Source organism: Azospirillum brasilense (assembly GCF_007827815.1).
In the GTDB taxonomy this organism is placed as follows: Bacteria; Pseudomonadota; Alphaproteobacteria; order Azospirillales; family Azospirillaceae; genus Azospirillum; species Azospirillum brasilense_C.
Map to the genome: position 1 here is coordinate 55,979 of NZ_VITH01000003.1, position 55,933 is coordinate 111,911.

The window sequence follows — 55,933 nt, forward strand, 5'->3', positions numbered from 1 at the left end:
CCAGACCATCCGCACGTTGCGGTGGCTGTCGGACGCGTAGAGGGTGCGCCCGTCCGGGCTGAAGGCTGACCCGTTGGGGATGATGTAGCCGCCGGTCCCCGTCTCGGTCAGCCCGTCGGCCCGCGTGAAGCGGTGCCACCGGCCGGAGGAGTCGCCTTGGCTGATGTCCATGACCATGCTGGACAGCCAGAACCGTCCCTGCCGGTCGCAGCGCCCGTCGTTGAAGCGCATGCCCTCCTTGGGGAAGCGGTGGGTGGCGAGGGTGGTGACCACCGCCTCGCCCCCCTCGCCCGGTAGGTCGACGTCGAAGACGCCGGTCTCGCAGGCGCAGACCACGCCGCCGTCCGGACGCAGGACGAGGCTGCCGATCATCTCCGGCAGGGTCCAGCGGCGGTGGGCGCCGCTGGAGGGGTCGAGACGGTGGATGGTCCGCGCCGGGATGTCGATCCAGGTCCACGAGTTCCGCTCGGCGTCCCAGACCGGATTCTCGCCGGTGCCGTTGCGCAGGTCGGGATCGAAGACGGCCTCCAGGCCAATGCTGGTCGTGGTCGTCATTCCGGGGTCCCCATGCGGCTGCTCCCGGCGGCCGGGTTGATCGTCGTCGGTCCGCCGGACGAGCGTTGCGCCCACAGGCGGCGCAGCAGCGGGAGCATCAGCGTCAGGATCGCGATGGTCAGCAGGACCGCGGTGATCGGACGGGTGTAGAGGAAGTCGTAGCTGCCGCCCGACAGCGACAGTGCGCGACGGAAGTTCGCCTCCGCCATCGGCCCCATGATGAGGGCGAGCACGACGGGCGAGGCCGGGAAGTCCCACTTCTGCATGAAGTAGCCGACGACGCCGGCGGCCAGCATGATCCAGATGTCGAACAGGCTGTTGTTGATGGCGTAGGTACCGACGATGCACAGCGCCAGGATGCACGGCGTCAGAACCGACTTCGGCATCTGCAGGATGCGCCCCATGAAGCGCAGCGAGCCGAGGCCGACCACCAGCATCATCACGTAGCAGACCAGCATGCCGGCGAACAGCGTGAAGACCAGATCGGCATGGTCCTTGAACAGCAGCGGGCCGGGCTGCAGGCCCTGGAGCGTCAGGGCGCCCAGCATCACCGCGGTCACCGCGTCGCCGGGGATACCCAGAGTCAGCATGGTCAGCAGCGCGCCGCCGGTGCAGCCGTTGGCGCCGGACTCGCAGGCGGCGACGGCGCCCAATTCGCCCTTGCCGTAATTCTCCGGTGTCTTGCTGAAGCGCTTGGCCTCGTTGTAGGCGACGAAGGCGGCGATGTCGGCGCCGGCGCCCGGGATCATGCCGATGATGATGCCAAGGCCCGAGGAGCGCGCGATGTTGCCGATCTGGCGGCGGAACATGTGCCAGGGCGGGATGATGCGGTCCAGCGCCGCGGCCATGCCGGCGCGAACCTGCGGGTCCTCCAGCGACTTGAAGGCTTCGGCGGCGGCGAACAGGCCGATCATCACCGGGATGAAGGGCACGTTGAACAACTCGGTGTAGCCGCCGGTGTAGCGCGGGAAGCCGCCCATCGGGTCGAGCCCGACGGTCGCCAGCAGCAGGCCGAGGAATCCGGAGATCAGGCCCTTGATGACCGACACGCCGGAAATGCTCGCAATGATCGACAAGCCGAAGACGGCGAGCGCGAAGGATTCCGACGCGCTGAATTCCAACGCGAAGCGCGCCAGCACCGGGGCCAGGAAGATCAGCACGAAGACGCTGGCCGTGCCGCCCAGGAAGGACGAGAAGGTGGCGGTGCCGAGCGCGATGCCGGCCTGCCCCTTCTTGGTCAGCTCGAAGCCGTCGATGGCGGTGGCGGCGGCGGCCGGGGTGCCGGGGATCTTCAGCAGGATGGCGGTGACCGACCCGCCGTAGATGCCGCCGAAGAAGACGCCGGAAATCATCAACAGGCCCGACAGCGGGTCCATGCCGAAGGTGAAGGGCAGCAGGATCGCCACGCCCATCGTCGCCGTCAGGCCGGGCAGCGCGCCGATGATGATGCCCAGCGTGACGCCGAACAGGGCGAGCAGCAGCGCCATGGGCTGGTTGAACAGCGCCTGCGCGCCGTGAAGAAGCATGTCGAGTTCGTACATCTCACCCCTCCGTCAGCGGAGTGTTGCGGCCGGTCGGATCGGTTCGGGTCATTCGAAAAGACTCCCGACCGGAAGCGGCACGCTGAGCGCCACGGCGAAGGCGGCGTAGATGAGCGCGGTCAGCACGGCGGCGATGGCGGCGTTCGCGATCACGTTGCGCCGCCCCATCAGCCACATCAGGCCGAACAGGTAGATGGGCGTCGCGATGGCGTAGCCGACGAACTCCATGGCGTACAGGCAGGCGGCGGTCGCGACGATGCCGATGGCCACCGTGCCGTAGCTGGCCTTGGGTTCGGCCTGCGCCGGATCGTCCGGGGGAGCGGCCGGCGCCCGAAGCGTGTTGAAGACCAGGATCGCGCAGAGCACCAGCAGGGCAACCGCGAAGATGATCGGGAAGCGTGCAGGGCCGACGTCGGTCTCCAGCATGGTCGGCGGGAAATCACCCGCGACGATGATGGCGGCCACAGCGACAGCCATGACGAGGACAGCGATGACCAGCGTGGCAAGGCGGTCCTGCGGGCGCAGGCCGACCTTGCCGCCCGGAGCGGGAGCGTTGCTCATGAATGAATCTCCTTCGGACGCCCGGCGGCCCGAAGGCCGCCGGGGACACGCCGGGGATGCGGCTTGCGTGAAGCGGCTTGCTTGGATCGGCTTACTTGGCGAGGCCGATCTGCTTCATCAGCACCTTGAACATTTCGGCGTCCTTCTCCATGGCCACCTTGTATTCCGGGCCGTCGAGATAAGCGTAGCTGAGGTTCATCTTGGCCAGCTGGTCGCGGAAGCCCTGCTCCTCGACCGCCTTCTTGGAGGCGGCGCGCAGCGTCTCGACGACGTTCGCCGGGGTCTTCTTCGGAACGACGATGCCGCGCCACGTGGCGACCGTTACGTCGATGCCCTTCTCCTTCAGCGTCGGGGCGTCCGGGAACGCCTTGGAGCGCTGGTCGTCCATCACGGCCAGGATGCGCAGCGTGCCGGCGGCGATGTGGCTCGACACCTCGGCCGGGCTGACGCTGACCGCCTCGATGTGGTTGCCGAGGAGTGCCGTGACCGCCGGGTTGGCGCCGTCGTACGGGATGTGGCTGAACTTCAGGCCCGACTTGGTCGCCAGAGCCTCGGCGGCGAGGTGCCAGATGGCGCCGGTGCCGGAGTTGCCGATGCGGACCTTGCCCGGGTTCTCCTTGGCGTAGGCCAGGAACTCCTCGATGGTCTTCCACGGCGCGTTGGCGTTGACCGTGATGGCGCTCGGCTCCGCGTTCAGGCGGGCGATCGGGGTGAAATCATCGGCCGTGAAGCGGGCGACGCCGAGGTTCGGCAGGGTGGTGATCTCCACGGTGCCCATGCCGATGCGGTAGCCGTCCGGACGGGCGGCCATGATCTCCGACAGGCCGACGGCACCGCCGCCGCCGGTCTTGTTCACCACGCCGACCGACTGCGGCAGGTGGCGGTTCACGGCGTCCGCGTAGGCGCGGGCCACCAGATCGGTGCCGCCGCCGGCCGCGTACGGAACGATCAGCTCGATCGCCTTGGTCGGGTACTCGGCGGCCTGCACGGCGACCATCATCGTGGCGGAGGTCAGCGCGCCGACGACGGCGCCGGTGACGAAACGATAGCCCTTCATGAACGTTCTCCCTGGAAAATTGCTTGTGATGGTGAGGGGGGAGGAAATCCGCGGCGCGTTCTGCGACCGGCCGCAGACTTGTGCGCTGGTGCCGAGGGTTCGGTCAGCGCGGGTTGAGGCGCCGCCACGCGGCGACGAAGGCGTCCGCCCGGACGCCGACCTCGGCGGCGGACAGGCCCGGCGCATACAGCGCGGACCCCAGCCCGAAGCCGGCCACGCCGGCCTCCAGGAACGGCGCCATGGTGTCCGGGGCGATGCCGCCCACGGGCAGCAGGCGGGTGCCGGCGGGCAGGATGGCGCGCATAGCCTTGATGATGCGCGGGCCGACCAGTTCCGCCGGGAAGATCTTCAGGGCGTCGGCCCCGGCTGACAGCGCTGCGAAAGCTTCCGTCGGCGTGGCGATCCCGGGCAGGCTGACCAACCCCGCGGCCTTCGCGGCGCGGATCACCGCGGTGTCGGCGTGCGGCATGACGACCAGATCGGCGCCGATCTCCTTGAGCCGGGCCACCTGCTCCACCTCCAGAACCGTGCCGGCGCCGACCAGCGCGTCGCGCGGCAGCAACCGGCGGACGGCGGCGATGCTCGTGAACGGATCGGGCGAGTTCAGCGGCACCTCGATCATGCGGAAGCCGCTGTCGTAGAGCGTCTGCGCGACACCCTCCGCCTCCGCGGGGGTCAGGCCGCGCAGGATGGCGACCAGCGGCAGCGCGGAAAAGGCGGCGTCGAAGCGGGCCTTGATGGAATCGTCGGACATATCGGTTACTCCCCCGCCGGCGCGATCAGGCCGGCGGCAACGGCAAACTGGAAGAGCCCACGCGGGGCGGTGTTCTCAAGCCGGTCGGTGGGCTCGACGCCCAGCAGTTCCAGGCCGCGCACGTAGCGGCGGCAGAGCGCGCCCTCGCCGATCAGCAGCAGCGGGCGGCCTTCATGCAGCTCGTTGCGCATGTGGCCGAGGCCGGAGACCAGCTCGTGGCCGATCAGCAGGCCGGACAGGTAATCCTTCAGAAGCTCCGCCGGCATGCGGCGGGTGATGCCGAGCGTGCGCGCGGCGAAGATCTGGTGCGTGAAGTCGCCCGGCCCGCTGGCCTGCGCCGCCCGCACGCCCTCGGCGAAGGCGGCGTCGGACTCGGCCTCCGCCGGGGCGGCGTCCGCCGGCATCAGCCGGCCGAGGATCGAGTGCTTGCACAGGACGGCGAAGGTCTCGCCGGTCATGTAGGTGGAGAAGCGGATCATGCGCCCGCCGACGATCTCCACCCATTTGGAATGGGTGCCGGGCAGCACCATGCAGGCGTCGCGGCCCCAGTCGGGACGGTCGGCCAGCACCCCGGCGATCTGGATCTCCTCGCCGCGCAGGATGTCCGGCGGGCCGCTCGGCGGGTCGTAGAGGACGCCCGGCGCGATCAGGATGCGGGAGCCCGACGCGCTCTCCACCGGGATGGCCTGCGAGGCCAGGGTGGTCGTGTCGGCGGGGCAGCGGACATAGGGGGCCTCGCGCCAGCCCTGGGCGCTGCCGACCATGCCGCCGGCCACAACCGGCAGGCCGGGATATGCTGCCAGCCAGTCGCCGCACAGGTCGGCGAAGGCCTGCTCGAAGCCGGCGATGCCCGGCATCGGCAGGTTCTGGATGCCGTGCGCGTTGGCGCGCTGGTCCAGCACCCGCCCGTCGCCGCCCATCAGGAAGCCGCGCAGGCTCGACGTTCCCCAGTCGAGGGCGATCAGCGATGCCCCGACGCCCGTTCGTCCCGTTTCCATCCCAAATCCTTTGAAATCGCGTCGGCGACCGCCCGGACCACGGGTCCAAGCTCCTCCATCCGTTCGTCCGGCATGTACGGCACGGCGCTCGCCACGCTGATGGCGGCGACGACCTGGTTGCGGACGTCACGGATCGGCGCGCCGACGCAGCGGATGCCGATTTCGTTTTCTTCAAGGTCGAAGGACCAGCCGCGGTCCACATAGGCGGCCAGCCGGGATTCGAACTCCGGCCAGGGCGCCAGCGGGGGCCGTTCCGGCGCCGCCGCGGTCAGGCGGAGCGCGTGTTCGTACAGCTCGGACCAGCGCTCGCGCGGCAGGCCGAGGAGAAGCGCCTTGCCAAGCCCCGTGGAGGCCAGCGGCATGCGCAGGCCGATGCGCGACCGCATCTCCAGCCCGCGCGTGTTCGGAATCTTGTCGAGGTAGAAGACCTCCGCCCCTTCGACGACGCCGAGATGGACGGTGTCGCCGGTCTGGCGGGCCAGTTCCTCGATGTGCGGGCGGGCGATGGCGACCAGCGGGCGCTGCTCCAGCGCGCGCATGCCGAGCGCGATCAGCTTCGGCCCCAGCAGATAGCCCTTGTAGGGCACGTGATGCAGATAGCCGTCCTGGGTCAGGCTGTTGAGCATCCGGTGCGTGGTGCTGCGCGGCGTGCCCAGCCGGGCGGCGATGCCCTTCACGTCACCGATGCCCGCCGCCACGCATTCCAGGAGGGCGAGGCCGCGCATCAGCGTCTGGGTTCCGGAGGCCTGCGGCTTCTCCGGCGACGCTTGTGCATCGAGCGGATTTGCTCCGATGCCGGCCATATCCTCCCTCCCGCGTTGTTGTCCGATATCTGGCATATCAGTTTCCACCACTTTATGAAGGCGTACGGAGTGTGTCAAATAAATAAATCTTTGTCCATATAGTGAGACAATGGCAGCGCAAGACAGCCTTGCCCCACGGTCTGGGCGGCCGTCTTGACCGGGGCGGGGCTCCTGCCCATCTGTTCCCTTGAGGCGACCGGGGCCGCGCATGGTGCGGGCCACACAGGCCGTCTTCCCGCGCCTTCGCAAAGGGCGGGAACCATAACGAACGGAGTGCCTGATGGACTTCGGTCTGTTCACCGACCGTGCGCGCGGCGTCATCCAGGCTGCGCAACTGGCGGCTCTCGCCGGACGCCACCAACAGCTCGTCCCCGAACATCTCGTGAAGGCCCTGGTCGAGGACGCCGACGGCGTGCCCGCCAAGCTGATCCGCGATGCCGGCGGCGATCCCGAGCTTTTGAAGACCGCCGCCGAGGAAACCCTCAACCGCCAGACCCGTGTGGATGGCGAAGGGCCGCACCCGATCTTCATGTCCCCGGCGCTCGCCGGCGTGCTCCAGAACGCCGTCGAGACGGCGCGGGGGGCCGGCGACAAGTTCGTCTCCCCCGAACGGCTCCTCGAATCGCTGGCCGCCCAGGGCGGCGCCACCCGCGCGCTGTTCCACCGCGCCGGTGTCGATCCCGCGGTGCTGGTCGAGGGCGTCGAGTCGCTGAGCAAAAACCGCCCGGCCGATCGGCAGGAGGATGCCCAGATGGGCGAGGCGCTCGCCAAATACGCCCGCGACCTGACGGAAGAGGCGCGGCAGGGCCGTCTCGACCCGGTGATCGGGCGTGACGACGAGATCCGCCGCACCATCCAGGTCCTGGCCCGGCGCACCAAGAACAACCCCGTGCTGATCGGCGAACCCGGCGTCGGCAAGACCGCCGTTGTGGAGGGTCTGGCCCAGCGGCTGGCCTCCGGCGACGTGCCGGAGGGGCTGAAGGACCGGCGCGTGCTCGCGCTCGACCTCACCGCCCTGCTGGCCGGCGCCAAGTTCCGCGGCGACTTCGAGGAGCGGCTGAAGGCCGTCCTGTCGGAGGTGCAACAGGCGGCGGGCCGCATCATCCTGTTCATCGACGAGCTGCACTCGCTGATCGGCGCCGGCCGCACGGACGGCGCCATGGACGCCGCCAACATGCTGAAGCCCGCGCTGGCGCGCGGCGAGCTGCGCTGCGTCGGCGCCACCACGCCGGACGAGTACCGCAAGTACATCGAGAAGGACGCGGCGCTGGCCCGCCGCTTCCAGCCGGTGAACGTGGACGAGCCGTCCGACGAGGACGCCGTGTCGATCCTGCGCGGCATCAAGGGCAAGTACGAGGTGCACCACGGCGTGCGCATCGCCGACGCGGCGGTGGTCGCGGCGGTGCAGCTCTCCGCCCGCTACATCGCCGACCGCCGCCTGCCCGACAAGGCCATCGACCTCGTCGACGAGGCGGCCAGCCGCCTGCGCATGGCGATCGACAGCAAGCCGGAGGCGCTGGACGCCGTCGGCCGCCGCGTCGCCCAGTTGAAGATCGAGCGCGAGGCCCTGAAGTCGGAACCGGACGCCGCGTCCCAGGAACGTCTGCACAAGCTGGAGTCCGAACTTGCGGTGGACGAGGCGAAGCTGACCGCCATGGAGGAGGAATGGCGCGTCGGGCAGTCCCGCCGCACCGAGGGCCGCCGCCTGAAGGAGGAACTGGACCAGGCCCGCACCAAGCTGGAGCACGCGCAGCGCGACGGCGACTGGGCGAAGGCCGGCGAGCTGGCCTACGGCGTCGTTCCCGACTTGGAGAAGCGTCTGGCCGAGGCCGAATCCCGCGCCAACGCCGAGCGGGAGGAGGTGACGGCGAAGGACATCGCCGCCGTGGTCACCCGCTGGACCGGCATCCCGGTGGACCGCATGCTGGACAGCGAGCGGCAGCGGCTGAAGGGCATGGAGGACCGGCTGGCCGAACGCGTCGTCGGTCAGGCCGAGGCGGTGCGCGCCGTGTCCAAGGCGGTGCGCCGGGCGCGGGCCGGGTTGAAGGACCCGAACCGTCCCACCGGCTCCTTCCTGTTCCTCGGCCCGACCGGCGTCGGCAAGACGGAGCTGGCCAAGGCGCTGGCCGCCTTCCTGTTCGACGACGAGACCGCGGTCACCCGCGTCGACATGTCGGAATACATGGAAAAGCACTCCGTCGCCCGCATGATCGGCTCGCCCCCGGGCTATGTCGGGTATGACGACGGCGGGACTCTGGCCGAGAAGATCCGGCGCCGGCCCTATCAGGTCGTCCTGCTGGACGAGGTGGAGAAGGCCCATCCGGACGTGCTGAACGTGCTGCTCCAGGCGCTCGACGACGGGCGGCTGACCGATGGCCAGGGCCGCACGGCGGACTTCCGCCACGCGATCCTGATCATGACGTCGAACCTGGGGGCGGACGCCCTGACGGCGCTCGGCGAGGACGACAGCCTGGAAGGGGCGCGGATCGAGGTGATGGACGCGGTGCGCCGCGCCTTCCGGCCGGAGTTCCTGAACCGGCTGGATGACGTGCTGATCTTCCGCCGGCTGGGGCGCGAGCAGATGGCCCACATCGTGGACATCCAGCTCGCCCGCGTCGCCGACCGTCTGGCGGAGCGCGGCCTGTCGCTGACCGCCGACGACGCGGCCCGCGCCCGGCTCGCCGACCTCGGCTGGGACCCGGCCTTCGGCGCCCGCCCGTTGAAGCGGGCGGTGCAGAATCTGGTGGAGGACCCCATCGCCGAGCGGCTGCTCGACGGCGAGGTGGACGAACGCTCGACCCTGCACCTGTCGGCGCGGGACGGTCGCCTGACCTTGGACGGGGTGCCGGTCGAGGAGGACCGCGCCACCGGCTTCAAGGCCCCGGAACGGCCGCCGCTGGGCTTCGCCCTGACCGGCGGCGGACGGAGCAGCGCCGCCGTCCACTGAGCGTGACGCGACACGAGAACCCCGGCCCGCAAGGGCCGGGGTTTTTCGTTGAGCGCGTTTCCCCAGCGCACCGACGATCTCCGGCTGTCTGTGGTAAGCAGGGGACGGTCGCGCCGTCATCGGCGCATCATGCGGAGAGCCGGGGAATGAGCGGACGGAACGGATACGGTGAAAACGCGACAGCGCTCACCGAACAGTACGAGAGCGTGGCCTTCGCCGATGTGCATCGCGATGTGCTCCACCTCTTTCCCTCCCGGCCGAGCCGCGTCCTGGACATCGGCGCGGGCACCGGACGGGACGCGGCCGCCCTCTCGCGGCTCGGTCATGATGTGACCGCCGTCGAACCGACGCCGGAGCTTCGCAGCGCGGGAATGCGCATCCACGCCGCGACGCCGATCCACTGGCTCGACGACAGCCTGCCGGAACTGACCGTGCTGCGAGGCGACGGCGGACGCTACGACGTCGTCCTGCTCACCGCGGTGTGGATGCACCTCGATGAGGCCCAGCGAGCCATCGCCATGCCGCACATCGCGTCCCTCCTGAACCCGAACGGCCGGGTCGTCATGTCCTTGCGGCACGGCCCGGTGCCGGCGGGGCGGACCATGTACGACGTCTCGGCCGCCGAGACCATCGCGCTTGCCGCGTCCGTCGGCCTTCGCTGCATCCATCGGAACGACCGGGAGGACATGCTCGGCCGCGGCGACGTGTCCTGGAGCTTCCTCGGATTGGAGGCGCGCTGACCGCCTTACGACCTCTGCCGCTCGGGCACCATCAGCCAGCGCGCCAGCGCGTAGAGATTAATCCCCACATAGACCGCCGCCCCGACCACCCCCATGATGAGGCCGCCGAGTTGCTGGTCGGCGAGCGCCGACAGGCCCCAGGGCGCCGTCGTCTCCAGATGGTAGACGAACAGCGGCTGCGGGGCGAAGATCAGCAGGGCCGCCAGGATGGCGAGATGCACCGAGGTGCCGAAGGCCGACAGCAGCCCCCGCCCCCGCATCGCCCCATCGTCGGGGGCCAGCACCGTCCGCCACGCGGCCACCGCGCCGACGAGCAGGCTGGCGTGCATGACCCACAGCACCGCGTCGAAGCGCAGCGCCGCCATGTAGGGTCCCGGCAGGTGCCACACCCAGAGGAACAGCCCGAACAGCCCCCAGGCGATTTCCGGAACGGCCAAAGGTGACGCCAGGACCCGCGCCCAGTTGGGCCAGCGGAGCTCGCCCATCGGCCAGGACAGGACCAGCAGGGGCGCCGCGACCTGGATGGTCAGGAGATGCTGGACCACCCGCGCCGAGAACAGGGCGGAGGTCAGGTTGCACAGCGGCGACACGAAGGCGGCGAACAGAACCAGCCAGCCGGCGGCAAAGCACCAGGGCTGGTGCCGCGCCATCCCCGCTCCATGCCGCCGCACCACCATCGCGTATCCCGCGGCGGCCAGGGCGAAGACGGACAGCAGGACCGGGTCGCCGTTCCAGGCGCTCCAGAACCCGTCCGGCACCGGTGGGGCGCCGCAATAGGGAATGATAGACGGCAGCGTTTCGGCGAGCGGCGTTGCGGTGGGCACGGCTGGACCTCCCTTGGTCGACAGCCGTGTAAAACCGGGAATGGCCCTCGGGTTCCCAAACGCCGCCCTTTGGCTCAGGCCCGTTCGGCGGTTTCGATCAGGTCGGTGCGCCCGATACGGCGCAGGGAGGCCTCAAGCCGCGTGTCGTCCTCGCGGATTTCCCGCAGGGTGTGCAACGTGAACATCACATGCGCCTCCGCCGCCGTGTGGGCGGCCTCGGCGTCGCCGGCCAGCACCGCGTCGACGATGGCCAGATGCTGCTCCAGCAGCAGGTCGCGCACGCCGGGCCGCGTGTAGAGCCGGTCGCGGTTGTAGAAGACGTCGTTGCGCAGCATCTCCGACAGCGCGCCCATGATGTGCAGCATCACCGTGTTGTGCGCCGCCTCGTAGAAGGCGAGGTGAAGCTGGGCGTCCACGTCGGCCTCTTCCGACGGGTCGTCCTTGCCGTGGGCGTCGCGCATGCGCTGGGCCAGGGCGCGGATCGCCTGACGGTCGAGGTCGGTCGCCCGCTGCGCGGCCAGCTTGGCCGCCGCCGCCTCGATGGAGGTGCGGAACTCCAGATAATGGAAAGGCGCGTCCGGGTCGGACTGAAGCAGCGCCGCCAGCGGGGCGGCGATGGGCGCCAGGAACTGCGCGATGTGGGTGCCGTTGCGCCCGGAGACGAGCAGCCCGCGCTCCTCCAGCTTCTCCAGGGCGTCGCGCAGCGACGGGCGCGAGACGTCCAGCTTCAGCGCCAGATCCCGCTCCGGCAGCAGCTTCTCCCCCGGACGCAGCACGCCCTCCCGGATCAGCGTCTCCAGATGGTCGGCGATGGCGTCCGCCAATTTGGCCGGCTTGATCATTCCCTTGCCCTGCCCCTTGCCCTGCATCCGCAGAAATCCCATCCGATCCCGAAGGTTAGATATCGTCACGGCTTCCGCGCGTCCAGCCCAACCGCACCCCATGGCACCGTTTCCCGATCGCAGCGCTATCGAAGGGGGTCAGGTGGTAATACCACGGGCAAGAAAAAGTCTCTCGCGACGCCGACGGTAAATTGAATTTTCCCTATTGCCAACCATTGCGACCCAATGTATCCGTTCAGAGCCTTTGGTCATATGTTTTGACCGGAGCCCAACCCAAGAAAAAACTGATCTCCACGGTCGAACGGCCATGGAATGACAGGCGGCGCGCGTCCGGATAAGACGTGCGGATCCGGGCTCCACTCATGGTCGCTGGCCAAAGCGCAGAACCGAGAATCTGCGGCATAGGTAGGAAACATGCAGCCCTGGACACAAGTCTACGATCCCGCGGGTAACCTTTGGCTTTCGGCACTTGTGGCCGCGTTGCCGATCATCTTCTTCTTCATCGCGCTGACGATGCTGCGCATGAAGGGCCACGTCGCGGGCACCATCACCGTCGCCATTTCGCTGGCCGTCGCCATCCTGTTCTACAAGATGCCGGTCGGCATGGCCCTGGCGTCCGCCGGATACGGCTTCCTCTACGGCCTGTGGCCGATCGCCTGGATCATCGTGGCCGCCGTGTTCCTCTACAAGATCACGGTCAAGACCGGTCAGTTCGAGATCATCCGCTCGTCGGTGGTGTCGATCACCGAGGACCAGCGTCTTCAGATGCTGATGGTCGGCTTCTCCTTCGGCGCCTTCCTGGAAGGGGCTGCGGGCTTCGGCGCGCCGGTCGCCATCACCGCGGCGCTGCTGGTCGGGCTGGGCTTCAACCCGCTCTACGCCGCCGGTCTCTGCCTGATCGCCAACACCGCCCCGGTGGCCTTCGGCGCCATGGGCATTCCGATCATCGTCGCCGGTCAGGTCACCTCGCTCGACCCGTTCCGGATCGGCGCCATGGCCGGCCGCCAGCTGCCGCTGCTGTCCGTCTTCGTGCCCTTCTGGATCATCATGATCATGGACGGCTGGAAGGGCGTGCGCGAGACCTGGCCCGCCATCCTGGTCGCCGGCGGCACCTTCGCCGTCACCCAGTATTTCACCGCCAACTTCATCGGGCCGGAGCTGCCGGACATCACCTCCGCTCTGGTCAGCCTCGTCAGCATCACCGTCTTCCTGAAGTTCTGGAAGCCCAAGGCGATCTTCCGCTTCCCCAACTCCCCGCTGCCCGCCGGCCCGGTGCCGCAGTCGGTCGGCGCCATGGCGTCGAGCGAGTTCAACGCCCAGCGCGGCTACAGCGCCGGTGAGATCGCCAAAGCCTGGTCGCCCTTCCTGATCCTGACCGTGATCGTCACGATCTGGAGCCTGAAGCCCTTCAAGGCGCTGTTTGCCAAGGGCGGCGCGCTGGCCGACACGGTGCTGTACTTCCCGGTCGCCGGGCTGGACAAGCTGGTGCTGAAGGCCGCCCCGATCGTCGCCTCGCCCAAGCCCATCGAGGCCGTCTACAAGCTCGACCTGCTGTCGGCCACCGGCACGGCCATCCTGATCTCCGCGATCATCACGATGGTCATGCTGAAGATGCGCCCGGCCGACGGCGTCAAGACCTTCGTCGAGACGGTCGGCGAGCTGAAGCGCCCGATCTACTCGATCGGCATGGTCCTGGCCTTCGCCTTCATCGCCAACTACTCGGGCCTGTCCTCGACCCTGGCGCTGCTGCTGGCCGGCACGGGCGGCCTGTTCCCGTTCTTCTCGCCGATCCTGGGCTGGCTGGGCGTGTTCCTCACCGGCTCCGACACGTCGAGCAACGCGCTGTTCTGCGGCCTGCAGGCCACCACGGCGCAGCAGGTGGGCGTGTCCGACGTGCTGATGGTCGCGGCCAACACGACCGGCGGCGTCACCGGCAAGATGATCTCCCCGCAGTCGATCGCCGTGGCCTGCGCCGCGGTGGGTCTGGTCGGCCGCGAGTCCGAACTGTTCCGCTTCACCGTGAAGCACAGCCTGTTCTTCGTCGCGATCATCGGCGTCATCACCATGATCCAGGCCTACATCCTGCCCTGGATGATCCCGTAAGCGTCGAAGCCAACCCCCTTCTCCTCCTCCCGGGGAGAAGGGGCGTCATCCACTGCCGAGCTTTATTTCCTACGGCGCCGCTCGGCCTTCCATCCGGTCGGGTGGCGCCGCTTTCTTATTGCATTGCAGCAGCACAGCGCTGCGTTTGGTCAATTCATTTTACCATTGCGGCCACCCAGCAAATCGATTATCCGACATACTGACTGTGGCACACAACAAGCCGTCCGTCCGACGGGCGGAAACAAACCTCGCCCCAGCACCCGCAACCCGGACCGGCGATCACGGAGGAGTCGTCGCGCGGTCCCATATCCGGAGGCCCCGAGAACCGATGCTGCCCGCGCCCTATGACCGCCTGCACGCGGCCCTCCGGGAGTTCATGCCGGACGAACGCCTCGTCACCGACCCGCTGCGCACGCTGGCCTACGGGACCGACGGCAGCTTCTACCGCCTGATCCCGAAGATCGTCGCCATCGTCGAGGCCGAGGGCGAGGTGGTGCGGCTGCTCAACCTCTGCCGGGAGCTGAAGACCCCGGTGACCTTCCGCGCCGCCGGCACCAGCCTGTCGGGCCAGGCGGTCACCGATTCGGTCCTGGTTCTGCTGGGCGACAGCTGGCGCGGCTGCACCATCCCGCCGGGTGCCGCGACGGTGACCCTCCAGCCCGGAGTCATCGGGGCGGAGGCGAACCGCAAGCTGGCCCCCTTCGGGCGCAAGATCGGTCCGGACCCGGCCTCGATCGCCACCGCCAAGATCGGCGGCATCGCGGCCAACAACGCCAGCGGCATGTGCTGCGGCACCGCGCAGAACAGCTACCGCACGCTGGCCTCCATGCGGCTGGTGCTGGCCGACGGCACGCTGCTGGACACCGGCGACGCCGCCAGCCGTGACGCCTTCGCGGTCAGCCACGGCGCCCTGCTGTCCGCCCTGTCCGGTCTGGCCGCCCGCACCCGCGCCGACGAGACCCTGGCGGAGCGCATCCGCAACAAGTTCCGCATCAAGAACACCACCGGCTACAGCCTGAACGCCCTGGTCGACTTCGAGGAGCCGATCGAGATCCTCCAGCACCTGATGATCGGGTCGGAGGGCACGCTCGGCTTCCTGTCGGAGATCACCTACAACACGGTGCCGGAACACGCCCACAAGGCGAACGCGCTGCTGATGTACCCAGACATCGGGGAGGCCTGCCGCGCCGTCGCGCTGATGAAGCCGACGCCGGTCTCGGCCGTGGAGTTGATGGACCGCGCCTCGCTGCGCTCGGTCGAGGGCAAGCCGGGCATGCCGGACTTCATCGGCGGGCTGGGGCCGGACGCCTCCGCCCTGCTGGTGGAGATCCGCGGCGAGGACGCGGCGGCGCTCGACGCCAACATCGCCGCGGTCAGCGCGGTGATCGCCCAGACCCAGACCCTGTTCCCGGCGACCTTCACCACCGACGCCAAGCTGGGCGAAAGCTACTGGAAGATCCGCAAGGGCCTGTTCCCGGCGGTCGGCGCCATGCGCAAGGTCGGCACCACGGTCATCATCGAGGACGTGGCCTACCCGCTCGACCGGCTGGCCGAGGCGACGGTCGAGCTTCAGGCCATGTTCCTGAAGTTCGGCTACACCGAGGCGATCATCTTCGGCCACGCGCTGGAAGGGAACCTGCACTTCGTCTTCACCCAGGCCTTCGACACCGACGAGGAGGTCGACCGCTACCGCCGCTTCATGGACGCGGTGTGCGATCAGGTGGTGCGCAAGTACGACGGCTCGCTGAAGGCGGAGCACGGCACGGGCCGCAACATGGCGCCTTTCGTTGAGATGGAGTGGGGTCCGCAGGCCTATGGCCTGATGAAGGAGATCAAGGCGCTGCTCGACCCGCAGGGCCTGCTGAACCCCGGCGTCATCCTGAACGACGACCCGGAGGCGCATCTCAAGAACCTCAAGGCGATGCCGGCCGCCCACCCGCTGGTGGACACCTGCATCGAGTGCGGATTCTGCGAGCCGACCTGCCCGTCGCACAAGATGACGCTCTCCCCCCGCCAGCGCATCGTCGGCTGGCGCGAGATTTCGCGTCTTGAGGCCACGGGTGCCGACGCGGCTCGGCTCGGCGCTCTGCACGAGGCCTACGATTACCAGGGCATCGACACCTGCGCGGCCTGCGGCCTCTGTTCCACCGCCTGCCCGGTTGGGATCGAGACGGGGCTGCTCATCAAGGCGATCCGCGGTGACCGGCGCGGGGCGATGGCCCAGGGATTCGGCACCTACGTCGCCGAACACACCGCCGGGGCCTTGTCGGTCGCCCGCACCGGCCTGAAGCTGGCCGATCTGGCGAAGCGGACGCTGGGTGACGACACGGCGAACGGGCTGTTCGAGAAGCTGCGCTCCGTAACCGGCCAGCGCCTGCCGCATCTGCCGCGCGCCCTGCCCACACCGACCAACTTCACGCCGCTGCCTCAGGCCAAGGCGTCTGCCGACGCGCCGACCGTGGTCTATGTGCCGAGCTGCACCAGCCGCAGCATGGGGCCGGCCGCCAACGACCCGGAGAAGACCCCGCTGCCGGTGAAGGTGGAGGCGCTGTTCCAGAAGGCCGGCTACCGCGTCGCCTATCCGGAGCAGCTGGCCTCGCTGTGCTGCGGCATGCCGCTGGAGAGCAAGGGGCTCGCCGCCCAGGCCGACGCCAAGGCGGAGGAGATGGTCCGCGCCATCTGGGCGGCCAGCGCCGACGGCACGGCCCCGGTGGTCCTGGACACCAGCCCCTGCTCTTTCCGGCTGAAGAAGCACCTGAAGGACGCCGGGCTCCAGGTCCTGGATCTGGTCGAGTTCATCCACGACCATCTGCTGGATCGTCTGAATTTCACCAAGCAGACGGAGCCGGTGGTGCTGCACTTGACTTGCTCCACCCGCCGCATGGGGCTGGACGCCAAGATGAAGGCGGTGGCCGCCGCCTGCGCCACCCAGGTGGTGGTGCCGGAGGATGTCGGCTGCTGCGGCTTCGCCGGCGACAAAGGCTTCACCACGCCGGAGCTGAACGCCCACGCCCTGCGCCACCTGTCCAAGGACATCCCCGCCGGGGCCAAGGCCGGCTATTCGAACAGCCGGACCTGCGAAATCGGCCTGTCCGACCACTCCGGCTTGCCGTACCGTTCCATCGTCTATCTGGTCGATGCCTGCTCGACGCCGAAGGCTCCCGCCACGGCTTCCGCGCGCGCGTCGGAACCCGCGTTCTGAGGCGGGAGGGAGGAAAATCATGAGCCACGACGGCACCATAAGCCGCCCCGCCATCGAGCGGCCGGAAAGCGTCTATTTCTTCGGCACCTGTCTGGTCGACCTCTTCTACCCGGACGCCGGCATGGCCGGCATGGAGCTGCTGAAGGCGCAGGGCGTCCGCGTCGTCTTCCCGCAGGGCCAGAGCTGCTGCGGCCAGCCCGCCTACAACTCCGGCTACCGGGAGGAGGCGCTGAAGGTCGCCCGCGCGCAGCTGGACTATTTCCCCGGCGACTGGCCCATCGTCGTGCCGTCGGGGTCCTGCGCCGGCATGATGAGCAAGCACTGGCCCGACCTGTTCAAGGGCGAGCCGGACGAGGCCCGCGCCCGTCAGGTGGCGTCGCGCGTGTGGGAGCTGACCCAGTTCCTCGTCCAGGTCCTCAAGGTCAAGTTCGAGGACCAGGGGCCGCCGGTGAAGATCACGTGGCACGCCTCCTGCCACGCCCAGCGCGAAATGGGCGTGACCGACGAGCCGAAGACCCTGCTGCGCCAGCTCGCCAACGTCGAGCTGGTCGAGTTGCAGCGGGAGAAGGAATGCTGCGGCTTCGGCGGCACCTTCGCCGTGCGCCATCCGGAAATCTCTGCGGCGATGGTCGGCGACAAGGTGGCGGACATCGAGAACACTGGGGCCAAGGCCGTGGTGTCCGGCGACTGCGGCTGCCTGATGAACATCTCCGGCGCGCTGGAGGCTGGCCAAAAGCCGGTCCGTGGCGTCCACATCGCCCAGTTCCTGAAGGAGCGCACCCATGGGTGAGAGCAGCATCAACTTCGCGAAGGCCTCCAGCGCCGCGCTCCAGGATCAGCAGCTCCGCGGCAACTTCCGCCGCGCCATGGACGGGCTGATGTCCAAGCGCGCGGTGCAGTTCGCCGACACCGCCGAGTGGAACGGGGTCCGCGCGCTCGGCGCCTCGGTCCGCCTGCGCGCCCTGTCCAAGCTGCCGGAACTGCTGGAGAAGCTGGAAGCCAACTGCACGAAGAACGGCATCCAGGTCCATTGGGCCTCCACCACCGACGAGGCCAACGCCATCGTCCTGTCCATCATGCAGCGCGTGAACGCGAAGCTGGTGGTCAAGGGCAAGTCGATGGTGTCGGAGGAGATGCACCTCAACGCCTTCCTGGAGAAGCGCGGCATCGAGTGCCTGGAAAGCGACCTCGGCGAATACATCGTCCAGCTTGATGAAGCGATGCCCTCGCACATCATCATGCCGGCGATCCACATGAATACAAAGCAGATCGCCCATCTGTTCAAGCAGAAGATCAAGGAAGCGGAATACACCGAGGACGTGGCCCAGCTCACCGACCTCGCCCGCCGCGTCCTGCGCAAGAAGTTCGCGACCGCCGACGTCGGCATCTCCGGCGTCAACATGGCGGTGGCGGAGACGGGCACGCTCTGCCTGGTCGAGAACGAGGGCAACGGGCGCATGAGCACCACCGTGCCGCCCGTCCACATCGCCGTCATGGGCCTGGAAAAGGTCGTCGAGAAGCTGGAAGACGTGCCGCCGGTCATCAGCCTGCTGACCCGCTCCGCCACCGCCCAGCCGATCACCACCTACGTCAACATGATCTCCAGCCCCCGCAAGGCGGGCGAGAAGGACGGCCCGGACGAGATCCATCTGGTGATCCTCGACAACGGGCGGTCGGGCATCTACGCCGACGAGGAGCTCCGCAACACGCTGCGCTGCATCCGCTGCGGCGCCTGCATGAACCATTGCCCGGTCTACACCAAGGTCGGCGGCCACGCCTATCAGGCGCCCTACCCCGGCCCGATCGGCTCGATCCTGATGCCGCAGGTGGAAGGGCTGGAGAAGCGGGGCGAGCTGCCGCACGCCTGCACCATGTGCAACGCCTGCGTCGAGATCTGCCCGGTCAAGATCCCCATCGTCGAGATCATGGGCCGCCTGCGGTCGGAGGCCGTGCACCCCGGCGACGCGGTGCGGGGCGCCGGCTCGCACGCCAGCAAGGCGGAGGCGATGGTCTGGAAGGGCTGGTCGATGACCTACGCCTCGCCGCTCGCCTACCAGTTCGCCACGGCGCTTCTGGCCAAGCTGGGCAACGCCGCGCCGGCCAGCCTGCCGCTGCTCAAGGAGTGGACGAACGTGCGGGCCAAGCCGCGCTTCGCCAACCGCACGCTCCACGCCCTCGCCCGCGAGAAGGGGATTCCCGATGTCTGAGTCCAGAAACGCGATCCTGGGCAAGCTGCGCGCCGGTCGCGACGCCCACCCGCTGACCCCGCCGGAGTCCGACTTCGCCGTCCTGCGCAACAAGCGCTGGGACGGCGCGGAACGGCTGGAGCGCATCAAGCGCATGATGGAGGCCGTCCACACGGAATTCCTGGAGACGACGGAGGCCGACTGGCCTACCGACGTCCAGGCCTTCCTCAAGGCGCAGGGCACCCGCAACCTGCTGTTCGGCCCGGCGACCGAAGCCGGGGGGCGCCTGTCGGCCGAATGGGCGGAGGGCGGGCCGGAGCTGATCCCCTACGCCGACCGGGTCGAGACTTTCAAGGAACGGCTGTTCGACGGCATCGACGCCGGCATCACCACGACGCTGGGGGCCATCGCCGACACCGGCAGCCTGATCGTCTGGCCGACGCCGGAGGAGCCGCGGCTGATGTCGCTGGTGCCGCACATGCATCTGGCGCTGCTGCGCGCCGACGCGCTGTACGACACCTTCTGGCAGGCGATGACCGAGAACCGCTGGGCCGACGGCATGCCGACCAACGCCCTGCTGATCTCCGGCCCATCGAAGACGGCGGACATCGAGCAGACGCTGGCCTACGGCGTCCACGGGCCGAAGCGGCTGGTGGTGGTCGTTATCCGCTGACGGCGTCGGCGCTCACGGAAGCAGCGGGTCAGAGGCCGGCCTTCACGCCGACGGTGTGGACCAGCACCGTCATCGTGTCGGTCGGCACCTCCACCGTCACGGGGACGACGCGCCCGCTCTCCGGCGCGCGGGCGAACCACACGGTCGCCTTGCGCTCGACCCCTTCGGCGAAGAAGCGGTCCCGGTCGCGGTCGCCCTCGAAGCCGGCCACCGGGCGGACGGTGACCGCGCAGACCTCCGCCGATCCCGTAGCGATGCGGTAGCGCGACGAGGGCAGGTTGCCCTGGCCCTGCGGCGTCATGATGATGTCGTAGCGGCGGCGCCCGTCATAGACGGGGTAGCGGCCGCCGCAGCCACCCGCCCGGCTGGCGGTCAGGATCACCGCCGCCCCGGCGCTCAGCGGATCGATGCTGCCTCGGCGGCTGTCCGGCGGCACCCGCGCCGCCTTGTCGGGGCTCAGCGGCGGCTCAGCCTCCACGTCCACCCCGTCGGAGCCGAAGGTCAGCGTCATGATGTCCTGCTTGCGGCGCAGGCGGCGCTCGCCGCGGAAGCGGTCGGGCTGGGCGGTGCCGGCCTCCAGCCGGCCGGCGGATTCGGCGTGGTAGCGGAAGTTGGTGAAGAGGCCAAGCCAGGGCACCGCCTCCGCCTCCAGCGCTGCGCGGTAGCGGCTGGCGGCGCCCTCCGCCTCCTCCGTCAGCACGACGCTGCCGCGCGCCAGGGAGACGCCGCCGCCATAGGCGGCGAAGTCCAGCTCCAGCGTCGCGGCCGATCCAGCCGCCGGCAGAAGACACAGCAAGCCGGCGGTTAGGACAATCCGTTTCACGGCGAACGCCTCACGTCGATGGTCCGCCCTCCGCGACGACCAGATCCTGGTATTCGGGGTGGCGCTGGATGTATTTGGCCACGAAGGGGCAGACCGGCACAACCTTCTGCCCGCTGGAGCGCGCGTCCTCCAGCGCGCCGCGCGCCAGCGCGGAGCCGATGCCCTGCCCGGCCATGCTCTCCGGAACTTCGGTGTGGGTGAAGACGATGGCCCCGTCGCGCTTTTCGTACTCCACCACCGCGGTGGCGTCGCCCACGGTCAGCTCGTACCGGTTCTTGGCCGCGTTGTTCTTCACGTCCCCGCTCATTCCCCACCCTTTCCCTTGTCGTCGAAACCGATCACCACCCCCTCGTCGGCCCGCAGGCGCAGGGCGCCGGACGCCGGCTCCCCACCACGGTCGAGATGGGTGGACAGCCGGATATGGGCAGCGTCGGGCACCACGTCCACCTTTCGCTCCGCCGCCGACAGGTTCAGCAGGACACGGAAGCGGTCGCCTTCATGGCGGCGCTCGTAGACCAGGACGTCGTCCTCCGCCGACACCGGCTCGTAGCATCCGACCGACAAGGCCGGCTCCGCCCGCCGCAGCGCCAGCAGGGCGCGGTGCAGCGCCAGCATCGAGGACGGGTCGGCCGCCTGTGCCGCGACGTTCACCCGGTCGTGGTCGGGGCCGATCGGCAGCCAGGGCTCGCCGGTCGTGAAGCCGCCCTGCGGACCGCCGTCCCAGGGAATCGGCGTGCGCACCGGATCGCGGCCCAACCCCAGGCCGGGGATGTTCTTCTCCCACGGGTCCTGCACGCGGTCCGGCGGGATCGCCACGTCGGTCATTCCGATCTCGTCGCCCTGGTAGAGCGTCGGCGTGCCGCGCAGCGTCAGCAGCAGCATGGCCGCCACCCGCGCCTGCCCCCGTCCCAGCCGGCTCGCCACGCGGGAGCGGTCGTGGTTGCCGAGCACCCAGTTCGGCCAGCTGCCGGGCGGCAGGGCGGCCTCGTAGGTGCGGATCAGCGCGGCCAGCGCCTTGGCCTCCCACGGGGTGGACAGCAGATGGAAGTTGAAGGGAAGCTGGAAGCCCGTCAGGTCGGCGCCGTAATAGGCCATGAGCTGGTCGATGGGCAGATAGGCCTCGCCGATCAGCAGCCGGTCGGGGCCGTACTCATCCGCCACGCGGCGCATGGCGGCGATGGCGTCGTGCACCTCCGGCTGGTCCACGGTGTGGAGGCGGATCAACCGGCGGACCGGCGACATGCCCTCCCGCCAGCCGGGGTTCGGCGGGTTGTCGCGGAATTGCGCGTCCTTGATCAGATGGTGGATGGCGTCCACCCGGAAGCCGTCCACCCCGCGCTCCAGCCAGACGCGCAGCGCGTCGAGCATGGCCGCGCGCAGCGCCGGATTCCGCCAGTTGAGGTCCGGCTGCTCCTTCAGATAGGCGTGGTAATAGTATTGTCCGGTCGCCGCGTCCCATTCCCAAGCGCCGCCGCCGAACTCCGACAGCCAGTTGTTCGGCGGTCCCCCGTCCGGGGCCGGGTCGCGCCAGATGTACCAGTCCCGCTTGGGATCGTCGCGCGACGAGCGGCTGGCCTGGAACCACGGGTGTTGGTCGGAGCTGTGGTTGGGCACGAAATCCAGGATCAGCTTCATGCCCCGGCGGTGCAGTTCCGCCAGCAGCCGGTCGAAATCCGCCATCGTCCCGAACAGCCGGTGGATGCCCGTGTAGTCCGACACGTCGTAGCCGAAATCGGCCATCGGCGACGGGTAGATCGGCGACACCCACAGCGCGTCCACCCCGAGCGCCTGGAGATGGTCGAGCCGGGCCAGGATTCCCGGCAGGTCGCCCACCCCGTCGCCGTTCGAATCCTGGAAGGAGCGCGGGTAGACCTGATAGATCACCCCGCTCTGCCACCACGCGACGCCGTCTGCCATGATGCCGTCCGCCATGAGCGGGTCCTCAGCCGATCAGCAGGGATTCGGCACCGTCGATCCAGACGGGGGTGCCGGTGATGTGCTTCGACCGGTCGGACGCCAGGAACAGCGCCAGCTCCGCCACGTCGGCGCTGCTGCCCGGCTTGCCACGGGTCAGCGGAATTTCGCCGTCGGGATATTCGGCGGCCTCCTCGGCCTCCGCGGTGTTGCGCGCCTGGGTGTTGTCCTGGATCGCGGTGTCGATCATTCCCGGACAGATGGCGTTGACGCGGATGCGGTGCTTGGCCAGTTCCAGCGCCAGCATCTGGACCATGGCGACCTGCGCCGCCTTGGTGCAGGAATAGGCGGTGGCCCCGGCGTTGCTGAACACCCGCGTTCCGTTGATCGAGGCGGTCACCAGCACCGATCCGCCGCCCGCCTTCTTCAGATGCGGCACCGCGTGGTGCAGCGTCAGGTAGGTGCCGCGCAGGTTGATGTTGATGGTGCGGTCCCATTCCTCCGGAGTCAGCTCGTCGATCGGCGCCCAGACGCCGTTGATGCCGGCGTTGGCGAAGACGATGTCCAGCCGCCCGTACTCCTGGACCAGCCGGTCCACCGCCCGCTTCACCGCCTCGCTGTCGGCGACGTCGGCGACCAGGGGAATCGCCTTGCCACCCGCCGCGGTGATCTCCTCCGCCGTCTTGCGGATCTCATCCTCGGTGCGGCTGAGCACGCCGACGCTCGCCCCGGCGCCGGCGAACAGGGTGGCGGACGCCTTGCCGATGCCCGATCCGGCCCCGGTGATGAGGGCGACTTTTCCGTTCAAATCCATGGTGAAACCGGCTCCGCTGCTTGTGCTGGGACAGCAGAGCCAACCGATGGCGGCCGGGGCGGTTCCCGTGTTTCTAAGCACCCACGGCGGGCGCGCGGCGGTTCACCAGCCAGATGCCGGCGCAGACCAGCAGCATCGCCGCGGCGAGGCTCACGCTGATCCGCTCGCCCAGCAGCAGGGCGCCGGACAGCACGCCGAACAGCGGGGTCAGGAAGGTGAAGGCCGACAGGCGGGCCGCCGGGTAGCGGGCCACCAGCCAGAACCAGGCGAGGTAGGAGGCGAAGGCCACCACCACGATCTGGAAGGCGAGGCAGGCCAGCGCCAGCGGGCCGGGCGCGGTCACCCCCGCCTCGCCCATCAGAAGCGAAGCCACCGGCATCACCGCCCCGGACACGGCGAGCTGGTAGAACAGCACCTTGGTCGAGCTGGCGCGGACCAGCCGGCTACCCTTGATGACCAGGGTGGTGGCCGCCCACAGCACCGCCGCGGCCAGCACCATCAGGTCGCCGATCACTTCGCGGTTCGTCGGCAGGCGCAGCCCGTCGGCGAAGGCGACGGCCACCCCGACGAAGGCGCAGGCCAGCCCGGCCGCCTGGACGCCGCGCATCCGCTCCCCCGGCAGCAGCAGATGCGCACCGACCGACACCAGGAAGGGGGCCGTGTAGAGGAACAGGATGCTGCGCGACACCGTGGTGTAGGACAGCCCGGCATAGACCAGCAGGAACTCCCCGGCGAACAGCAGCCCGGCCAGCAGGCCCAGCCCCAGCGTGCCGTCCCGCTCGAACAGGCGCATGCCGCGCAGCGCCGCCCAGGCCCACAGCAGGGCCAACGCGCCCAGCGAGCGCAACCCGCCCTGGAGCACCGGCGAGAAGCCGGTCATGGCGACCTTGATGGCGACCTGCTGCAGGCCCCAGAGCAGGCAAAGCAGGACCAGCGTGGCGGAGGCGGCGCCGTCCAGCTCCGCGCGGCGTTCGTTGATGGCGATGGCGCTCATGATGATGGCCGCGGCGGCGCGGCGGTCCGCCGCCATCCCACCGCACGTCCTCCCCCGTTCATTCTTCCTTCAGCGCGCAGAATGGGGCGCCACCGGGAAGCCGGTCAACGAACGCCTGCGAAGGGCAGACCCGCGCGTGGGCGCGCTGGCCCCCTTGGACTTTTGTGCAATGCGGTACGCAGGCATGCCCACAATGCGCAGCTCACCGCCGTCCCGTGGTTCATATTGAAAGGGCAATCGATGGCGCCGCTGTTGCGGCGTTCACCTCTTCCACGACAAATCAACACCCGAAAAGGAACGGACGTGATCCACAAGATCATGGACAAGATCGACCGCGTCATCGCCCAGAAGCGTGAGACCGGCGAGCTTGATGCTTGGCTTTCGAACGGTATGGCCCGCCGTTACTGCCAGGAACTGACGGTTTCACAGAAGCACTATTACCCTGCCCTGCTGCTGTACGTGGAACGGCACGCCGGGATCGGTTGACACGGCGCCCATAGTCCGGCCGTCAAGGCGGCGGGCGGCGGGCGGTGGCGTTCACTCCGCCGCCCTGGCGACCGGCCCCTCCAGGTCCGACCGGCGGGCGCGCAGGGTGGCGAGCTTCGCCTCCAGCTTGCGAATCTCCTTGTCGAGCTTCTTCGCGCGCTTGCCGTCCTTCTTTGAGACGGTGCCGCCGCGCGCGGCGATGCGGGCGTTGATCGCCGCCTTCGTCTCGTCCGGCAGGCGTTTCCAGTGCTTCACCTCGGCGCGGGTGCGGAAGCAGCCCAAGCAGCGGTCCGCCGCGTCGAAGCGGCAGAGCTTCGTGCAGGGATTGCGGGTGTCGTGTGTGCCCATAGCGCCATAGGATGGGTGCTGCGGTGCCGAAGGAAAAGCCCTCGCCACCCCGTCCTGCGGACGATTCTCAGAAATTGCTCAGGGCGCCACGCGCCCGGACAGGCAGGAAGCCCGCGCCCGCTCGTCCACCGCCGCGGCGGCGGCGGCCGCCGCCCCATCCCCACGATAGAGCGCGGCGGGAAGCGGCCGGCCGGTGGCCTCGCCCTCCTTGCGGTGCCAGGACAGGATGCAGGAGCAGACCCGGACCGCCGCCTCGGTGGAGCCGGTGTTCTGCGCGGCGAAGGGGCTGGCCTCGCAGGCCGCCAGGAAATCCCGGTTCGCGTCGGTCCGCCCGCCGTCCGGCGGGTCGCCGCTGAAGACCAGCAGCGCCGCCAGCGACGCGAAGAAGAAGACGAACAGCAGCGAACGCGGGTTGCGGAACACGGGCGGAAGCCTCCCCTTATGCCGAACGCACCTGATTGAGAAACGCGCCGGCCTGCTCGCGCAGAGCCAGCGCCTGCCGGCCGAGATCGGCGGCGGCAGAGCGCACCTCCGACGCCATGGTGCCGGTCTCGTGCGCGGAGGCCGACACGTCGCGAACGCTGTGGGTCACCTCCGACGTGCGGTCGGCGGCGCGCTGGACGCTACGGGCGATTTCACCGGTGGTGGCGTTCTGACGGTCGGCGGACTCGGCGATGCGGCCGACCAGATCGTTGACCGCGATCACCGTGCGCCCGATGCCGCCGATGGCCGTCACCGCGCTGCCGGTCACCGCCTGGATCTCCGCCACCTGCTGGGCGATCTCGTCGGTCGCCCTGGCGGTCTGGTTGGCGAGCCCCTTCACCTCGTTGGCGACGACGGCGAAGCCCTTGCCGGCCTCCCCCGCCCGCGCCGCCTCGATGGTCGCGTTCAGCGCCAGCAGGTTGGTCTGCGCGGCGATGCTCTGGATCAGCGTCACCACCTCCCCGATCTTGCCGGCGGCGGCGGCAAGGCCCTCGACCGTGTGGTTGGTGCGCTCCACCTCCTCCACCGCGTTGCGGACCATGCGGGAGGACTCGTCGATCTGGCGGGACACCTCGACGATGGACGCCGTCAGCTCCTCGGTGGCGCCGGCCACGGTCCGCACGTCGTCGCTGGCCTCGCCCGCCGCGCCGCTGACCGCGGCGGCCTGCCCGCTGCTGCGCTCGGCGATGTCATGGAGACGCTGGGCGTTGGCTTCGAGTTGGGCCGTCGTGGCGCTCAGCGTCTCGACCACGCTCAGCATCGTCTCGTCGAAGTTGCGGGCGACCGCGTCCAGCGCGTCGCGGCGGTCCCGCTCGGCGCGGGCGCGTTCCTCCGCCTGGGCGGCGTCGAGCCGGGCCACCCGCTGCGCGTTCTCCTTGAAGACGCTGAGCGCCCGGGCCATGCCGCCGATCTCGTCCTTGCGGCCGAGCGCCGGAATCTCGACCGACAGGGTCCCCGTCGCCAGCCGCTCCATGGCGCCGCGCATGGCGGACAGCGGGCGGAAGATGCGTCGCGACAACAGCAGGCTGCCGCCGGCCACCAGCAGCGTCACCGCGGCGCCCAGCCCACCGATCATCGTCTGGGTGTCGCGGATCGGGGCGAAGAACTCAGCCCGCGGCACACCGACATAGAGCACGCCGACCACCTTGCCCGAGCGGTCCTTGATCGGGTCGTAGGCGGTGTAGAAGGGAACGCCCAGGATGTCGGCCTGCCCACGGTACGGCTCGCCCCGGACCAGCACGGCGTCGTAGACCGGCCCCTTGGCCAGTTGGGTGCCGACGGCGCGCGCGCCATCCGGTTTCTGGACGTTGGTGGTGACGCGCGTGTCGCCCATGAACAGGGTGGCGGTGCCGCCGACCAGCGCCTTCACCCGGTCCACCGGCTCGAAGAAGCCGTTCAACGCACGGTCGCCGGCGTACAGCGTGCCGTCGCGGACGCTGATGTCCCGCCCGTACTGGTTCAGCACGTCCCAGGCGACGCGCATGTTCGTTTCCTGCCGCTCGACCGCCATGCGCTCCGCATAGCGGCTCAACAACGTTTCGTTGACAGCAAAGGTGCTGCTCGTCAACACTGCCAATCCACCGACACACAGCGACACCGTCTTGCCCGAAAGCGACAGCGAGCCGACCCCCGTCAGCAACCCCATGGCGAACCCCCGCCCCCAATGATGCCCAGTGAATCCCAGCGTTTCGTACGCCAACGAACCGCAGAGGCATAAAAGCGTCAGAGGCTCTTAACAAATCGTTCCGCACTGCACCATGCCCTGCCCCTGGCGGGGCACGACGCATGCCGTTTTAGAGTGATTCAAATATATATGAACAGCTGTTCATATAGATTGACACCCACACTCTGCGGCGTTAGGGTCCGCCTCGTCATTGGGGAGTAGCCACCCTCCTGCGAGAGGGGCGTGCGCCAACAGACTCGGGACCATCCTTTCTCAGGACGTCCCGTGGTGCACGCGGCAGCCGGACAGCGTCCGGCCGGTTCGGCAAGACCGATGGTGCGGATGTTCCCGAAGGCCAACCGGGGGTAGCCGTGCTGTCGTGTCCGTTTGGCCGGAGTTCGTTGCCATGCTCGGTGTGACCTCCCTCGTCCTCGCCGTCAGCCTTTCCATGGACAGCTTCGCCGCAGCGCTGGGCCGTGGCGCCGTTCAGAAGCGTCCGGGCCTGTCCGAGGCGTTGCGGGTCGGTTTCGCCTTCGGCCTCTGCCAGCTCTCGATGGCCTCGATCGGCTGGGCGGTGGGTTCGGCCTTCGCCGGCTTCGTCCAGGCGGTGGACCACTGGATCGCCTTCGGCCTGCTGCTGCTGATCGGCGGATCGATGATCCGCAACGCGCTGGCCGGGGAAGAGGACGACGAGGCGGCGGCCGCGCGCTCGGGCTGGCTGGCCCTGCTGACCGTGGCGGTGGCGACCAGCATCGACGCCAGCGCGGTGGGGGTCGGCCTCGCCATGGCGGACGTGAACATCGCGGTGACCGCCAGCCTGATCGGCGTCGTCACCTTCCTGATGGGCTTCGGCGGCGTCCTGCTGGGCCGGGCCGCCGGCCCGCTGCTCGGCCGCCGCGCCGAACTGATCGGCGGCCTCGGGCTGCTCGCCATCGGCACCAAGATCCTGGTCGAGCACACCCTTCTTTAACGCCGGGCAATCACGCCCGTTTTCAGGCGGCGACCGCTTGGACGATGTGGCCGGCCGCGGCGGCGGCCACCGTCTGGGCGAGCAGGCCCGGACGCTCCTGAACCCGGTCGCAGACCGCGCCGAAGTCGACGGACAGCGTCCGCTCTCCGCGATCGCGCAAGTCGCCGCAGCGCCGCCCGGCGTGCTCCAGGGTCGCCAGGGCCGCCCGGATGACTCCGGCCGCGATCTTCAACCGGCTGGCCCGCGCCGCGCCGGCGATCTCCTGGTCGTTCTGCGCCAGCCAGTGGGACAGCCCCTGCGACGCCACCGTGAACTCCCGTTCCAGCGCCGCCGGATCGCACGGCACCGCGCCGTCGGGCAGGCACAGCCGGCCGTTGGCGGAGGGGTAGGACAGCGCCGCCGCGATGATCGCGGAGGCCAGTTCCTGCCCGGAAAAGGGCATCGTCACACAATCACTCATCATACAAGCGTTCATCGGTTCGCTCTCCAGCAGGACCCGGCGCCCGGTCAGGGCACGGACAATTGCGCGCGGGCCATGCCGCCGTGCAGCGTGTCGAAGCAGACCACGCACTCCGGCGAGTCGGCGATGTAGGCCAGAACATCCGCGTAAGGGCCATCGATGTGGATAAGTTCCGCCCCGCGATCCTCCGCCGCGCCGCGGCTGTGGGTGATCGTCAGCATGTCCATGCGCGGGCCGCGCCCGCCGGTGGTCGCCGCCAGCACCGCGGCCCGCTGCCGATGATCAGAATGGCGATGATCGGACGGCCGATGATCGGGGCGCAGGGCGACCACGACGCCGGCGGGAGCGGCATCGTCGACACCGCGGAGGGCGTTCGGGCGGCTTCCGGGACGGACGGCGGAAAGGGTCTTGACCATGGCTCACCTCAAGGGCTCGGGCTGGCGATACGGACGGACTGGCTTGGCGGAGGGGGCGGACAATCGCCTTGCCTCACTGTTGGTATACCGTATCCCAGAACAATCTTAGCTTCAAGGGCGATTTCGCGAAATTTTCATCCCGCTCCGCAGCAAGACATCCTTTGACCCCAGAGTCCGGGCGGCTTTTCCACAGGGAGGAAAAGCGCAGCCTCCGCGCTGGACAGGCGGGCGCGGGCGTGCTCAGAGGATAGGGTCGGTCACTGTCACGGGAATCGGTCCATGGACCCGGTCGCCACTTCCGTCATCCTCGTCCACGGCGCCTTCGCGGACGGCTCCGCCTGGAGCCGCGTGATCCCCCTGCTCCAGGCCCAGGGGCTGGAGGCGATCGCCGTACAGAATCCGCTGACTTCGCTGGACGAGGACGTCGCCCATGTCCAGCGCGCCATCGACCGCGCCAAGGGGCCGGTTGTGCTGGTCGGCCACTCTTGGGGCGGGGCGGTGATCACGCAGATCGGGAATCAGGACAAGGTGAAGGCGCTGGTCTATGTGGCGGCCTTCGCGCCGGGGGTCGGCCAGTCGCCGAACGACACGCTGAAGCCCTTCCCGCCCTCGCCCGGCCTGTCCAGCGTGTCGATGGACCGCGCGGGCTATCTGCATTTGTCGGCGGAGAGCCTGGCGGCGAACTTCGCCCAGGATGTGCCGGCGACGGAGGCGGCGCTGCTGGCCGCGACGCAGGGGCCGGTCCATGCCGGCTGCTTCCGCACGCGCGTGACCGCCGCGGCGTGGGAGCACAAGCCGTCCTGGTACGTCGTCGCCGGCGAGGACCGGATGCTTCCCCCGGCCTTCCTGCGGGCGACCGCCGAGCGCATCGGCGCGCGGACGGTCGAGGTCGGGACCAGCCACGTCCCGCACGCCTCCCGGCCCGACGCGGTGGCGGCGGTGATCATCGAGGCGGCGGGCGCCCGCTGACGGGCACCCGACCGCTCCCAATCACGATTTCAGGGCCACGATTTCAGGGCCACGGTTTCACGGCATCACCCGGCAGCGCAGCAGCAGGCGGGCTCCGGATCGGATTCGTCGTCGTTCGCGGCGACGCAGCCGTGCGCCGTGCCCAGCAGGCGATGGAGATAGTCGTTCCACAGCGACCCGCAGGCCGGGGCCGGCGGCGGAACGAACGGCGTCGGCGACAGGTCCGGCGGGGGCGGTTCCGCGATCCGGTCGAAGGTCATGGGCGTCTCCTCCAAAATGCCACCCGCCGACCGGCGGGCGTCGGCGCTTGCTGCGCTCTGATGCGCGCCACGATAGCGGAAGTCAGTGTTCCGCACAGCCTGTTCGAAAGCCACTCCACCTCCGGCATAGAAGCCGTCATAGAAGAAGGGTCGGCTGGTCAGGCCCATCATTGGCACCCTTAGCTGTGCCGTGACGCCAATCCCTTTCGTCTGTTGATGAGGCGCAAAGCTGCATCGACACGGACACCGATTAGGAGAGAGGCGCGTCATGGCGAATCTTCAGAACATCCTCGGCACCCTTCTGGCGACCGGCATGGGAGGGCACAGCCGCAGGAGCCCGCAGGATCTGGGGTCGATCCTGAGCCGGTCAGGGATGGGCTCGGGATCGGCGATGCACGCCCGCAGCGGCATGGGCGTCGGCCCCATGGCCGGGCTGGGCGCGCTTGCTTACCTCGCCTACCGCGCCTATCAGGAGCGGCAGCAGAATATGCCGCCCTCCGGACAGCCCTCCTCCGGACAAGCCCCCGCCCGCTCCGGGCAGCCGGGGAGCAGCCCGTGGGGGGCGCCGCCGTCCGGCTCGGGCAACACGCCGGGGGGCATCCTCGGCGGCATTCTCGGCGGGGCCGGCGCTTCCGGTGGCGGCTCGCTGGGCGAGCGGCTGTCCCAGGTCTTCCAGCAGCGCACCGCTCCCCCGCCCGACGCCGCCCCGTCCGGGGCCGGCGAGGGCGCCTTTCCCGAACTCGCCATGGAGGACCAGCACGCCCTGCTGCTGATCCGCGCCATGATCGCCGCCGCCAACGCCGACGGCGAGATTTCCGAGGTCGAGCGCCAGCGCGTCATGTCCGCCCTGGACGAGGCCGGCGGCGGCCCGGAGGAGCGGCGGATCGTGGAGCAGGAACTGTCCCAGCCGCAGTCGCTCGACTCGCTGGTCCGCTCCGTCACCGATCCGGACATGGCGGAGCAGGTCTATCTGGCCTCGTTGATGGCGGTGGACCGCGAGCATGAGGCGGAGCGCGCCTATCTCTCCTACCTCGCCACCCGCCTGAAGATCGCCCCGCAACGCGCCGAGCAGCTCAACCAGGCGGCGTGAGTTTCCCGTCGCGAAACCCTCTCCCGCACCCGGCGGGAGAGGGTTTTCTGTGGTCCAATCTCTTGACGCTGCGGCCACACTCGGCGCAGGGTCTTGTCCCACTCTCCGCCACCGGGACCACCACCATGCTGCTGGATGACGCCGTCGACCGCGTGCTCCGCGATCTCGAAAGCTACGGGCGCGACAACGACGCGCGTGAGGGCGACCGCGCCCGCAAGATGCTGAATCTGGAACGCGAGACGGCGGAGCTTTTGCACATCCTGGTGCGCAGCGGGCGCCGCCGCCGGGTGCTGGAGATCGGCACCTCCAACGGCGTCAGCACCCTGTGGCTCGCCGCGGCGCTGCAGGCCGTCGGCGCCACGGACCCGCTGACCAGCATCGAGCGCGATCCGGGCAAGAGCGCCCAGGCCGCCACCAACCTGGAGCGCGCCGGGTTGGCCAGCCGCGTCAACCTGCTGGTCGGCGACGCGACGGAGACGGTGGCGGGGCTGGACGGCCCCTTCGACTGCGTGTTCTTCGACGCCGACCGCTGGAGCGCCCCGGAGCAGCTTCGCCTGCTGCTGCCGAAGCTGGAGCCGGATTGCCTGCTGCTGGCCGACAACGCCCTGTCGCACCCGCAGGAGATCGCCGGCTACATCGCGGCGGTGGAGGCCCTGCCCGGCTTCGGCTCCACCATCTTCCCGGTGGGCAAGGGGCTGCACGTCGCCTGCCGCCCCTGACCTCACCACACGTCAGGCCGTTTCGCTCGCCAGCATCTCCGCGGCCAGCCGGCTGACGGCGGGGTAGTCGGTCTTGCCGGTGCCGAGCAGGGGGATCGTCTCCACCCGCAGCACATCGCGGGGAATGGCGATCTCCGGCGCGCCCTTGGCCTTGGCCGCCGCCGCCAGCGCGTCGCGGGTCGGGCCGGTGCCAGCGGTGACCAGAACGATCCGCTCGCCGCGCCGGGCGTCCGGCAGGGCGACGGCGGCGTGGGCGGCGTCCGGCGCGGCCTGGAGCGCCAGCTCCTCGACCAGTCCCAGCGGGACCATCTCGCCGGCCACCTTGGCGAAGCGCTTGACGCGCCCGACGATGCGAATGAAGCCGTCGGCGTCGATGTCCACGATGTCGCCGGTGTCGTGCCAGCCGTCCTCCGTCGGCTCGACCACGCCGGGGTTGTCGGCCCGCATATAGCCCTTCATCACGTTCGGCCCGCGCACCCGCAGCCGCCCACCGACCGGCACGCCGGGGACCGGCAGCAGCTCCGTCTCGATGCCCGGCAAAGCCTGCCCGACCGTGCCGGGGCGGAAGCGCGCCGGCGTGTTGACCGCGATCACCGGGGAGGTCTCGGTGGTGCCGTACCCCTCCAGCAGATGCACGCGCAGCCGTTCCGTGTAGGTGCGGCGCGTCTCCTCCTGCAACCGCTCGGCCCCGGCGAAGACCAGCCGCAGCGAGCGGAAGTCGTAGGGGTCCGCCGCCCGCGCCCAGGCGTTCAGGAAGAAGTCCGTGCCGAACAGCACCGTGGCGTTGGTCTGGTAGACCAGCTCCGGGATCAGCCGGACGTGGCGCGGGTTGGGGTAGAGCACCGTCTTCACCCCGTTCAGAATCGGCAGCAGCATCCCGCCGAGCAGCCCGAAGGAGTGGAAGACCGGGAGGCAGTTGAACACCACGTCCTGCCGCGTGAAGTCGACGACGGAGGCCACCTGCGCCATGTTGGCGAGCAGGTTGTCGTGGGTCAGCGCCACGCCCTTGGGCGGCCCCTCCGACCCCGAGGTGAAGAGGATCGCCGCCACGTCGTCCGGCTGGCCTTGCGGGGGCAGGAAGCGCTCCGGCGCCACCGAGGCGGCCAGCGCCCGCAGCTTGTCGCCGATGCCCAGCCCGCGCTTCACGTCCTCCAGATAGACGATGCTGTGGTCGGCGGCCAGCGCCTCGACCAGCGGGCCGAGCCGCCCCATCTCCACGAAGCGGGCCGACGTGACGATCCGGCGCAGCCCGGCGGCGCGGCAGGCCGCCTTCACGGCCTCCGCCCCGGCGGTGAAGTTCAGCATCGCCGCCGGCCGCCCGTAGGCCGCCAGCCCGAAGAACACCGCCGCGGTCGGCGAGGCGGTCGGCAGCAGCACGCCCACCGCCTCCCCCGGCTCGGTGCCGCGGGCCAGGATGCGGCCGAGCACCAGGGAACGCGCGGTCAGGGCGCGGTAGGACAGCGTGGTGAAGTCGCCGTCCTGGACCGCCGCCTTGCCCCAACCGGTCTTCCGCCCGGCCTCCAGCAGGGCGAGCGCCAGCGTGTCGGGCCGCTGGCCGGCGGCGAAGACAGTTTCCGTCATGATGCGCGACAGCCAGGACTTCAGCGCCGCCCGCCGCTTCTTGCCGGCCAGACCCGTCACGTCCGGGGTGGCGACCGGCGGCATGACCGTGATGGTGATCCGCGGGAACAGGCCCAGCCGCAGCCGCCCGTGCATCCGCGACAGGATGGAGCGCTGCGCCCCCTCGATGCAGACCGGCACGATGGGGCAGCCCGCCTTGTCGGCCAGCATGCCGGGACCGCCGTTGATCTTCATCAGCGAGCCGGTGACGGTGATCCGCCCCTCCGGGAAGATGCAGATCTTGTGGCCCTCGGCCAGGGTGCGGGCGAGCAGGCGCGTGCCCATCGGCTTGGTCGGGTCGATGGTGACATGGTCGGCCAACGCCAGGAAGGGCTTGGCCCAGGCCTGCTGCGCGATGAAGCTGTCCACCGCGAAGCGCATCCCCGGCAGAAAGGCGGCGAGCAGAGCGCCGTCGAGGAAGGACTGGTGGTTCGGCGTGACGACGGCCGCACCCTCCAGCCGCTCCAGATGCTCCGCCCCGCGCAGCTCGACGCGGAAGGCCAGCCGGAAGAAGGCGCGGGCCAGCGCCCGCCCCATTCCCACCGCGTCGATGGCGAGCGCCAGGACGACGGCGGCCAGCATGCTCGCCCCGCCCCAGGCGGCGACGGTCAGCGGCGTGACGCCCAGCGCCAGCATGGCCGCCGCGATGCCGGAGCCGACCACCATGAACAGCGCGTTGACCACGTTGGCCGCCGCGATCACCCGGGCGCGGGCCGAGGGTGCGGCCCGGTGCTGGATCAGCGCGTAGAGCGGCACGGCGAAGGCGCCGCCCGCCGCGGCGATCAGGAACAGGTCGGCCAGCAGCGGCATCGCCCAGGGCTGGGCCAGCAGCGCCAGCGCCGACAGCGGCTCCGCCGACGGAACGTCGGGCGTCAGGAAGGGCAGCGCCGCCCCGGCCACCGCCGCGACGAGGCCCGCCAGGGCGGCGCGGCGCGCGTCGGAGCGAGACGGCACCCGGTGCCCCAGCCCGGCGTAGACGGAGCCGACCGCCACGCCCACGGCGAAGACCGCCAGCAGCAGGGTCGCGCCCTCGCTGTCGGTGCCCAGCGTTTCCCGCGCGATGGCCGGGAACTGCGCCATGACGACCGCCCCGACGCCCCAGAAGACCGAGATGCCGTAGATCGCCAGCATCGACACGCGGTCCCGCGCGGTGGCGCGCAGCACGCGCAATGTGACCGACACCGGGTTCAGCCCGACGCGCACCGTCCGGTCGGCGTTGCCCGCCCGCGGGATCAGCAGCGACGCCGCCAGCCCGCCCAGCGCCGTCGCGCCGAGCAGCCCCGGAAGCGCCAGCGGGTGGGCCAGGGCCAGCGAACCTCCCGCGATGGTGCCCAGCAGGATCGCCACGAAGGTCCCGGCCTCGACCAGACCATTGCCGGCGGTCAGTTCCTCCGGTTTCAGAAGGTCGGGGAGCAGACCGTACTTGACCGGCCCGAAGACGGTGGAATGGGCGCCCATGCCGACCAGCGCGACGATCAGCACGCCGAGGTCGGCGCGCATGATGCCCCAGGCGGCGATCGCCATCAGGCCGATCTCCGCCACCTTCACGGCGCGGGCGATCAGCGTGCGGTCGAACCGGTCGGCCAACTGGCCGGCGGTCGCCGAGAACAGCAGGAAGGGCACGGTGAAGGCCGCCGCGGCGAGCGTGGAGATCAGCGCGCCGTCACCCGCCGTCCCCGCCATGCCATAGACCGCCAGCACCGCGATGGCGCCGCGCAGCACGTTGTCGCCGAAGGCGCCGAGGAACTGGGTGACGAACAGCGGCAGGAAGCGCCGCGTGGCGAGAAGGCCGAATCCGCTCATGCGTCAGGCTCCCTTTCCGGTGGACAGGCCGCGCAGCAGCGCGTCGGCGACCGTGTCGGCCAGCGCGCCGAGCGGGGCCGTCTGCCGTCCGTAAACGTGCGACTGGATGTTGAGGACGATGGCGCCGATCACCGTGTGGGCCAGCGCCTCACGGTCGGCGTCGACGATGCTCCCCTCCGCGATGCCGTCGCCGACGATGGCGCAGACCGCGTCCACCGGCGTCTCCAAACCGTCGGGCACCAGCGGCAGCGCGTCGTGCTGCGACAGCAGCAGGAAGCGCGCGCGGTCGGGCGCCGCCTCAACCAGACCGAAGGCCCAGGCGACGACGCGGCGCAGCCGCTGCGGCGCCGGACCGCCCCCCGCCGCCGCGCTCAGGTCATGCGACAGGGCGGTGTATTCGGCGGCGAACAGGGCGGCGGCAAGCTCCTCCTTGCTCGCCCAATGGCGGTACAGCGCCCCCTCCGACACCCCGGCGGCGCGGGCGATGTCCTTGATGGTGGTGGCCTTCACCCCCTTCTGGGCGAACAGCGCGATGGCGGCGTCCCGGACCTTGTTGCGTGCGTCGTTGCGGGCATCTTTGGACATGGCGCTTCCGTTCGTGGCGTTCGTTATGAGTGAACGTTCACTCAAATCCTGCACGGAACCGGTCCGCGCTGCAAGGGTGATGTGACGGCACCGCATCCCCGTGCGCTTTGCACGACGGGGGCTTTTTTGGGCAAGATCATTCGCACACACTCATGAAACACAGGGAACCAGGGACATGGTGAGGACGATCGACGGGACGGAGGCGCTGACGGCCGACATGACCGCGTGGCGGCGCGACCTGCACGCCCACCCGGAAACGGCCTTCGAGGAGGAGCGGACCAGCGACTTCGTGGCGGAGAAGCTGGCCTCCTTCGGGCTGGAGGTTCACCGCGGCCTCGCCAAGACCGGCGTGGTCGGCCTGCTGCGCAACGGCGAGGGTCCGGCGGTCGCCTTCCGCGCCGACATGGACGCCCTGCACATCCACGAGCAGACCAACCTGCCCCACGCCTCGCGCAATCCTGGGCGCATGCACGCCTGCGGGCACGACGGGCACACGGCGATGCTGCTGGGCGCGGCGCGCCACCTGTCGGCGCATCCGAACTTCCAGGGCACCATCGCCTTCGTCTTCCAGCCCGCGGAGGAGAACGAGGGCGGCGGGCGCGTGATGGTCGAGGACGGTCTGTTCGAGAAATTCCCCGTCGAGCAGGTCTACGGCATGCACAACTGGCCGGGGCTGGAGGTCGGCAAGATCGCGCTGCGCCCCGGCCCGATCATGGCCGCCTACGACATCTTCGAACTGACCCTGACCGGCAAGGGCACCCACGCCGGCATGCCCCATCTGGGCACCGACACGATCCTGGCCGGCACCCAGATCGTCAACGCCTGGCAGACCATCGCCAGCCGCAGCGTGCATCCCGTCGATTCCGCCGTGGTCAGCGTCACGCAGTTCCACGCGGGCGATACGTGGAATGTCCTGCCGGCCACCGCCGTCCTGCGTGGAACCGTCCGGACCTTCCGCAAGGAGGTGCAGGACATGGTGGAGCGGCGCATGGGCGAACTGGCCAAGGCCATCGCCGGCGGCTTCGGGATCGAGGCGGAGATGCGCTACGAGCGCCGCTATCCGTCCACGGTGAACGAGGCCGGGGCGACCGAGCTGGCCCGCCGCGCCGCCGCCGGAGTCGTCGGCGAATCGGGGCTGGACCTGGACCCGATGCCCAGCATGGGCGCCGAGGATTTCGCCTTCATGCTGCAGCGGCGGCCCGGCTGCTACGTCTGGGTCGGCGCCGGGCCGTCGGACGGCGGGCGCAACCTGCACAGCCCGCATTACGACTTCAACGACGCGGTCCTGCCCATCGGCCTCAGCTATTGGGTGCGACTGGCCGAAACGGTGCTGCCGCGCGCGGCGTGATGGCGGGCGATATCCCCTCTCCCCTCTGGGGAGAGGGTTAGGGTGAGGGGGTTGCGCGTGTCCATACGTCCGGCAAAAGCGCATCCCCCTCACCGGCCCTCCGGGCACCCTCTCCCCGGAGGGGAGAGGGTTTACAAAGGCCACCGCCGTCATTCCGGCAGCCTTGTACAAACCATCCCTATCTCCCTATGGTTTGTGTATGAAACAGGAAAATTACCGCGTCCTCGCTATGGTAATTGCCCGGGTATGCAATTTGTCCCATGATCGGGCCGATTTCACCCGACAGACGTGGGACAAGGCACGGTGAAGGCGATAGAGAACAAGACCGGTGTTCCTGGAACCGGCGGCATCTGGCAGCGGCCCGACTCCCTGTGGGAGGCCACGGCCCCGCCGCCGCCGGCCCTTCCGGCGCTCAAAGACGCGGTGGACACCGACCTGCTGGTCATCGGCGGCGGCTTCACCGGCCTGTCGGCGGCCCTGCACGCCGCCGAATCGGGCAAGCGCGCCGTCGTCCTGGAGGCGTCGGAGATCGGGCGCGGCGCGTCCGGGCGCAACAACGGACAGGTCATCCCGACCCTGACCCGCCCCGACCCCGAGGATCTCGTCGCCAAGTTCGGGCCGGAGCGGGGCGAGCGCTTCGTCGCGCTGATCCGCGACAGCGCCGAGACCCTGTTCGCCCTGATTCGCCGTCTGGGCATCGACTGCGCGGCCGAGCAGACCGGCTGGGTGCAGCCGGTCCATTCGCCGGGCCGCATCGCCATCGCCGAGCGGCGGGCCAAGCAGTGGGGCAGCCGCGGCGCCCCGGTGGAGCTGCTCGACCGCGCCGGCATTTCGGCGCTGCTGGGCACTGACGCCTACCATGGCGGCTGGATGAACCGCAGCGGCGGCCACATCAACCCGCTGGCGCTCGCCCGCGGGCTGGCGGGCAAGGCGGTGGAGGCCGGTGCATCGGTCTTCATCAATTCTCCGGTCCTGTCGGTGGAGCGGCGCGGCGACCGCTGGGTCGCCCGCACGCCGGACGGCACGGTGACCGCCCATGCCTTGGTGCTCGGCACCAACGGCTACACCGCCGCCGTCTTCCCCGAAATCCGCACGGAGGTCGTCCCCGTCCTGTCCTGGCAGATGGCCACCCAGCCGCTGGACGAGGCGCAGCGGCGCAGCATCCTGCCCGGCCGTCAGGCCATGTCGGACACCCACGGGGACCTGCGCTTCATGCGCTACACAGCCGACCACCGGCTGGTCAGCGGCGGCGCGCTGCTGGTTCCCGTCGACGGGGCCGACCGGCTGCGGCGCATCGTCGGCCTGCGGCTGGCCTCCATGTTCCCCACTTTGCGCGGGCTGCGGTTCGACCATGTGTGGAACGGGCGGATCGCCATGACCACCGACTACACCCCGCGGGTCCACCAGCTCGGCCCCAATGCCTTCACCTGGGCGGGCTGCAACGGACGCGGCGTCGCCCTCTCCGTCTCGCTGGGACGGGAGCTGGCCCACGCGGCGCTGGGCAGCGATCCGGCGGAGCTGGCGCTGCCGCTGACCGAGCCGCGCCCCCTGCCCTTCAACGAGCTGCTGCAACGCATCGGCCCGTTCAAACTCCTGCAATACCGCTGGAACGACATCCGGGAAATCTGACGATGACTGAAGACACCAAGCCGCCTGCCGCCCCGGACCACGCCACGCAGCTGCGCAACGCCTACGCCATGCGGGCCGCGTCCTACGCCCACATGTTCGACGTGCTGCGCGAGCGCTACGGCACCGAGACGGCGCTGGACATCGGGCGCGAGGCGACCCGCCGCCTGGGCGAGGCGATGGGCGTGAAGTACGCGGCGCACGGCCCCGACGACCTCGCCGGCCTGTGCCACGCCTTCCTCGACGGCATCCCGAACCGCGATTCCATGTTCGCGCCGGAGATCAAGCGCTGCGACGGCGACGCGCTGGAGATTCATTTCCACCGCTGTCCCCTGAAGGAGGCGTGGCAGGCCCAGGGCAAGTCCGACGAGGATCTGGAGCTGCTCTGCAACATGGCCGGCGCCATCGACGGCGGCCTGTTCGAGGCGGCCGGCTTCGTCTTCCGCGGCGAGACCTGGAAGCCCGGCGACGAGGGCTGTTGCCGCCTGAAGGTCCTGCCCGGCCCGAAGGCCGCCTGATCCGCCGCTTAAGCCACCCAACCGTACGACGCTGCCCAACACCGGCCTCGAAGCCGGCCTTCACAAGAAAGGTTCACCTGCGATGACCGCCCTGAAGACCGCCTCCCTCGCCGCCCTCATGACGGCCGCGCTGGCCGGCACCGCTTTGACCACCGGCACCGCCCTGGCCGCCGACACCGTGAAGATCGGCTACCAGCTGCCGCTGACCGGCGAGACCGCCCAGTACGGCCAGGACTTCCGCAAGGCCGCCGAGATCGCGCTGACCGAGTTCAACGCGTCCGGCAAGCCCTTCAAGGCCGAGATCGTCTTCGAGGACAGCCGCTCCGACGCCAAGGAGGGCACCAACATCGCCCGCAAGTTCGTGGACGACAAGGAAATCGTCGGCGTGCTGGGCGACTTCACCTCGGGCGTGTCGATGGCCTCGGCGCAGGTCTACAAGGATGCCGGGATGCCGCAGCTCTCGCAGACGGCCTCGCATCCGGACTACACGAAGATCTCCAAGTACCAGTTCCGCAACATCGCCACCCAGGCGCAGGAAGGCCCCTACAACGCCAAGTGGATGCTGTCCAAGGGCTACAAGAACATTGCCGTCATCGCCGAGCAGACCGACTGGGGCCAGTCCGTCGTCTCCGGCTTCAGCGACGGCGTGAAGGCCAACGGCGGCACGGTGGTCTTCTCCGAGTTCTTCAACCGCGGCCTGAAGGACTACCGTTCGCTGATCAGCAAGCTGGAGCGCGCGAAGCCGGACGCCATCTACACCGGCTTCTTCTACGAGGACGGCGCGCAGTTCCTGCGTCAGGTGCAGCAGCTCGGCATCAAGACCCCGGTCTACTCGACCTCGGCCGCCTACAGCCCCAAGCTGATCGAGCTGGCCGGCGAAGCCGCGGAGGGCGTGCACCTGACCTCCAACTTCCTGCCGACCGACCCGGCCCCGCACATCCAGCATTTCGTGACGGAGTGGAAGGCCGCCTCCAACGGCGCGGTTCCGGGCCAATTCCCGGCCCAGGCGTATGACGCCGTGCGCATCATGCTGGCCGCGGTCGAGAAGGCCTACCCGAACCCGACCCGCGAGAAGGTGCGTGACGCCCTGGCCCAGACCAAGGACTTCGCCGGCGTGACCGGCAAGACCAGCTTCAGCGCCGACCGCGAGGCTGAGAAGGAGCTGGTGAAGGTCGAGGTCAAGGGCGGCGCCTTCGTGCCGGTCGCCGACTGACCGGCGCCCCCCGTCCGACCCGATAGCCTAACGATCTCCAGCGAACGGCCCGCATGATCGACCCTTATTACCTCCAGCAGCTCGCCATCGGGCTGTCGCTGGGGATGACCTACGCGCTGATGGCGATCGGCTTCACGCTGATCTTCGGCGTGCTGAACGTCGTCAACTTCGCCCATGGCGAGGTCTACACGCTGGGCGCCTTCGCCGGGCTGGTGCTGATTTCCGCGACGGCCCCGCCGATCTTCGCGGTGATCTTCATCGCCCTGGCGATCGGCGCCATGGCCGGATTCTCGCTGGAGCGGATCGCCTTCAAACCCTTCCGCCGCTTCACCGACGAGGCGTCGCTGAAGTCGCGGGCGATGCGCGAATCCACCCTGCTCTCCTCACTCGCCGTGTCCATCGTGGTGCGCGAGGCGCTGGAGATCGTGTTCGGGTCGCAGATGCGCTCCGTCCCGTTCGAGTATCTCATCAACACGCCGGTGCGCATCGGGCCGGTGATCCTGGTGACCGGCGACTTCATCATCTTCGGCGTGGCCGCCGTGATGCTGATCGGCCTCCAGTATCTGCTGACCCGCACCCGCATCGGCCTGTCGATCCGGGCGGTGTCGAACAACCCGCTGGGTGCGAAGTATGTCGGCATCGACACCGACCGCACCATCATCATGACCTTCGTGGTCGGCTCGATGATGGGGGCGGCGGCCGGCATCCTGACCGGGCTCTATTACGGCGCCATCTTCCCCGCCATGGGCTTCGTGCCGGGCATCAAGGCCTTCGTCGCCATGGTGATGGGTGGGCTGTCCTCGATCCCCGGTGCGGTGATCTGCGCCCTGATCCTGGGCATCTCGGAGAGCATGGCGACGACCTTCGTGTCGTCGGGCTGGTCGGACATGGTTGCCTACGGCTTCCTGATCCTGACCCTGATCTTCTTCCCCAACGGATTGTTCGGAGCGCGCCGTGAACGTGTCTGACCTGTCGGCGCCGCCGCGCGGGCGGGGGTTGCTGATACCGCTCCTGCTCGCCCTGCTGGTCTTCGTGGGGCTGCCGGCCATGCTGGCCGGCTTCGACCGCGGCTATTTCTACCAGATCGCCAATCTGGCGCTGATCTTCATCCTGCTGTCCGCCTCCATGCATCTGGTCACCGGGGTGGCCGGGCTGCTGCATCTCGGGCACGCCGCCTTCTACGGGGTCGGCGCCTACACCGCCGCCCTGCTCTCGACCAAGTTCGGGCTGGGCTTCACGGTGACGCTGCCGCTGTCCGGTGTGGTGGCGGCGCTGATCGCCTTCCTGGTGGCGCTGCCGACCATGCGGCTGGTCAGCATCTATTTCGCCGTGGCGACGCTGGCCATCGGGCAGATGCTCTATCTGGTCATGCTGAACTGGGTGGAGTTCACCAAGGGCCCCAACGGCATCATCGTCACCAAGGGTCTGGAACTGTTCGGCTTCAGCCTGTCGGGCCGGCTGGCCACCTACTACACGGTGGCGACGGTGGTGGCGCTGTGCGTGCTGGCGATCGGCCGGCTCAGCCACTCCTACTACGGCAACGCCCTGCGCTCGATCCGAGAGGACGACCAGTGCGCCGACGCCATGGGCGTCAGCACGGCGCGCCTGAAGATGGAGGCCTTCACCATGTCGGCCTTCTTCGCCGGGGTGGCGGGCAGCCTGTGGGCGCACATGACCGGCTACATCTCGCCGGGCGACTTCAAGTTCTCCGAATCCATCCTGATCCTGGCGATGGTGGTGGTGGGCGGCCTGGGCAGCCTGCCCGGCGCGGTGATCGGCGCGCTTCTGCTGATCCTGCTGCCGGAGGGTCTGCGCGCCTTCGGCGACTTCCGCAACATCATGGTCGGTCTGGTGATGTTCCTGTCGATCCTGCTGCTGCCCAAGGGCCTGCTGGGCGAGGTCTCCGCGCTCCAGCTCGCGCGGCGCCAGCTGGGCGCGGCGTGGCGCAACACCGTGAAGGGCGAAGGGATCGGCTGGCGATGACCCATCTTCTCGACATCCGCAACGTCAGCCGCCGCTTCGGCGGCGTGCTGGCGGTGAACGACGTGACCGGCCATGTGGACGAGGGCGAGCTGGTCGGGTTGATCGGCCCGAACGGCGCCGGCAAGACCACCCTGTTCAACCTGATCTCCGGCTTCACGCCGCTGTCGTCGGGCACCGTCTCCTTCGACGGCCGGACCATCAGCGGGCTGAAGACCAACCAGGTGGCCCGGCTGGGCATCAGCCGCACCTTCCAAAACCTGCGCGTCTTTCCCAACATGTCGGTCTTCGACAACGTGTCGGTGGGCGCGGTCGGCGCGCTGCCGCAGGGGGCGTTCGGCGCACTGTTCGGCTCCCTCGCCGGGGGCGGCGCCCGCTCCGCCGAGATCAGCCGCCGCACCTGGGAGGCGCTGGAGGCCGTCGGCCTGACCCATGTGGCGGGCGAACTGGCGGCCAACCTGCCCTACGGCCAGCGCAAGTATCTGGAGATCGCCCGCGCCCTGGCAATGCAGCCGCGCTTCCTGATCCTCGACGAACCCGCCGCCGGACTCAACGATACCGAGACCCGCGCGCTGGCCGACTTCATCAAGCGGCTGCACGGCACCGGCTTGACCATCATGCTGGTGGAGCACGACATGACCCTGGTCATGAGCATCTGCCAGCGCATCCTGGTGCTCGCCTCTGGCCGCAAGATCGCCGACGGCCCGCCCGACACCATCCGCCGCGACCAAGCGGTCCTGGAAGCCTATCTGGGGGTGGACGCATGAGCCAGCCGCAAGCCGACGCGCCGATCCTCGCGATCGAGAACCTGCACGTCACCATGGGGCCGCAGGAGATCCTGCACGGCATCGATCTGACCGTGGCGCAGGGCGCCATCGTCGCCGTGCTGGGCTCCAACGGCGTCGGCAAGACGACGCTGATGCGGGCGATCTCGGGCGTCTACCGGGCGAGCCGGGGCGGCATCGCCTTCCGCGGCGAGCCCATCGCCAACCTGCCTGCCCACCGCATCGTCAAGCTCGGCCTGTCGCAGGCGCCGGAGGGCCGCCAGATCTTCTCCAACATGAGCGTGCGGGAGAATCTGGTGCTCGGCGGCGGCGACGTGGGCTTGGGCGAACTCGACCGGATGCTCGACATGTTCCCGGTCCTGCGCGAGCGGCTGCGGCAGAACGCCGGGTCGCTGTCCGGCGGCGAGCAGCAGATGCTGTGCATCGCCCGCGCCCTGATGCGCCGCCCCGCCCTGCTCCTGCTCGACGAGCCGTCGCTGGGGCTGGCCCCGATGGTGGTCGCGCAGATCTTCGATCTGGTGCAGCGCATCCGGGCGGAGGGCGTGTCGATCCTGCTGGTCGAGCAGAACGCCCGCGCCGCCCTGCGGGTCGCCGACCACGCGGCGGTGATGGAGGACGGGCGGATCGTGCTGGCCGGCCCGGCCGCCCAGCTCCGCGACGATCCCCGCATCGCCGAAGCCTATCTCGGTGGCCACGCGCATTGACCGCCATTTGAGACGGAGAGCATGATGACCGAACCGACCGACACGCCGCCGGCCAAGCCGGTGATGGGCATGCTGGAGCGCCGCGGGATCGAGGCGGCGATCCTGAAGCCGGTCTATGAGGAGATGGCCGCCCGGCTGGGCGAGGCGGTGGCGCAGGAGATCCTGGGCGCCGCCATCACCCGCGCCGCGGTGGAATCCGCCGCGGCCTTCGCCGCGACCGAGCCGAACGGCACCAGCCTGACGAGCTTCGCCGAGTTGCAGCCGCTGTGGACCAAGGACGACGCGCTGCGGCTGGAGGTGCTGCACCAGGATGACACGCGGTTCGACTACAACGTCACCCGCTGCCGCTACGCCGAGATGTACCGGGAGATGGGGCTGGGTCACATCGGACACCTGCTGTCCTGCAACCGCGACGCCGCCTTCTGCACGGGCTACGACCCGTCGATCACGATGGAGCGGACGCAGACCATCATGCAGGGCGCCAGCCATTGCGACTTCCGCTACAGCGTGGACAAGCCGCAGGGCTGACGGGGGAATGCCCGAAACGACGACGGCCCGGCGTTCCGCACGCCGGGCCGTCGCTTTTTCAGGACAGACTGCGGTTCGTCAGGCGGCCACCGGCTGAAGCCCGCGGGTGAGCTGGGCGAAGACGTCGCGAAAACGCGGCTGGGCGACGTCGGCCTCGGCGAAGCGGACATGGACCGCCGCCTTGTCGATGGCCCGCACCTCGAAGGCGACGGTCAGGCCGAAGCGGTCGAGCCGCAGGGTGCCGCGGTCGCCCACGCCGAGGCCGGCGATCCCGCTCAGCATCGCACCGCCGTTCGACAGGTCGGTCAGGGTGCCGGACTGGTCGCGCCCCTGCACCACGACACCGCAGGATTCGTTCACCCGGTAGCGCGGGCTGCGGCGGCGGTCGGCGTCGCTGGTGGAGGTGCGGACGACGCGCACCAGCACGCGGCGCAGCTCGTCGATGCTGGTCGCCACCTCGTCCGAGCCGGCCCGCACGCCCGACGCCTGCGACCCGGTCTGGTCGGCGTCGCTGGAGACGGCGGCGATGCGCACCGACACCTCCTGCGCGGCGTTGGAGGTCTCCACCACGTTGCGGCTGATTTCCTGGGTGGCGGCGGCCTGTTCCTCCATCGCGGCGGCGATGGCGCTGGAGATCTGGTCGATCTCGCCGATGGTGTCGCCGATCTCCGCCACAGCCCCCACGGCGGTGCCGGTCACCCCCTGGATCTCGGCGATCAGGCGGGTGATCTCCTCGGTCGAGCGGGCGGTCTGGTTGGCGAGGTTCTTCACCTCCTGCGCCACCACGGCGAAGCCCTTGCCAGCCTCGCCCGCGCGCGCCGCCTCGATGGTCGCGTTGAGCGCCAGCAGGTTGGTCTGGCTGGCGATGTCGGTGATCAGCTTGACCACCTCGTCGATGCGGCCGACGGCCTCGGACAGCGACTGGATGGTGCCCTGGGTGCGCTGGCCGTTCTCCACAGCGCGGCGGGTGACCGCGCTGGAATGGGCGATCTGCGCGGAGATTTCGCGGATCGAGGCCGCCAGCTCCTCGGTCGCCGCCGCCACGGTCTGGGCGTTGGCCAGCGCTTCCTCGGCCGCCGCTGCGACGTTCTGGGCGTTGATGCTGACCCGCTCGGCGGAGGTCGCCATGGCGTCGGCGTCCTGGGCCATGCCGCCGGTGCGCAGGGCGACCTGCTCCACGGCGTGGCTGGCTTCACGCTCCACCGTCTCGGCCATGGCCTGGAGGGCGGTGATGCGCTCCTCCTCGGCCTGGCGCTGGCGCTCCGCGCGCTCCTGGATGGAATAGCTCAGCTTCGCCTTCACGGCGCGGATCTGCGAGCGGATGCGGGCGAACTCCGCCACGCCGGAGCTGGGGACGTTGGTCATCAGGTCGCCGCGGGCGATGGCGTCGAGATGGGTTTCGACGAGCCCGAGCGGACGGCGCACCGTCCCCAGAACGCTGAGCGTGCCGATGCCGGCCACCAGCAGGCCGAACAGCATCAGCCCGCTGAAAATCTCCACGCTGTCGCTGCCGGTCAGGCTCAGCCAGCCGAGAATCATGATGGTCAGCAGGAGAAGGCCCGTGGTCGCCAGGATGCGCCCGGCGATGCTGGACACCAGATTGCCCAGCCAGACCCCGAAGCCGCGGCGGACGATCTGGCCGTCCAGCAACCCGTACTGCTGGCCGCGCCCGGCGCGGATCTCGGCGTAGATGCGCTCCGCTTCCGCCACCGCCTCGCGGCTCGGCTTGGTGCGGATCGAGATGTACTCCGTCACCACGCCCTTCTCGGTGATCGGGGTGACGTTCGCCTTGACCCAATAATGGTCGCCGCTTTTGGACCGGTTCTTGACCAGCCCTTCCCACGGCCTGCCATCCTTGATGGTTTCCCACAGGTTGGCGAAGGCCGCCGGTGGCATGTCCGGATGGCGCACAAGATTATGCGGCGAGCCGAGTAATTCCGTTTCTGAGAAACCGCTAATATCAACAAACGCTTTATTGACGAACGTGATCTTGCCGCGGGTGTCGGTCCGCGACACAAGCAGCATGTCGTCGGCCATTTCGATTTCGCGGTTCGTAACCGGTCCATTGTCGCGCATAAGCCAGCACCCCGTCGCGGAGAACACGCACAAACACTACTTAAGTGCTACTTCTACTGTATTAATGGGCGAAAAACATCACCATATTGTCGCACCGTCTCAGCCCGTCGCCAACCTCGCTTGAGCCGGAGCCGACCCGCTAGAGCCTTGCAAGCGCTGGAAAAAGCAGCGATTTATCTTGCATTTTAAGCGTATTCGCAGCGCTGCTTTCCCTATTGTGGATTCTACGGAGTCCGCCCCGATCCGGAGCGGAGGCGCGGGTCCGGTCGCCGATCCCGCGGGTTGCGGCGCGGGGACGGGGACGGCACCATCCTCCACGCGCACCGTTGGAACGGGCATCAACCCTCAAACTGCGACAGGACAAGCACGATGACCGACACCGCCAAGCCCGTCCGCCTTCTCGGCCTTTCCGGCAGCATCCGCCGCCACTCCCACTGCACCGCGGTGCTGGGCACCCTCGCCGACGCGTTGGGCAAGAAGGCGGGCGCCACGGCGGAGATGACGCTCTTCCCGCTGAACGACATCCCGCCCTACGACCCCGACCTGGACGCGGAGAACACGCCGGCCCCGGCCAGCGCGCTGCGCGACTCCATCGCCGCAGCCGACGGGCTGGTCATCATCTCCCCGGAATACAATTACGGCATGTCGGGCGTGCTGAAGAACGCGCTGGACTGGGCGTCGCGCCCGGCCATGAAATCGCCGGTGCGGGGCAAGCCGATCCTCATCATGACGGCGTCCCCCGCCTTCACCGGCGGCGTGCGCGCCCAGCACGAGATGCGCGAGACGCTGTCCGGCATGATGGGCCGGGTCATCGCCCGCCCGCAGGTGGTCATCGGCATGGTGCATGAAAAGATCAAGGACGGCCGGCTGACCGACCAAGCCGCGCTGGACTTCGCGCTGGCCGCCATCGATGACTTGTTGGCGGAAGTCGCCCTGCTGCGCGGGGCCTGAGCCTCCCGGAGAGCGGGGCAGCCGCGCAAAGACCGATGAGGCTGGCCGAAGCGTGTCAATATTAGTATATCAGCACGCTTCTTCCACGGTCCCCTGTGTCGATCATGCCCCTGACCCTCCATCTCCTGCCGCTCGCCGCCACCGTCGCCCTGCTCGTGTCGCGGCGCGTCAGCATGCTGACCGCCGGGACCGCGGGCATGGCGCTGGCCGCCGGGGTGCTCCTGGCGGCCCTGATGGTGGCGCAGCCGAGCGGCGCCACCGCTCCGGATTGGCTGGCCCAACTGCCCGGCCTGCTCCCGACCGTGGCGCTGAAGGCCGGCGAAGGGGCGTGGCTGGCGTGGCACGCCATGTCGATCATCGCGGCGGGCCTGCTGTTCCACCGCGCCTTCGAGGCGCGCGCCGTCAAGGCCGAGGCCCGGAGCGAGGCGAAGACTCCGGCCGAGCGCCGCCGCGCCGTCTTCGTCGCCTGCCTGCTCGCCGGTCCCTTCGCCGAATCGGTGACCGGGTTCGGCGTCGGGCTGGTGGTGGCGCTCGCCCTGCTGCGCCCGCTGAACCTGCCGCCGGCCCACGCCGCGGCGCTGGGCCTGTTCAGCCAGATGCTCGCCCCGTGGGGCGCGTTGGGCGTCGGCACGCGGGTCGGGGCCGAGCTGATCGGCGTGTCCTTCACCGAGCTGGGGACGGCCAGCGCCGCGCTGATGATGGTCGTGCTGCCCAGCCTGCTGCTGGTGTTCTGGCGGCTGATCCACCGCGCCGGGCTGACCTCCAGCCCGATCGACCGGGCCAGGGACCTCGCTCTGATGCTGGCGCTGGCCGGGCTGCTCTGGCTGACCAACCGCTTCGTGGCGCCGGAGCTGGGCGGCGGGCTGGCGACGGCCGTGCTGCTCGTCGCGGTGGAGGCGCGGCGGCTGCCGCGCGACGCCGCCGGCCTGTCGCGGCTGCTCGCCCTGCTGTGGCCCTATGTGGTTCTGGTCGGCGGTCTGATGGCGACCCGGCTGGTGCCGCCGCTGTCCGACTGGACAGCCGCTTGGTTGGTCCTCGACCCGTTCGGCGGGCTGGCGCCGATGCCCCTGCTGCGCCACCCCTCGACATGGCTGGTCGCCATCGCCCTGGTCATGCTGGCGGGTCTGCCGCGCGGGCGTGCTCTGGCGGTGGCCGGTCCCGCGCTGCGCGCGGCGCTGGTGCCGATGGCGGCGACGCTGGTCTTCGTGGAGCTGGCCGCCTTCATGGCCGCCTCCGGCGGGGCGGCGGCCTTCGGGCAGGCGTGGCAGGCGGTGGCGGGCTCCGCCGCCGTGCTGGCCGTCCCCGTGCTGGGGGCGGCGACGGGGATGCTGACCGGCTCCAACACGGCGTCGAACGCCCTGATGATGCACATCCAGGTCAATTTGGCGTCGGGCAGCGGCCTGCCGCTGATCGCCGCCGCCGCCATCCAGGTGGTGGCGGGCAGCGTCTGCACGCTGCTCACCCCCGGCCGGATCGTGCTGGCCTCCAGCCTGTTGGGGGTGACCAAGGCCGAGTCCGCGATCTACCGGCTGGCGCTGCCCATCGGCCTCGCCTCCACGGCGTCGCTGCTCCTCGTCGTCACCGCCTGGGTCTGGCTGGTGTAGGCATCAGTCCTGGGATTCCGGCTCGGTCGCGCGGTCGGGGAACAGCTCCTCCACCCGCACGCCGGATTCCTGGCAGATGCGGGCCAGCCGGTCGGAGGGCAGGACGTCGGTGACGAAGGTGTGGACCTGCGAGATGTGGCCGATGCGCACCGGGGCGGTGCGCTCCAGCTTGCCGCGGTCGGCGACCAGGATGACGTGGCGAGCGTTCGCCATGATCGCCTGCGACACCCGCACCTCGCGGTAGTCGAAATCGAGCAGCGCCCCGCTCTCGTCGATGGCCGAGGCGCCGATCACTGCGAAGTCGGCCATGAACTGGTTGAAGAAGTCGATGGCGGCCTCGCCGACGATGCCGCCGTCCGATCGCCGCACCACGCCGCCGGCCACGATCACCTCGATGTGCGGCTCGGGGCGCAGCAGGTTGGCGACGTTGATGTTGTTGGTGATGACCACCAGCCCGCTGCGCCCTTGGAGGGCGCGGGCGACCTCCTCCGTCGTCGTGCCGATGTTGATGAAGAGGGAGGAGCTGTCGGGCACCAGCTCCGCCGCGCGGCGGCCGATGGCGCGCTTCTCGTCCTGGGCGATCAGCCGCCGCGCCTCGTAGCCGAGATTCTCGACCCCCGATCCGGCGACGGCGCCGCCATGGACCCGCTGGAGCAGGCGGCGGTCGCACAGCTCGTTCAGATCCTTGCGGATGGTCTGCGGCGTGACGTTGAAGCGGGCGGCCAGATCGTCGACCAGCACGCGCCCCTGCTTGCGGGCGAGCGCCAGGATGTCGGTCTGCCGGGGAGTCATGATGTCCATGGCGGCATTCAAGCGGACCGCCGCTTCGCCGGCAAGTTCATTCGAAAGCGGAACAGCGCGCCCCGCTGCTGCGCTCAGAGCCTTTGCCCGTCCGGACCGAAGAGATGGGCGGTTTCGCCCCGCAGGTTCAAGCGCAAGCGCTCACCCGCCGACACCGGCCGATCACCGTCGAGGCGGACCAGAAGCCGCTGCCCGTCCTCCAAGGCGGCGTGGCAATGCGTCTCGCCGCCCAGCCGCTCCACGGCCAGGATGGTGGCAACCAGCCCGGCCCCGCCGTCGGCCAAACCGACATGCTCCGGCCGGACGCCGAGCGTCAAGGGCGTGCCCGCTCTCGGCGCGGCGCCGTCCACGGCGATGTCCAGCGGCACGCCGCCGGGCAGCCACACCCGCACCGACCCGTCCGCCCGACCCTCCGAGACCACATCCAGGAAGTTCATGGCCGGTGAGCCGATGAAGCCGGCGACGAAGCGGTTGCGCGGGCGGTGGTAGAGTTCCAGCGGTGTGCCGACCTGCTCCACCCGTCCGGCGTTCAGCACGACGATGCGGTCGGCCAGGGTCATCGCTTCCACCTGATCGTGGGTCACGTAGATCATGGTGGCGCGCAGGTCGGCCTTCAGCTTGGCGATCTCCAGGCGCATCTGGACGCGCAGGCCGGCGTCGAGGTTGGACAGAGGCTCGTCGAACAGGAAGACCTGCGGCTCGCGCACGATGGCCCGCCCGATGGCGACGCGCTGGCGCTGACCGCCGGACAGGTCGCGCGGCTTGCGGTCGAGCAGATCCTCGATCTGCAGCAGACGCGCGGCGGCGCGCACCCGCTCCGCGATGGTCCCCTTGTCGGTCCGCGACAGCGTCAGGCCGAAGGCCATGTTGTCGTAGGCCGTCATGTGCGGGTAGAGCGCGTAGGACTGGAAGACCATGGCGATGCCGCGCGCCGCCGGCGGCCGGTCGTTCACCCGCTGCCCGCCGATGGACAGGTCCCCGCCGCTCGGCTCCTCCAGCCCGGCGATCAGACGCAGCAGCGTGGACTTGCCGCAGCCGGACGGGCCGACGAAGGCGACGAACTCGCCGTCCGCGACCTCCAGATCGACGCCGTGGATGACCTCGATCCGCCCGAAGCTCTTGCGCACCCCGCGCAGCGTGACGCCCGCCATCGCCCTACCCCTTCACAGCGCCGGCGGTCAGGCCGGAGACGATCCGCCGCTGGAACAGCAGCACCAGCCCGATCAGCGGCACCGTCACCACAACCGACGCCGCCATGATCTGGCCCCAGGGCAGCTCGTACTGGCTGGCCCCCGACATAAGCGCGATCGCCACCGGCACGGTGCGCGCGTCGTCGGTCAGAGTGAAGGTCAGGGCGAACAGGAACTCGTTCCAGGCGGCGATGAAGGCGAGCAGGCCGGTCGCCGCCAGCGCCGGCCCCATCAGCGGCAGGAACACCCGCGTCACGATCACGAAGGGACCGGCGCCGTCCACCATGGCGGCCTCCTCCAGCTCCTTCGGCAGCTCGCGCATGAAGGTGGTCAGCACCCAGACGGTGAAGGGCAGCGTGAAGATCAGGTAGGACAGCACCAGCGAGCCGATCCGGTTGTAGAGGCCGAGCCAGCGCACCAGCTCGAACAGGCCCGACAGCACGGCGACCTGCGGGAACATCGACACGCCCAGCACCACGAACAGCAGAAGCCCCCGCCCGCAGAAGCGCACCCGCCCCAGCGCGTAGGCGGCCAGCACCGCCAGCCCCAGCGACAGCGCCACCACCGCCGAGGCGGCCAGCAGGGAGTTCAGGATGTTCCGCCCGAAGGGCTGCTCCTTGAAGATCGCCGCGTAGTTCGCCAGCGAAGGCTGCGACGGCCATGCCTCCACCGTGAACAGCGCGCTGCCCGCCTTCAGCGAGGTGATGATGGCCCAGGCGAAGGGGAACACCGCCCAGACGACGATCCCCAGAACCAGCAGGCCGAAGGCTATGCGGCCGATCATGCGTTTCGGGTCCATCCCCTCACCTCCCCGCATCGACGCGGACGCGGCCGAGCGTCACCGCCAATACCGTCGCCACCGCCAGCACCAGTACGAGCAGGGTCGCCGCGGCGGAGCCGTAGCCCACGTCCTGGAAGTCGATCAGATATTGCCGGGCATAGACCGACATCGACATGGTGGAGCGGCTGTTTCCGGTCAGCACATACATCAGGTCGAACACGCGCAGCGCGTCCAGCGTGCGGAACAGCACCGCCACCATCAGCGCCGGACGGATCAGCGGCAGGGTGATGCGGAAGAAGACCTTCACCGGATGCACCCCGTCCACCCGCGCCGCTTCGTAGAGGTCGCGGGGCAGCATCTGCAGGGCGGCCAGGATCAGCAGCGCCATGAAGGGCGTGGACTTCCAGACATCGACCGCGATCACCACCGGCAGGGCCAGATCGGGGTCGGCGGTCCAGGCCCGCGGCTCGGCGATCAGCCCCAGCCCCATCAGGATCGCGTTCACCACGCCGTAGAGGTCGTGGAACATCCACCCCCACATCTGGGCCGACACCACCGTAGGGATCGCCCAGGGGATCAGCACGGCGGCGCGCAGCAGCCCGCGCCCCGGCAGATGCGCGTTCAGGATCAACGCGATGCCCAGCCCCAGCGCCGTCTCGATCCCCACCGACACTACGGTGAAGACCAGCGTGTTCCACACCGCCCGCCACCAGACGGGGTCGCGCATCAGCCACAGGTAATTGTCCAGCCCCACCCCCTGGAAGCCGTCCAGCGTGGCGAGCGTCGCGTCGGTGAAGGAGAAGAAGACGGTGCGGAACAGCGGCCACCCGGCCACCCCCGCCAGCACGATCAGCATCGGCAGCAGGAACAGCCATGCCGCGCGGCGTCTCTGCCGCTCCAGACTGGAGTGCGGAAGACCGCTCACCAGCGCCCTCCCCGACTGATGCGGACCAGAGCCTCCTTGAGATCGGGCAACATCGCCTTGGCGTCCTGCCGTCCGGACAGCACCTCGTGGACGTTGGCGTAGAACTCCGCCGATACCTGATTGTAGCGCATGCCCGTCGCCTGGGCCGGGCGGTTGACCGCGTTGGCGATGGAGTCGGCCAGCGCCGCGAAGAAGGGGTTGGCGGCCAGCACCTCCGCGTCCTCGTAGAGCGCCGGGATGGTCGGGTTGGACGCGCCGTGGATGGCCCGCCGCTTCTGCTCGTCCAGGGCGGTCAGATACAGCGCCAAGTCCGCGGCCTCGTCCGCATGGGCGGAGAATTTGCTGACCGCCAGCAACTGCCCGCCCAGCGTGGAGGTGTGGCGTCCCTCCGGTCCGCCCTTGGGCAGCGGCACCACGGCGACCTTGCCACCGACCGCGCTGTCCGCCGCGTTGACCAGCGTCCAGGCGTAGGGCCAGTTGCGCATGAAAACGGCGTTGCCGGACTGGAAGACGCCGCGCGCCTCCTCCTCCATGTAATTGAGGACTCCGGGCGGGCTGATCGAGCCGACCCAGCCGCGGGCCATGGCCAGCGCCTCGGCGGCCTGCGGGTTGTCGATGGTGATGGCGCCGTCGGGGGAGACGATGGTGCCGCCTTTGCGGCTGGCGATCCATTCCAGCGCGTTGACGGTCAGCCCCTCGTAGGCGCGGCCCTGCCAGACATAGCCCCACATCCGGTCCCGCCCGGCGGCGCGCTCCTCCCGCTGGATCAGGGCGGCGGTGTCCTGAAGCTCCTCCCAGGTCTGCGGCACGGGGCGCCCGTGGGCCTCCAGCAGATCCTTGCGGGCATAGAGGACGCCGGCGTCGGCGAACCAGGGCATCGCGACCAGCCGGCCCTTGACCGTCGCCGCCTCGACCATCGCCGGAAGATGTTGGCGAACAACGTCCGGCCCGGCGCGGTCCTTCAGATCGATGAAGTAGTTGCCGAGGATGCCCGGCCAGACCACGTCGATCTGAAAGACGTCGATGTCCGGCGAGCCGGCGGCGAGAAGCTGCTGGTAGAGCGCCAGCTGCTCACTCGCCCCCTTGGGCGGGGAGACGAAGCGCACCTCATTCCCGCTGCGCCGCGCCCATTCCTGGGCGCCGTCGCGGCACAGGTCGAAGCTGATGCCGAGCCCGCTGCAGGCAAGAGTCACCGTCGCCCCGGCGGCGGGCAGCGCCGAGACGGCCGTCAGCATCCCCGCCAAGAGCAACGCGCACCGCCGCGCCATGGAGCCCCTTCCATTCCCGGTCGATCCGGGTCCGGAAGGGAAACTGCAATGGCCGCGGTCGAGTTCCCTGACGCTTATGCCCCCGGCCCGTCAGGCGGGGGTGGCGGCCTCGCGGCGGCAGTGCAGCAGGCTGAACAGGCCGAAGGGCGGAACGGTCTGCAACTCCTCGACCTTCAGGCGGGAGCCGGACATCAGCGTGTCCAGCGTGAAGTCGGGCCGCCAGCCCAGCTTCTTGGAAAAGGGCGCCATCCAGTTCTCCACCGAGCGGCGGATGCCCGGCTTGTCGGCGGCGAAGTGGTTGACGATCAGGATGTCGCCGCCGGGACGGCAGACGCGCTCCAGCTCGTTCATCGTGCCCTGCGGGTCGGGGACCACCGTCATCACGTACATGGCGACCACGAGGTCGAAGCTGCCGTCGGCGAAGGCGAGCTTGCCGGCGTCCATCTCCAGCAGGCCGTCCACATTCTCCAAGCGCTCGCGGTCCACCCGGTCCTGGGCGACGCGCAGCATCTCCGACGACAGGTCGATGCCGACCACGCGGTTGTCCTTGCGGTAGTCGGACAGGGAGATGCCCGTGCCCACGCCCACCTCCAGAACGCGCAAGCCCCCCCGCCGGTTGATCCACTTCACGGCGGCGTGCCGGCCGGACGCCAGCAGGTTTCCGAAGACGGGGTCGTAGAAGCGCGCGTAGCGCCGGTAGGCGGCGCGGATGGAGTCGGCGTCCATTGGGTCTCCCTCACGATTCCTGGCGCAGGATTTTCGGCCGCGACCATAGCGGCCTTTCGCACCACAGGAAAGCCGCAGCGCGCCTCCTTGTTCCATACCGGGTTCCACGCCTGGGCGCACGTTCCCGTCCGTTTCGAAGCGTCATCACATGTGAAGCACGGCGGTTGACACCACCATCAACATGACTCATGGTGCCCGCGCGATCACCCCAAATAAGGGATGCCCCCGTGGCCCACGAGATGAGCGGCGAGGAGCTGCGCCGCTACCGCGAACAGCGCGGCATGAACCAGCAGGCACTGGTCGGCTGGCTGAACGAACGGCTGAACCGGCGCTACGACCGCGCCAAGATCTCCCGCTGGGAAACCGGGGCGGAGCGGATTCCGCAGAACGTCGCGGGCGCCCTGAAGACCGCGACGGAGCCGGTGGGCATCCCCGCGGCGGCGGCGGTGCGGGCGGCCCCGGTGGTGTTCTGCGCCGCCAACCAGAAGGGCGGAGTCGCCAAGACGACCACCTGCGTCAACGTCGCGTGGCTGCTCGCCCAGTCGGGACGGCGCGTGCTGCTGATCGACTGCGACCCGCAGGCCAACGCCACCGTGCATCTGGGCGTCGATCCGCACGAGCGGGAGCTGGCCAAGGCGACCCTGACCCACGCGCTGAAAGCCAGCCGGCCGATGCGGGAGTTCATGACCCCGGTCTGCGACGGCGC

At 69.6% G+C, this 55,933-nt stretch carries 53 protein-coding genes and 1 riboswitch (2 of these 54 cut by a window edge); of the genes, 24 read left to right on the plus strand and 29 right to left on the minus strand.

Annotated elements, in window-relative coordinates:
• The 7 genes from FBZ83_RS07080 to FBZ83_RS07110 all read right to left on the minus strand — a co-directional run.
• A protein-coding gene (locus tag FBZ83_RS07080) for an SMP-30/gluconolactonase/LRE family protein (protein WP_145681787.1) crosses the window boundary here: on the minus strand, positions 1-555 show its 5' portion. 360 nt of this gene lie to the left of the window's left edge; the window shows 555 of its 915 coding nt (coding positions 1-555); it begins with the start codon at positions 553-555; its stop codon lies off the left edge, out of view.
• Positions 552-2,096, minus strand: coding sequence for a tripartite tricarboxylate transporter permease (locus tag FBZ83_RS07085; protein ID WP_145681789.1), 1,545 nt, complete (start codon positions 2,094-2,096; stop codon positions 552-554). Before FBZ83_RS07085 ends, FBZ83_RS07080 begins: the two co-directional genes overlap by 4 nt.
• Before the next feature lie 48 nt (positions 2,097-2,144).
• Positions 2,145-2,657 carry a tripartite tricarboxylate transporter TctB family protein gene (locus FBZ83_RS07090; RefSeq protein WP_114856703.1) on the minus strand — a complete coding sequence of 171 codons (513 nt, stop codon included), beginning with the start codon at positions 2,655-2,657 and terminating at the stop codon, positions 2,145-2,147.
• A 91-nt stretch (positions 2,658-2,748) separates the two neighbouring features.
• Positions 2,749-3,714: a Bug family tripartite tricarboxylate transporter substrate binding protein gene (locus tag FBZ83_RS07095; RefSeq protein ID WP_145681791.1), complete on the minus strand. Its 966-nt coding sequence runs from the start codon at positions 3,712-3,714 to the stop codon at positions 2,749-2,751.
• A 103-nt stretch (positions 3,715-3,817) separates the two neighbouring features.
• The gene (locus tag FBZ83_RS07100; RefSeq protein WP_145681792.1) at positions 3,818-4,468 is read right to left on the minus strand and encodes a 2-dehydro-3-deoxy-6-phosphogalactonate aldolase; all 651 of its coding nucleotides are present in this window, start codon (positions 4,466-4,468) and stop codon (positions 3,818-3,820) included.
• Between the two features lie 5 nt (positions 4,469-4,473).
• Entirely contained in the window at positions 4,474-5,466 is a 993-nt protein-coding gene (locus FBZ83_RS07105; protein WP_145681793.1) for a 2-dehydro-3-deoxygalactonokinase, read from the minus strand.
• A complete protein-coding gene (locus tag FBZ83_RS07110; protein ID WP_040136541.1) occupies positions 5,430-6,269 on the minus strand; it encodes an IclR family transcriptional regulator in 840 nt (279 codons plus the stop codon). The genes FBZ83_RS07105 and FBZ83_RS07110 overlap by 37 nt, the downstream gene beginning before the upstream one ends.
• Positions 6,270-6,549: 280 nt before the next feature.
• Between FBZ83_RS07110 and clpB the strand changes: the two genes are divergently transcribed.
• Both clpB and FBZ83_RS07120 read left to right on the plus strand, forming a co-directional pair.
• Positions 6,550-9,216 carry an ATP-dependent chaperone ClpB gene (clpB, locus tag FBZ83_RS07115; RefSeq protein ID WP_145681794.1) on the plus strand — a complete coding sequence of 889 codons (2,667 nt, stop codon included), beginning with the start codon at positions 6,550-6,552 and terminating at the stop codon, positions 9,214-9,216.
• A gap of 146 nt (positions 9,217-9,362) precedes the next feature.
• Positions 9,363-9,956 (plus strand): class I SAM-dependent methyltransferase, encoded by a 594-nt coding sequence (locus FBZ83_RS07120; protein ID WP_145681795.1) that lies wholly within the window; start codon positions 9,363-9,365, stop codon positions 9,954-9,956.
• A gap of 5 nt (positions 9,957-9,961) precedes the next feature.
• On the opposite strand, the gene FBZ83_RS07125 is transcribed toward FBZ83_RS07120, so the two are convergent.
• Positions 9,962-10,780 (minus strand): cytochrome c oxidase assembly protein, encoded by an 819-nt coding sequence (locus FBZ83_RS07125; protein ID WP_145681797.1) that lies wholly within the window; start codon positions 10,778-10,780, stop codon positions 9,962-9,964.
• Between the two features lie 74 nt (positions 10,781-10,854).
• A complete protein-coding gene (locus tag FBZ83_RS07130) occupies positions 10,855-11,664 on the minus strand; it encodes an FCD domain-containing protein (RefSeq protein ID WP_247888190.1) in 810 nt (269 codons plus the stop codon).
• Positions 11,665-12,036: 372 nt separating this feature from the next.
• On the opposite strand from FBZ83_RS07130, the gene lldP reads away from it, so the two are divergent.
• From lldP to FBZ83_RS07155, 5 genes are all read left to right on the plus strand, one after another.
• Positions 12,037-13,725 carry an L-lactate permease gene (lldP, locus tag FBZ83_RS07135; RefSeq protein WP_145681798.1) on the plus strand — a complete coding sequence of 563 codons (1,689 nt, stop codon included), beginning with the start codon at positions 12,037-12,039 and terminating at the stop codon, positions 13,723-13,725.
• A 328-nt stretch (positions 13,726-14,053) separates the two neighbouring features.
• On the plus strand, positions 14,054-16,927 hold the full coding sequence (locus FBZ83_RS07140) for an FAD-binding and (Fe-S)-binding domain-containing protein (RefSeq protein WP_145681799.1): 2,874 nt from the start codon (positions 14,054-14,056) through the stop codon (positions 16,925-16,927).
• A 19-nt stretch (positions 16,928-16,946) separates the two neighbouring features.
• On the plus strand, positions 16,947-17,717 hold the full coding sequence (locus FBZ83_RS07145) for a (Fe-S)-binding protein (RefSeq protein WP_145681801.1): 771 nt from the start codon (positions 16,947-16,949) through the stop codon (positions 17,715-17,717).
• The gene (locus tag FBZ83_RS07150; RefSeq protein WP_145681802.1) at positions 17,710-19,134 is read left to right on the plus strand and encodes a LutB/LldF family L-lactate oxidation iron-sulfur protein; all 1,425 of its coding nucleotides are present in this window, start codon (positions 17,710-17,712) and stop codon (positions 19,132-19,134) included. Before FBZ83_RS07145 ends, FBZ83_RS07150 begins: the two co-directional genes overlap by 8 nt.
• Positions 19,127-19,786, plus strand: a complete 660-nt coding sequence (locus tag FBZ83_RS07155; RefSeq protein WP_145681803.1) for a LutC/YkgG family protein — start codon at positions 19,127-19,129, stop codon at positions 19,784-19,786. The genes FBZ83_RS07150 and FBZ83_RS07155 overlap by 8 nt, the downstream gene beginning before the upstream one ends.
• A gap of 28 nt (positions 19,787-19,814) precedes the next feature.
• Here the strand turns inward: FBZ83_RS07155 and FBZ83_RS07160 are convergent, their stop codons facing one another.
• From FBZ83_RS07160 to FBZ83_RS07180, 5 genes are all read right to left on the minus strand, one after another.
• A complete protein-coding gene (locus FBZ83_RS07160; RefSeq protein ID WP_145681804.1) occupies positions 19,815-20,609 on the minus strand; it encodes a DUF3108 domain-containing protein in 795 nt (264 codons plus the stop codon).
• 10 nt (positions 20,610-20,619) lie between these two features.
• Positions 20,620-20,916 (minus strand): GNAT family N-acetyltransferase, encoded by a 297-nt coding sequence (locus FBZ83_RS07165; protein WP_014242492.1) that lies wholly within the window; start codon positions 20,914-20,916, stop codon positions 20,620-20,622.
• Entirely contained in the window at positions 20,913-22,541 is a 1,629-nt protein-coding gene (locus FBZ83_RS07170; protein WP_247888191.1) for an alpha-amylase family glycosyl hydrolase, read from the minus strand. The genes FBZ83_RS07165 and FBZ83_RS07170 overlap by 4 nt, the downstream gene beginning before the upstream one ends.
• A gap of 10 nt (positions 22,542-22,551) precedes the next feature.
• Positions 22,552-23,337: an SDR family oxidoreductase gene (locus FBZ83_RS07175; protein ID WP_145681806.1), complete on the minus strand. Its 786-nt coding sequence runs from the start codon at positions 23,335-23,337 to the stop codon at positions 22,552-22,554.
• Between the two features lie 73 nt (positions 23,338-23,410).
• The gene (locus tag FBZ83_RS07180) at positions 23,411-24,367 is read right to left on the minus strand and encodes a DMT family transporter (protein ID WP_247888192.1); all 957 of its coding nucleotides are present in this window, start codon (positions 24,365-24,367) and stop codon (positions 23,411-23,413) included.
• Positions 24,368-24,571: 204 nt separating this feature from the next.
• Between FBZ83_RS07180 and FBZ83_RS07185 the strand changes: the two genes are divergently transcribed.
• Entirely contained in the window at positions 24,572-24,817 is a 246-nt protein-coding gene (locus tag FBZ83_RS07185) for a hypothetical protein (protein WP_247888193.1), read from the plus strand.
• Positions 24,818-24,868: 51 nt separating this feature from the next.
• Here FBZ83_RS07185 and FBZ83_RS07190 read toward each other — a convergent pair whose 3' ends face one another.
• The 3 genes from FBZ83_RS07190 to FBZ83_RS07200 all read right to left on the minus strand — a co-directional run bounded on the left by FBZ83_RS07190 (position 24,869) and on the right by FBZ83_RS07200 (position 27,293).
• Complete coding sequence (locus FBZ83_RS07190) at positions 24,869-25,165, minus strand: DUF1289 domain-containing protein (RefSeq protein ID WP_145681807.1); 297 nt, start codon at positions 25,163-25,165, stop codon at positions 24,869-24,871.
• A gap of 78 nt (positions 25,166-25,243) precedes the next feature.
• A complete protein-coding gene (locus FBZ83_RS07195; protein WP_145681809.1) occupies positions 25,244-25,588 on the minus strand; it encodes a hypothetical protein in 345 nt (114 codons plus the stop codon).
• 16 nt (positions 25,589-25,604) lie between these two features.
• Positions 25,605-27,293, minus strand: coding sequence for a methyl-accepting chemotaxis protein (locus FBZ83_RS07200; protein WP_145681810.1), 1,689 nt, complete (start codon positions 27,291-27,293; stop codon positions 25,605-25,607).
• A gap of 219 nt (positions 27,294-27,512) precedes the next feature.
• Positions 27,513-27,659, plus strand: a riboswitch (yybP-ykoY riboswitch).
• 58 nt (positions 27,660-27,717) lie between these two features.
• On the opposite strand from FBZ83_RS07200, the gene FBZ83_RS07205 reads away from it, so the two are divergent.
• Positions 27,718-28,281, plus strand: coding sequence for a manganese efflux pump MntP (locus tag FBZ83_RS07205; protein ID WP_114856783.1), 564 nt, complete (start codon positions 27,718-27,720; stop codon positions 28,279-28,281).
• Between the two features lie 22 nt (positions 28,282-28,303).
• Here the strand turns inward: FBZ83_RS07205 and FBZ83_RS07210 are convergent, their stop codons facing one another.
• Entirely contained in the window at positions 28,304-28,729 is a 426-nt protein-coding gene (locus tag FBZ83_RS07210) for a hypothetical protein (protein ID WP_200476373.1), read from the minus strand.
• Positions 28,730-28,788: 59 nt separating this feature from the next.
• A complete protein-coding gene (locus FBZ83_RS07215) occupies positions 28,789-29,157 on the minus strand; it encodes a hypothetical protein (RefSeq protein WP_145681813.1) in 369 nt (122 codons plus the stop codon).
• A 279-nt stretch (positions 29,158-29,436) separates the two neighbouring features.
• Between FBZ83_RS07215 and FBZ83_RS07220 the strand changes: the two genes are divergently transcribed.
• Positions 29,437-30,126, plus strand: a complete 690-nt coding sequence (locus FBZ83_RS07220; RefSeq protein WP_145681814.1) for an alpha/beta fold hydrolase — start codon at positions 29,437-29,439, stop codon at positions 30,124-30,126.
• A 65-nt stretch (positions 30,127-30,191) separates the two neighbouring features.
• Here the strand turns inward: FBZ83_RS07220 and FBZ83_RS31845 are convergent, their stop codons facing one another.
• Positions 30,192-30,386: a hypothetical protein gene (locus tag FBZ83_RS31845; protein ID WP_247888194.1), complete on the minus strand. Its 195-nt coding sequence runs from the start codon at positions 30,384-30,386 to the stop codon at positions 30,192-30,194.
• Positions 30,387-30,654: 268 nt separating this feature from the next.
• Here FBZ83_RS31845 and FBZ83_RS07230 point away from each other — a divergent pair, with 268 nt between their 5' ends.
• Positions 30,655-31,476, plus strand: coding sequence for a tellurite resistance TerB family protein (locus FBZ83_RS07230; protein ID WP_145681818.1), 822 nt, complete (start codon positions 30,655-30,657; stop codon positions 31,474-31,476).
• A 125-nt stretch (positions 31,477-31,601) separates the two neighbouring features.
• Positions 31,602-32,195 (plus strand): O-methyltransferase, encoded by a 594-nt coding sequence (locus tag FBZ83_RS07235; RefSeq protein WP_145681821.1) that lies wholly within the window; start codon positions 31,602-31,604, stop codon positions 32,193-32,195.
• A gap of 12 nt (positions 32,196-32,207) precedes the next feature.
• On the opposite strand, the gene FBZ83_RS07240 is transcribed toward FBZ83_RS07235, so the two are convergent.
• Together FBZ83_RS07240 and FBZ83_RS07245 are read right to left on the minus strand one after the other, a co-directional pair.
• Positions 32,208-35,618, minus strand: a complete 3,411-nt coding sequence (locus FBZ83_RS07240) for an acyl-[ACP]--phospholipid O-acyltransferase (protein ID WP_145681823.1) — start codon at positions 35,616-35,618, stop codon at positions 32,208-32,210.
• Positions 35,619-35,621: 3 nt separating this feature from the next.
• Positions 35,622-36,203, minus strand: a complete 582-nt coding sequence (locus FBZ83_RS07245) for a TetR/AcrR family transcriptional regulator (RefSeq protein ID WP_145681825.1) — start codon at positions 36,201-36,203, stop codon at positions 35,622-35,624.
• Positions 36,204-36,378: 175 nt separating this feature from the next.
• Here FBZ83_RS07245 and FBZ83_RS07250 point away from each other — a divergent pair, with 175 nt between their 5' ends.
• From FBZ83_RS07250 to FBZ83_RS07290, 9 genes are all read left to right on the plus strand, one after another.
• A complete protein-coding gene (locus FBZ83_RS07250) occupies positions 36,379-37,551 on the plus strand; it encodes a M20 aminoacylase family protein (protein ID WP_145681827.1) in 1,173 nt (390 codons plus the stop codon).
• Positions 37,552-37,854: 303 nt separating this feature from the next.
• Complete coding sequence (locus FBZ83_RS07255) at positions 37,855-39,180, plus strand: NAD(P)/FAD-dependent oxidoreductase (protein WP_145681828.1); 1,326 nt, start codon at positions 37,855-37,857, stop codon at positions 39,178-39,180.
• Positions 39,181-39,182: 2 nt separating this feature from the next.
• A complete protein-coding gene (locus FBZ83_RS07260) occupies positions 39,183-39,695 on the plus strand; it encodes an L-2-amino-thiazoline-4-carboxylic acid hydrolase (protein ID WP_035683038.1) in 513 nt (170 codons plus the stop codon).
• Positions 39,696-39,777: 82 nt separating this feature from the next.
• Positions 39,778-40,908 (plus strand): ABC transporter substrate-binding protein, encoded by a 1,131-nt coding sequence (locus FBZ83_RS07265; protein ID WP_145681829.1) that lies wholly within the window; start codon positions 39,778-39,780, stop codon positions 40,906-40,908.
• A 53-nt stretch (positions 40,909-40,961) separates the two neighbouring features.
• The gene (locus FBZ83_RS07270; RefSeq protein WP_145681830.1) at positions 40,962-41,876 is read left to right on the plus strand and encodes a branched-chain amino acid ABC transporter permease; all 915 of its coding nucleotides are present in this window, start codon (positions 40,962-40,964) and stop codon (positions 41,874-41,876) included.
• Positions 41,863-42,891, plus strand: a complete 1,029-nt coding sequence (locus FBZ83_RS07275; RefSeq protein ID WP_247888195.1) for a branched-chain amino acid ABC transporter permease — start codon at positions 41,863-41,865, stop codon at positions 42,889-42,891. The genes FBZ83_RS07270 and FBZ83_RS07275 overlap by 14 nt, the downstream gene beginning before the upstream one ends.
• Entirely contained in the window at positions 42,888-43,655 is a 768-nt protein-coding gene (locus tag FBZ83_RS07280) for an ABC transporter ATP-binding protein (RefSeq protein WP_145681831.1), read from the plus strand. The genes FBZ83_RS07275 and FBZ83_RS07280 overlap by 4 nt, the downstream gene beginning before the upstream one ends.
• Positions 43,652-44,377, plus strand: a complete 726-nt coding sequence (locus FBZ83_RS07285; RefSeq protein WP_145681832.1) for an ABC transporter ATP-binding protein — start codon at positions 43,652-43,654, stop codon at positions 44,375-44,377. Before FBZ83_RS07280 ends, FBZ83_RS07285 begins: the two co-directional genes overlap by 4 nt.
• 24 nt (positions 44,378-44,401) lie before the next feature.
• A complete protein-coding gene (locus FBZ83_RS07290; RefSeq protein WP_145681833.1) occupies positions 44,402-44,905 on the plus strand; it encodes an L-2-amino-thiazoline-4-carboxylic acid hydrolase in 504 nt (167 codons plus the stop codon).
• Between the two features lie 78 nt (positions 44,906-44,983).
• Here the strand turns inward: FBZ83_RS07290 and FBZ83_RS07295 are convergent, their stop codons facing one another.
• Entirely contained in the window at positions 44,984-46,981 is a 1,998-nt protein-coding gene (locus tag FBZ83_RS07295; protein ID WP_211101629.1) for a methyl-accepting chemotaxis protein, read from the minus strand.
• Between the two features lie 369 nt (positions 46,982-47,350).
• Here FBZ83_RS07295 and FBZ83_RS07300 point away from each other — a divergent pair, with 369 nt between their 5' ends.
• Together FBZ83_RS07300 and FBZ83_RS07305 are read left to right on the plus strand one after the other, a co-directional pair.
• Positions 47,351-47,932 (plus strand): NADPH-dependent FMN reductase, encoded by a 582-nt coding sequence (locus FBZ83_RS07300; RefSeq protein WP_145681834.1) that lies wholly within the window; start codon positions 47,351-47,353, stop codon positions 47,930-47,932.
• Positions 47,933-48,036: 104 nt separating this feature from the next.
• A complete protein-coding gene (locus FBZ83_RS07305; RefSeq protein ID WP_145681835.1) occupies positions 48,037-49,536 on the plus strand; it encodes an L-lactate permease in 1,500 nt (499 codons plus the stop codon).
• 3 nt (positions 49,537-49,539) lie between these two features.
• On the opposite strand, the gene FBZ83_RS07310 is transcribed toward FBZ83_RS07305, so the two are convergent.
• The 6 genes from FBZ83_RS07310 to FBZ83_RS07335 form a co-directional block, all read right to left on the minus strand.
• Positions 49,540-50,337 carry a DeoR/GlpR family DNA-binding transcription regulator gene (locus FBZ83_RS07310; RefSeq protein WP_145681836.1) on the minus strand — a complete coding sequence of 266 codons (798 nt, stop codon included), beginning with the start codon at positions 50,335-50,337 and terminating at the stop codon, positions 49,540-49,542.
• A 74-nt stretch (positions 50,338-50,411) separates the two neighbouring features.
• The gene (locus FBZ83_RS07315; RefSeq protein WP_145681837.1) at positions 50,412-51,488 is read right to left on the minus strand and encodes an ABC transporter ATP-binding protein; all 1,077 of its coding nucleotides are present in this window, start codon (positions 51,486-51,488) and stop codon (positions 50,412-50,414) included.
• Positions 51,489-51,492: 4 nt separating this feature from the next.
• The gene (locus FBZ83_RS07320) at positions 51,493-52,326 is read right to left on the minus strand and encodes a carbohydrate ABC transporter permease (RefSeq protein WP_145681838.1); all 834 of its coding nucleotides are present in this window, start codon (positions 52,324-52,326) and stop codon (positions 51,493-51,495) included.
• A gap of 4 nt (positions 52,327-52,330) precedes the next feature.
• A complete protein-coding gene (locus FBZ83_RS07325; protein ID WP_432612486.1) occupies positions 52,331-53,233 on the minus strand; it encodes a carbohydrate ABC transporter permease in 903 nt (300 codons plus the stop codon).
• The gene (locus FBZ83_RS07330; protein WP_145681839.1) at positions 53,230-54,501 is read right to left on the minus strand and encodes an ABC transporter substrate-binding protein; all 1,272 of its coding nucleotides are present in this window, start codon (positions 54,499-54,501) and stop codon (positions 53,230-53,232) included. Before FBZ83_RS07330 ends, FBZ83_RS07325 begins: the two co-directional genes overlap by 4 nt.
• A 90-nt stretch (positions 54,502-54,591) precedes the next feature.
• Positions 54,592-55,227, minus strand: coding sequence for a class I SAM-dependent methyltransferase (locus tag FBZ83_RS07335; RefSeq protein ID WP_103039471.1), 636 nt, complete (start codon positions 55,225-55,227; stop codon positions 54,592-54,594).
• Positions 55,228-55,454: 227 nt separating this feature from the next.
• On the opposite strand from FBZ83_RS07335, the gene FBZ83_RS07340 reads away from it, so the two are divergent.
• On the plus strand, positions 55,455-55,933 hold the 5' portion of the coding sequence (locus FBZ83_RS07340) for an AAA family ATPase (protein WP_137105960.1). 550 nt of this gene lie beyond the right edge of the window; 479 of the gene's 1,029 nt are visible here — the first part of the coding sequence; its start codon is at positions 55,455-55,457; the stop codon falls past the right edge of the window.

Bases quoted from the DNA above. Each gene is read 5' to 3' on its own strand.
- FBZ83_RS07205 (WP_114856783.1), top strand. From the start codon at position 27,718: ATGCTCGGTGTGACCTCCCTCGTCCTCGCCGTCAGCCTTTCCATGGAC.
- FBZ83_RS07260 (WP_035683038.1), top strand. From the start codon at position 39,183: ATGACTGAAGACACCAAGCCGCCTGCCGCCCCGGACCACGCCACGCAG.
- FBZ83_RS07185 (WP_247888193.1), top strand. From the start codon at position 24,572: ATGGCGCCGCTGTTGCGGCGTTCACCTCTTCCACGACAAATCAACACC.
- FBZ83_RS07150 (WP_145681802.1), top strand. From the start codon at position 17,710: ATGGGTGAGAGCAGCATCAACTTCGCGAAGGCCTCCAGCGCCGCGCTC.
- FBZ83_RS07120 (WP_145681795.1), top strand. From the start codon at position 9,363: ATGAGCGGACGGAACGGATACGGTGAAAACGCGACAGCGCTCACCGAA.
- FBZ83_RS07110 (WP_040136541.1), bottom strand. From the start codon at position 6,269: ATGGCCGGCATCGGAGCAAATCCGCTCGATGCACAAGCGTCGCCGGAG.
- FBZ83_RS07270 (WP_145681830.1), top strand. From the start codon at position 40,962: ATGATCGACCCTTATTACCTCCAGCAGCTCGCCATCGGGCTGTCGCTG.
- FBZ83_RS07105 (WP_145681793.1), bottom strand. From the start codon at position 5,466: ATGGAAACGGGACGAACGGGCGTCGGGGCATCGCTGATCGCCCTCGAC.
- FBZ83_RS07290 (WP_145681833.1), top strand. From the start codon at position 44,402: ATGACCGAACCGACCGACACGCCGCCGGCCAAGCCGGTGATGGGCATG.
- FBZ83_RS07170 (WP_247888191.1), bottom strand. From the start codon at position 22,541: ATGGCGGACGGCATCATGGCAGACGGCGTCGCGTGGTGGCAGAGCGGG.
- FBZ83_RS07165 (WP_014242492.1), bottom strand. From the start codon at position 20,916: ATGAGCGGGGACGTGAAGAACAACGCGGCCAAGAACCGGTACGAGCTG.
- FBZ83_RS07305 (WP_145681835.1), top strand. From the start codon at position 48,037: ATGCCCCTGACCCTCCATCTCCTGCCGCTCGCCGCCACCGTCGCCCTG.
- FBZ83_RS07330 (WP_145681839.1), bottom strand. From the start codon at position 54,501: ATGGCGCGGCGGTGCGCGTTGCTCTTGGCGGGGATGCTGACGGCCGTC.
- FBZ83_RS07295 (WP_211101629.1), bottom strand. From the start codon at position 46,981: ATGCGCGACAATGGACCGGTTACGAACCGCGAAATCGAAATGGCCGAC.
- FBZ83_RS07310 (WP_145681836.1), bottom strand. From the start codon at position 50,337: ATGGACATCATGACTCCCCGGCAGACCGACATCCTGGCGCTCGCCCGC.
- FBZ83_RS07095 (WP_145681791.1), bottom strand. From the start codon at position 3,714: ATGAAGGGCTATCGTTTCGTCACCGGCGCCGTCGTCGGCGCGCTGACC.
- FBZ83_RS07335 (WP_103039471.1), bottom strand. From the start codon at position 55,227: ATGGACGCCGACTCCATCCGCGCCGCCTACCGGCGCTACGCGCGCTTC.
- FBZ83_RS07245 (WP_145681825.1), bottom strand. From the start codon at position 36,203: ATGTCCAAAGATGCCCGCAACGACGCACGCAACAAGGTCCGGGACGCC.
- FBZ83_RS07155 (WP_145681803.1), top strand. From the start codon at position 19,127: ATGTCTGAGTCCAGAAACGCGATCCTGGGCAAGCTGCGCGCCGGTCGC.
- FBZ83_RS07285 (WP_145681832.1), top strand. From the start codon at position 43,652: ATGAGCCAGCCGCAAGCCGACGCGCCGATCCTCGCGATCGAGAACCTG.
- FBZ83_RS07085 (WP_145681789.1), bottom strand. From the start codon at position 2,096: ATGTACGAACTCGACATGCTTCTTCACGGCGCGCAGGCGCTGTTCAAC.
- FBZ83_RS07300 (WP_145681834.1), top strand. From the start codon at position 47,351: ATGACCGACACCGCCAAGCCCGTCCGCCTTCTCGGCCTTTCCGGCAGC.
- clpB (WP_145681794.1), top strand. From the start codon at position 6,550: ATGGACTTCGGTCTGTTCACCGACCGTGCGCGCGGCGTCATCCAGGCT.
- FBZ83_RS07130 (WP_247888190.1), bottom strand. From the start codon at position 11,664: ATGGGATTTCTGCGGATGCAGGGCAAGGGGCAGGGCAAGGGAATGATC.
- FBZ83_RS07265 (WP_145681829.1), top strand. From the start codon at position 39,778: ATGACCGCCCTGAAGACCGCCTCCCTCGCCGCCCTCATGACGGCCGCG.
- FBZ83_RS07180 (WP_247888192.1), bottom strand. From the start codon at position 24,367: ATGGCGGCGGACCGCCGCGCCGCCGCGGCCATCATCATGAGCGCCATC.
- FBZ83_RS07320 (WP_145681838.1), bottom strand. From the start codon at position 52,326: ATGGACCCGAAACGCATGATCGGCCGCATAGCCTTCGGCCTGCTGGTT.
- FBZ83_RS07235 (WP_145681821.1), top strand. From the start codon at position 31,602: ATGCTGCTGGATGACGCCGTCGACCGCGTGCTCCGCGATCTCGAAAGC.
- FBZ83_RS07280 (WP_145681831.1), top strand. From the start codon at position 42,888: ATGACCCATCTTCTCGACATCCGCAACGTCAGCCGCCGCTTCGGCGGC.
- FBZ83_RS07315 (WP_145681837.1), bottom strand. From the start codon at position 51,488: ATGGCGGGCGTCACGCTGCGCGGGGTGCGCAAGAGCTTCGGGCGGATC.
- FBZ83_RS07230 (WP_145681818.1), top strand. From the start codon at position 30,655: ATGGCGAATCTTCAGAACATCCTCGGCACCCTTCTGGCGACCGGCATG.
- FBZ83_RS07145 (WP_145681801.1), top strand. From the start codon at position 16,947: ATGAGCCACGACGGCACCATAAGCCGCCCCGCCATCGAGCGGCCGGAA.
- FBZ83_RS07090 (WP_114856703.1), bottom strand. From the start codon at position 2,657: ATGAGCAACGCTCCCGCTCCGGGCGGCAAGGTCGGCCTGCGCCCGCAG.
- FBZ83_RS07250 (WP_145681827.1), top strand. From the start codon at position 36,379: ATGGTGAGGACGATCGACGGGACGGAGGCGCTGACGGCCGACATGACC.
- FBZ83_RS07240 (WP_145681823.1), bottom strand. From the start codon at position 35,618: ATGAGCGGATTCGGCCTTCTCGCCACGCGGCGCTTCCTGCCGCTGTTC.
- FBZ83_RS07215 (WP_145681813.1), bottom strand. From the start codon at position 29,157: ATGGTCAAGACCCTTTCCGCCGTCCGTCCCGGAAGCCGCCCGAACGCC.
- FBZ83_RS07100 (WP_145681792.1), bottom strand. From the start codon at position 4,468: ATGTCCGACGATTCCATCAAGGCCCGCTTCGACGCCGCCTTTTCCGCG.
- FBZ83_RS07140 (WP_145681799.1), top strand. From the start codon at position 14,054: ATGCTGCCCGCGCCCTATGACCGCCTGCACGCGGCCCTCCGGGAGTTC.
- lldP (WP_145681798.1), top strand. From the start codon at position 12,037: ATGCAGCCCTGGACACAAGTCTACGATCCCGCGGGTAACCTTTGGCTT.
- FBZ83_RS07190 (WP_145681807.1), bottom strand. From the start codon at position 25,165: ATGGGCACACACGACACCCGCAATCCCTGCACGAAGCTCTGCCGCTTC.
- FBZ83_RS31845 (WP_247888194.1), bottom strand. From the start codon at position 30,386: ATGACCTTCGACCGGATCGCGGAACCGCCCCCGCCGGACCTGTCGCCG.
- FBZ83_RS07175 (WP_145681806.1), bottom strand. From the start codon at position 23,337: ATGGATTTGAACGGAAAAGTCGCCCTCATCACCGGGGCCGGATCGGGC.
- FBZ83_RS07220 (WP_145681814.1), top strand. From the start codon at position 29,437: ATGGACCCGGTCGCCACTTCCGTCATCCTCGTCCACGGCGCCTTCGCG.
- FBZ83_RS07200 (WP_145681810.1), bottom strand. From the start codon at position 27,293: ATGGGGTTGCTGACGGGGGTCGGCTCGCTGTCGCTTTCGGGCAAGACG.